The sequence below is a fragment of the Parvularcula mediterranea genome (assembly GCF_013085255.1).
In the GTDB taxonomy this organism is placed as follows: domain Bacteria; phylum Pseudomonadota; class Alphaproteobacteria; order Caulobacterales; family Parvularculaceae; genus Parvularcula; species Parvularcula mediterranea.
In genome coordinates this window covers 1-57,671 of the sequence record NZ_JABFCX010000003.1, presented here as the reverse complement: position 1 = coordinate 57,671, position 57,671 = coordinate 1, and the positions used below count along the sequence as shown (strand labels likewise).

44 protein-coding genes and 1 tRNA gene (1 of these 45 running past the window's edge) are annotated in these 57,671 nt (G+C 61.9%); 18 read left to right on the top strand and 27 right to left on the bottom strand.

Going from position 1 to position 57,671, the window contains the following annotated elements:
• The 13 genes from HK107_RS09140 to HK107_RS09080 all read right to left on the bottom strand — a co-directional run.
• On the bottom strand, nt 1–202 hold the 5' end (the start) of the coding sequence (locus HK107_RS09140) for a penicillin acylase family protein (RefSeq protein WP_173198976.1). Its footprint begins 1,883 nt before the window's first position; the window shows 202 of its 2,085 coding nt (coding positions 1–202); its start codon is at nt 200–202; its stop codon lies beyond the left edge, outside the window.
• A gap of 177 nt (nt 203–379) precedes the next feature.
• Nucleotides 380–2,947, bottom strand: a complete 2,568-nt coding sequence (locus HK107_RS09135; protein ID WP_173198974.1) for a sensor histidine kinase — start codon at nt 2,945–2,947, stop codon at nt 380–382.
• Between the two features lie 156 nt (nt 2,948–3,103).
• Nucleotides 3,104–4,444: a leucyl aminopeptidase family protein gene (locus tag HK107_RS09130; protein WP_173198972.1), complete on the bottom strand. Its 1,341-nt coding sequence runs from the start codon at nt 4,442–4,444 to the stop codon at nt 3,104–3,106.
• A gap of 59 nt (nt 4,445–4,503) precedes the next feature.
• Complete coding sequence (locus HK107_RS09125; protein ID WP_173198970.1) at nt 4,504–5,034, bottom strand: hypothetical protein; 531 nt, start codon at nt 5,032–5,034, stop codon at nt 4,504–4,506.
• 225 nt (nt 5,035–5,259) lie between these two features.
• Entirely contained in the window at nt 5,260–6,420 is a 1,161-nt protein-coding gene (locus tag HK107_RS09120) for an acyl-CoA synthetase family protein (RefSeq protein WP_173198968.1), read from the bottom strand.
• Nucleotides 6,420–7,181 (bottom strand): aminotransferase class IV, encoded by a 762-nt coding sequence (locus HK107_RS09115; protein ID WP_173198966.1) that lies wholly within the window; start codon nt 7,179–7,181, stop codon nt 6,420–6,422. Before HK107_RS09115 ends, HK107_RS09120 begins: the two co-directional genes overlap by 1 nt.
• On the bottom strand, nt 7,178–7,744 hold the full coding sequence (locus tag HK107_RS09110) for an anthranilate synthase component II (protein WP_173198963.1): 567 nt from the start codon (nt 7,742–7,744) through the stop codon (nt 7,178–7,180). Before HK107_RS09110 ends, HK107_RS09115 begins: the two co-directional genes overlap by 4 nt.
• Nucleotides 7,741–8,919 (bottom strand): anthranilate synthase component I family protein, encoded by a 1,179-nt coding sequence (locus HK107_RS09105; protein ID WP_173198961.1) that lies wholly within the window; start codon nt 8,917–8,919, stop codon nt 7,741–7,743. The genes HK107_RS09110 and HK107_RS09105 overlap by 4 nt, the downstream gene beginning before the upstream one ends.
• Nucleotides 8,897–10,357: a S41 family peptidase gene (locus tag HK107_RS09100; RefSeq protein WP_233061450.1), complete on the bottom strand. Its 1,461-nt coding sequence runs from the start codon at nt 10,355–10,357 to the stop codon at nt 8,897–8,899. The genes HK107_RS09105 and HK107_RS09100 overlap by 23 nt, the downstream gene beginning before the upstream one ends.
• A 125-nt stretch (nt 10,358–10,482) precedes the next feature.
• Complete coding sequence (locus HK107_RS09095) at nt 10,483–11,625, bottom strand: murein hydrolase activator EnvC family protein (RefSeq protein WP_173198959.1); 1,143 nt, start codon at nt 11,623–11,625, stop codon at nt 10,483–10,485.
• Nucleotides 11,622–12,104, bottom strand: coding sequence for a 23S rRNA (pseudouridine(1915)-N(3))-methyltransferase RlmH (locus HK107_RS09090; protein ID WP_173198957.1), 483 nt, complete (start codon nt 12,102–12,104; stop codon nt 11,622–11,624). Before HK107_RS09090 ends, HK107_RS09095 begins: the two co-directional genes overlap by 4 nt.
• A 6-nt stretch (nt 12,105–12,110) precedes the next feature.
• Entirely contained in the window at nt 12,111–12,482 is a 372-nt protein-coding gene (rsfS, locus tag HK107_RS09085) for a ribosome silencing factor (RefSeq protein ID WP_408636687.1), read from the bottom strand.
• Between the two features lie 126 nt (nt 12,483–12,608).
• Nucleotides 12,609–13,178 (bottom strand): nicotinate-nucleotide adenylyltransferase, encoded by a 570-nt coding sequence (locus HK107_RS09080; RefSeq protein ID WP_173198955.1) that lies wholly within the window; start codon nt 13,176–13,178, stop codon nt 12,609–12,611.
• Between the two features lie 39 nt (nt 13,179–13,217).
• Here HK107_RS09080 and HK107_RS09075 point away from each other — a divergent pair, with 39 nt between their 5' ends.
• Together HK107_RS09075 and egtD are read left to right on the top strand one after the other, a co-directional pair.
• Nucleotides 13,218–14,180: an NAD-dependent epimerase/dehydratase family protein gene (locus HK107_RS09075; RefSeq protein ID WP_173198953.1), complete on the top strand. Its 963-nt coding sequence runs from the start codon at nt 13,218–13,220 to the stop codon at nt 14,178–14,180.
• An 82-nt stretch (nt 14,181–14,262) separates the two neighbouring features.
• Nucleotides 14,263–15,186: an L-histidine N(alpha)-methyltransferase gene (gene egtD, locus HK107_RS09070; RefSeq protein WP_173198950.1), complete on the top strand. Its 924-nt coding sequence runs from the start codon at nt 14,263–14,265 to the stop codon at nt 15,184–15,186.
• Here egtD and folD read toward each other — a convergent pair.
• The 3 genes from folD to HK107_RS09055 are packed head-to-tail and all read right to left on the bottom strand — an operon-like array spanning nt 15,183 to nt 17,299.
• Nucleotides 15,183–16,049, bottom strand: coding sequence for a bifunctional methylenetetrahydrofolate dehydrogenase/methenyltetrahydrofolate cyclohydrolase FolD (folD, locus tag HK107_RS09065; RefSeq protein WP_173198948.1), 867 nt, complete (start codon nt 16,047–16,049; stop codon nt 15,183–15,185). The genes egtD and folD overlap by 4 nt on opposite strands.
• A gap of 12 nt (nt 16,050–16,061) precedes the next feature.
• Entirely contained in the window at nt 16,062–16,352 is a 291-nt protein-coding gene (locus HK107_RS09060) for a YggT family protein (protein WP_173198946.1), read from the bottom strand.
• Nucleotides 16,349–17,299: a sterol desaturase family protein gene (locus tag HK107_RS09055; RefSeq protein WP_173198944.1), complete on the bottom strand. Its 951-nt coding sequence runs from the start codon at nt 17,297–17,299 to the stop codon at nt 16,349–16,351. The genes HK107_RS09060 and HK107_RS09055 overlap by 4 nt, the downstream gene beginning before the upstream one ends.
• 189 nt (nt 17,300–17,488) lie before the next feature.
• On the opposite strand from HK107_RS09055, the gene HK107_RS09050 reads away from it, so the two are divergent.
• From HK107_RS09050 to HK107_RS09040, 3 genes are all read left to right on the top strand, one after another.
• On the top strand, nt 17,489–17,881 hold the full coding sequence (locus HK107_RS09050) for a response regulator (protein ID WP_173198942.1): 393 nt from the start codon (nt 17,489–17,491) through the stop codon (nt 17,879–17,881).
• A 98-nt stretch (nt 17,882–17,979) separates the two neighbouring features.
• The gene (locus HK107_RS09045; RefSeq protein WP_173198940.1) at nt 17,980–18,891 is read left to right on the top strand and encodes an ABC transporter ATP-binding protein; all 912 of its coding nucleotides are present in this window, start codon (nt 17,980–17,982) and stop codon (nt 18,889–18,891) included.
• The gene (locus HK107_RS09040) at nt 18,888–20,417 is read left to right on the top strand and encodes an ABC transporter permease (protein WP_173198938.1); all 1,530 of its coding nucleotides are present in this window, start codon (nt 18,888–18,890) and stop codon (nt 20,415–20,417) included. Before HK107_RS09045 ends, HK107_RS09040 begins: the two co-directional genes overlap by 4 nt.
• A gap of 57 nt (nt 20,418–20,474) precedes the next feature.
• Here HK107_RS09040 and HK107_RS09035 read toward each other — a convergent pair whose 3' ends face one another.
• Nucleotides 20,475–20,954, bottom strand: coding sequence for a DUF3291 domain-containing protein (locus HK107_RS09035; protein ID WP_173198936.1), 480 nt, complete (start codon nt 20,952–20,954; stop codon nt 20,475–20,477).
• Between the two features lie 107 nt (nt 20,955–21,061).
• Here HK107_RS09035 and HK107_RS09030 point away from each other — a divergent pair, with 107 nt between their 5' ends.
• The 4 genes from HK107_RS09030 to HK107_RS09015 all read left to right on the top strand — a co-directional run bounded on the left by HK107_RS09030 (nt 21,062) and on the right by HK107_RS09015 (nt 24,387).
• Nucleotides 21,062–22,264, top strand: coding sequence for a glycine C-acetyltransferase (locus HK107_RS09030; RefSeq protein ID WP_173198934.1), 1,203 nt, complete (start codon nt 21,062–21,064; stop codon nt 22,262–22,264).
• A gap of 295 nt (nt 22,265–22,559) precedes the next feature.
• Nucleotides 22,560–23,045, top strand: a complete 486-nt coding sequence (locus HK107_RS09025) for a hypothetical protein (protein ID WP_173198932.1) — start codon at nt 22,560–22,562, stop codon at nt 23,043–23,045.
• A gap of 7 nt (nt 23,046–23,052) precedes the next feature.
• Nucleotides 23,053–23,544 (top strand): GFA family protein, encoded by a 492-nt coding sequence (locus HK107_RS09020; protein ID WP_173198930.1) that lies wholly within the window; start codon nt 23,053–23,055, stop codon nt 23,542–23,544.
• 9 nt (nt 23,545–23,553) lie between these two features.
• Complete coding sequence (locus tag HK107_RS09015; RefSeq protein ID WP_173198928.1) at nt 23,554–24,387, top strand: PPK2 family polyphosphate kinase; 834 nt, start codon at nt 23,554–23,556, stop codon at nt 24,385–24,387.
• Nucleotides 24,388–24,390: 3 nt separating this feature from the next.
• On the opposite strand, the gene HK107_RS09010 is transcribed toward HK107_RS09015, so the two are convergent.
• The 3 genes from HK107_RS09010 to HK107_RS09000 form a co-directional block, all read right to left on the bottom strand.
• Nucleotides 24,391–24,567, bottom strand: a complete 177-nt coding sequence (locus HK107_RS09010; RefSeq protein ID WP_173198925.1) for a hypothetical protein — start codon at nt 24,565–24,567, stop codon at nt 24,391–24,393.
• A gap of 147 nt (nt 24,568–24,714) precedes the next feature.
• Nucleotides 24,715–26,088: an L-serine ammonia-lyase gene (locus HK107_RS09005; RefSeq protein WP_173198923.1), complete on the bottom strand. Its 1,374-nt coding sequence runs from the start codon at nt 26,086–26,088 to the stop codon at nt 24,715–24,717.
• 44 nt (nt 26,089–26,132) lie between these two features.
• On the bottom strand, nt 26,133–27,455 hold the full coding sequence (locus HK107_RS09000) for an ABC1 kinase family protein (protein ID WP_173198921.1): 1,323 nt from the start codon (nt 27,453–27,455) through the stop codon (nt 26,133–26,135).
• A gap of 134 nt (nt 27,456–27,589) precedes the next feature.
• Between HK107_RS09000 and acs the strand changes: the two genes are divergently transcribed.
• From acs to HK107_RS08960, 8 genes are all read left to right on the top strand, one after another.
• Nucleotides 27,590–29,494, top strand: a complete 1,905-nt coding sequence (gene acs / locus HK107_RS08995; protein ID WP_173201436.1) for an acetate--CoA ligase — start codon at nt 27,590–27,592, stop codon at nt 29,492–29,494.
• 87 nt (nt 29,495–29,581) lie between these two features.
• Nucleotides 29,582–30,637, top strand: a complete 1,056-nt coding sequence (locus HK107_RS08990; RefSeq protein ID WP_173198919.1) for a sensor histidine kinase — start codon at nt 29,582–29,584, stop codon at nt 30,635–30,637.
• A 107-nt stretch (nt 30,638–30,744) separates the two neighbouring features.
• The gene (locus HK107_RS08985) at nt 30,745–31,404 is read left to right on the top strand and encodes a CatB-related O-acetyltransferase (RefSeq protein ID WP_173198917.1); all 660 of its coding nucleotides are present in this window, start codon (nt 30,745–30,747) and stop codon (nt 31,402–31,404) included.
• Nucleotides 31,405–31,536: 132 nt separating this feature from the next.
• A complete protein-coding gene (locus HK107_RS08980) occupies nt 31,537–32,433 on the top strand; it encodes an ABC transporter ATP-binding protein (protein WP_173198915.1) in 897 nt (298 codons plus the stop codon).
• Between the two features lies 1 nt (nt 32,434).
• A complete protein-coding gene (locus HK107_RS08975; RefSeq protein ID WP_173198913.1) occupies nt 32,435–36,043 on the top strand; it encodes an ABC transporter permease/M1 family aminopeptidase in 3,609 nt (1,202 codons plus the stop codon).
• A 108-nt stretch (nt 36,044–36,151) separates the two neighbouring features.
• Entirely contained in the window at nt 36,152–37,519 is a 1,368-nt protein-coding gene (locus tag HK107_RS08970; RefSeq protein ID WP_173198911.1) for a DUF1800 domain-containing protein, read from the top strand.
• Between the two features lie 2 nt (nt 37,520–37,521).
• Nucleotides 37,522–38,700 carry a DUF1501 domain-containing protein gene (locus tag HK107_RS08965; protein WP_173198909.1) on the top strand — a complete coding sequence of 393 codons (1,179 nt, stop codon included), beginning with the start codon at nt 37,522–37,524 and terminating at the stop codon, nt 38,698–38,700.
• Nucleotides 38,701–38,757: 57 nt separating this feature from the next.
• Nucleotides 38,758–38,847, top strand: a tRNA-Ser gene (locus tag HK107_RS08960).
• Nucleotides 38,848–38,906: 59 nt separating this feature from the next.
• Here the strand turns inward: HK107_RS08960 and HK107_RS08955 are convergent.
• The 5 genes from HK107_RS08955 to HK107_RS08935 form a co-directional block, all read right to left on the bottom strand.
• Nucleotides 38,907–39,896, bottom strand: coding sequence for a hypothetical protein (locus HK107_RS08955; RefSeq protein ID WP_173198907.1), 990 nt, complete (start codon nt 39,894–39,896; stop codon nt 38,907–38,909).
• Nucleotides 39,897–39,933: 37 nt separating this feature from the next.
• Nucleotides 39,934–41,820 (bottom strand): tetratricopeptide repeat protein, encoded by a 1,887-nt coding sequence (locus HK107_RS08950; protein WP_173198905.1) that lies wholly within the window; start codon nt 41,818–41,820, stop codon nt 39,934–39,936.
• A gap of 147 nt (nt 41,821–41,967) precedes the next feature.
• Nucleotides 41,968–42,384: a group I truncated hemoglobin gene (locus HK107_RS08945; RefSeq protein ID WP_173198903.1), complete on the bottom strand. Its 417-nt coding sequence runs from the start codon at nt 42,382–42,384 to the stop codon at nt 41,968–41,970.
• Between the two features lie 8 nt (nt 42,385–42,392).
• Nucleotides 42,393–43,250, bottom strand: a complete 858-nt coding sequence (locus HK107_RS08940; RefSeq protein WP_173198901.1) for a DUF3034 family protein — start codon at nt 43,248–43,250, stop codon at nt 42,393–42,395.
• A gap of 84 nt (nt 43,251–43,334) precedes the next feature.
• On the bottom strand, nt 43,335–46,034 hold the full coding sequence (locus HK107_RS08935; RefSeq protein ID WP_173198899.1) for a hybrid sensor histidine kinase/response regulator: 2,700 nt from the start codon (nt 46,032–46,034) through the stop codon (nt 43,335–43,337).
• 109 nt (nt 46,035–46,143) lie between these two features.
• Between HK107_RS08935 and HK107_RS08930 the strand changes: the two genes are divergently transcribed.
• Nucleotides 46,144–46,470, top strand: a complete 327-nt coding sequence (locus HK107_RS08930) for a cupredoxin domain-containing protein (protein WP_173198897.1) — start codon at nt 46,144–46,146, stop codon at nt 46,468–46,470.
• A 56-nt stretch (nt 46,471–46,526) separates the two neighbouring features.
• Here the strand turns inward: HK107_RS08930 and HK107_RS08925 are convergent, their stop codons facing one another.
• Nucleotides 46,527–49,001: a DUF305 domain-containing protein gene (locus tag HK107_RS08925; protein WP_173198894.1), complete on the bottom strand. Its 2,475-nt coding sequence runs from the start codon at nt 48,999–49,001 to the stop codon at nt 46,527–46,529.
• Between the two features lie 124 nt (nt 49,002–49,125).
• Nucleotides 49,126–57,591: an autotransporter outer membrane beta-barrel domain-containing protein gene (locus tag HK107_RS08920; RefSeq protein ID WP_233061446.1), complete on the bottom strand. Its 8,466-nt coding sequence runs from the start codon at nt 57,589–57,591 to the stop codon at nt 49,126–49,128.
• Nucleotides 57,592–57,671: the final 80 nt, after the last annotated feature.

Here is a 57,671-nt window from a genome sequence, read left to right as displayed (position 1 = left end):
CGAGGCCGAACGCGACGGCGGGATCGGTGGCACCGTAGATGGAGGGAACACCGAAATCGTCGCGCTCGATCAGGAACGGCGCGGGTTCGGTGACGGCGCGGAGCTCCCTGACCGTGGCCTGTTTTTTGAGCTGGCCGCCGACCAGCACCACGGCTGCAAACACGGCGACGAAGGCGGCGAGAGCCGCGGCGATCTTCTTCATGGCGTTTCCTCTGGCGGCTCTGATGGCCGCATTTTGACGAGACGCTAGCAGGAGTTCGCGCGGCTGTTGAGGGCGGGTGTGTCGCGGTGCCCGGGAGAATAAAAAGCCGCTGCGGGGCAGCGGCTCCGTTGGTTTCGATGATGGCTCCCGGACCGCCCTGAGCGTCCGGGATCAGCGTTATTCAGCAGCGAGAGCCGGGGTGGTGAGGCCTTCCATGGGCAGGTGGCAGGTCACCGTGGTGCCCTCGTCTTCGCGGCTCGAGAGCTTCACGAAGCCGCCGTGGAGGCTGACGAAGCTGTTGACCAGCGCGAGGCCGACCCCTGCCCCGGCGCCCGGACCTGCGGCCTCGTAGCGCTCGAACACCTTGGCCTGGTCTGCAGCGGTCACGCCGCGGCCCGTGTCGGAGACCCAGAGGCGGATCATCTCGCCCTCGCGTTCCGCACCCAGAGTGACTTCGCCGCCGGGTTCGGTGAACTGGAAGGCGTTGGAGAGGAGGTTGAAGATCACCTGCTTGAGGCGACGGCCATCGCCGCGGATCTGACCGATCGCGCTGTCGCAGTCGACGATCAGCTTGATCTGGCTGTCCTCAGCTTTCAGCGCCGCATAGGTCTTGGCGTTTTCCATCAGCTCACGGACGTCCACCCATTCCATCTCGAGGTTGAGCTGGCCTGCGTCGACGGCTGCGAGGTCGATAATGTCGTCGACGAGGTCGAGCAGCTTGAGGGAGCTGGCCACGATCGCGGCGGTATAGTCCTTCTGGCGGTCCGACAGTGGGCCCGCGAACTCGTTCTCTAGCACCTCGGCAAAGCCCTTGATGACGTTGAGCGGGTCACGGAGCTGGTAGGAGATGTGGTTGGTGAAGCGCGTCTTGATGCGGTCGGCGTCTTCGAGGATCTGGTTCCGGACCTCGAGCTCGCGCTGGCGTTCCTGGCTGTCGGTGACGTCGATGAAGCTGACCAGCGTCGCGCCATCCGGCAGCGGCGAAGTCGCGTAGCCCATCCAGCGGCCGTCCTTGAGCTTGAAGGGGCCGCCCGCATGGGTCTGGCGGTCCTGGGGCGAGAAGCTGACGATCCGGCGCTTCATCGCCTTGAAGTCTTCTTCCGCACGCGGAGCGAACGTCATGAACTCCGTCTGCAGACGGTCGAAGTGCGGCGCGTCCTGGAGCTGGTCGTCCGAGAGGTCCCACATCTCCTCGAACGCCTGGTTATAGAGCGCGAGGCGGCCATCGGCGCCGAAGACGACGACGCCTTCTGCAAGGTTGTTGAGGGTGGCGCGCTGGACCTTGATCTGGGTCTGGTAGAGGGTCTGAAGCTCTACGGTCTGGGTGATGTCCTCAAACACCACCGCGACACCGCCGAGGGCATGGCGACCTGCGGCGATGCGCAGGGTCCGGCCTGAAGGCAGGTGCCAGGTCTCGTCAGGCTTCTGGCCGTCGTCTTCGGTGTAAATCTCAAGCTGCTCGCGTTTCCACTTGCCGAAATCGCTCTGTGCAGGGAGCTTGTCGAGGTGACGCAGACGGTCGAGAATTTCCGCATGCGAAGGCTTGTGGAGGAGTTCAGCCTCCTCCAGGCCCCAGAGCTCGACGAAGCTCTGGTTGTAGTATTCGAGCTGCTGGTTGGCGGAGAAAACAGCGACGGCCGTGCCGAGCTGGTCGATGGTCTGCCGGTGAGCTTCCTGATGGCGGCGCAGCTCTTCCTGTGCCTTGTCCTGGCGGGTGACGTCGATGGCGAGACCAGCCATGGAGACGCGGTCGCCCGAAGCGTGCATCGGCTGCTCAATGATCCTCAGCACACGGCGCTGGCCGCGGATGTTGACGCGGATCAGGTCGTCGGAAGCCTTACGGCCCGAGCGGGCGTGCTCGGTCTTGGCCTTCTCGGCAACCTTGACGCAGCCGGGGTCGATCTCGCGCTGTTCAGCGATCACCTCTTCCATGTTGATGGCTTCGACCATCTCCACATAGGCGCGGTTGACCCATTCGAGCTTCAGGTCCGGGGAGCGGCGCCATGCTGCGAGCGGCGCGCGGTCGAGATGGTTGAAGGCGCCGTGAAGGTCCGATGCGCGGTCCCTCGCCTGCCCGACAACGCCGGTTTCCTCGGCGAGGCGGACAGCGGGGTCGGTGAGCCAGAGGGTGACCTGATCACCAGCAACACGACCATCGCATTCGATGGAGCGGCCCTCTTCGGTGCGGAGGGTGCCTGAGAAGCTGAGCCCTTCGGAGCGCAGGAGATTGACCTTTTCGCGCAAGGTGGCGGTGCGGGTGCCCGCAGCGTCTTCCGTGAGCTGAAGGTCGCCGAACGCATCAAGAAGGCTCTCTGCGGGACGGCGGAAGGCGTCGGGGTCCTTCGAGGCGAAGGTGATGAGGCTGGCAAGCGCTGCCGGGCCGCCGAGGACGCGGGGGGAGCCCCACCCCTCGGTCAGCTCGTCTTCGCTTTCTGCCCAGACGAGGACGAGGCCGGGATGGCTGGCGAGGATCGAGTCGGTCTTCTCGAGATCGGCTTCCATGCGCGCGAGGCTTTTCGACCAGTCGCGGGTCACGTTCTGGTTGGCGGCAGAGACCCTCAGTCCCCAGAACAGCATACCAAGAGCAAAGGCGATGGAACCGATGGTCACCGCAACATTCGGATCAAGGCCCTGCACTTGCTCCTGAACGATCCGTGCGCTGCCATCCTGCATGAGGAAGACGGCCACGCTGACCAGAACGGCTGCCAAGATGGCAATGATGCTGGCTTTGATCACGGCTTTCATGCGCGTACCTGTCCCTGAACCGAGCCCGCCTCAGACTCCACGCTGTCTCACCACTGAAATGGCTAACAACGTGTTAAGCTCTATGAATAACCTGTTTAGAGGTGTTCGCCCCTGAGGGGAAAGCGCCAATTGCGCTTCGCCCTCAGCGCGAAGTTCCTAGCTGGCGAATTCGTCCCGCATGGCGCGGAAGAGCGCGCGCATGGTCAGGACCTCACCGCCCTTCGGCCGACCCGGCAGAGGCACAGGGGTCCATGCGAAGGTGTCGATGTGGGTGTAGGGCACCTGGCCTGCGAAGCGCTTCAGGAACAATGCCGCGGTGATCGAGCCTGCGAAGGGCGTCGAAGCTGCGTGGTTCACGTCGGCAATGTCGCTGTCGAGGTAGCCATTGTAGCGGTCCCAGAACGGCATCGGCCAGAGAGGATCGCCAAGCTCCTTCCCTGCACGGAGCACCCTGTCCTGGAATGCGGGCTCGGTCGAATAGACCGGCGGCAGGTCCGGGCCGAGGGCCACCCGCGCCGCGCCAGTGAGGGTCGCGAGGGTTATGAGGCGATCGGGCTTGCTCTCGAGCGCGAGGGTCATCGCGTCAGCGAGGATCAGTCGGCCTTCTGCGTCTGTGTTGGAGATCTCCACGGTCTGGCCGTGGCGGCTGCGAAAGACATCGCCCGGGCGGAAGGCATTGCCGGAGATGGCGTTCTCCACGGCGGGGATCAGGAGCCGGAGGTGGATCGGCAGGCGCTCCTCCATGATCCGGCGGGCCAGCGCGAGCGAGGTGGCTGCGCCGCCCATATCCTTCTTCATCAGGCCCATCGACTTGCCGGGCTTGATGTTGAGGCCCCCTGAATCGAAGCAGACACCCTTGCCGACCAGCGCCAGCCTGTGCGGGCCGCCGCCCATCCAGTTGAGCTCGATGAGGCGCGGTTCGATGTCGGCGGCGCGGCCGACAGCGTTGATGAGCGGGAAGTCCTCGGCGAAGCCGTCGCCTTTATGGACCTTGATCTCCGCGCCGTGCTCCTTGGCGAGAGCCCTTGCAGCAGCTTCGAGATTGTCAGGGCCCATCTCTTCGGCAGGCGTGTTGATGAGGTCGCGGCCAAACGCCGCCGTCGCAGCTTCGCGCGTGGCAGACTGCGCGAGCGATTGGTCATCCACGATCAGCTTGGCTGCCTCTGGCGCAGCGCGATAGCGGGTGAAGCGGTAGGCACCGAGGGCGAAAGCGAGAACCGCCGCGCCGAGATCCATACCGTCCGGGCTACGTGCCAGCCGGTAGTCGCCAGACGGCAGCTTCATTGACGCAGTGCCCAGCACCATCGGATCGCGACCGTCGCCTGCACCCAAAAGGACACCGCCATCGAAGATCGCGACCTGCTCCGGCTCACCCTTAAAGTTTGAGAGCTGCGCCGGCCGTTCTGCTCCCTCGGGAAGCGGGTCGCTCCGGGTGAGGAGATAGATCGGGGTCGCCTCTTTCAGGCGGGAGCTGTCGGACAGGATGGGTGCGCTCATCGGGCTCTTTCGCAAGGACTGACCCTCACGAATAGAAGCCGCCGGGCGCTATCGGCAAGTCATTGGGCCGTGAGGCGGCGGGCCCAGCGTTCATCCTCGAAACGGAGGACGATGACTTCTGCAGGCCGTGGCGGCTCGAAGCCTTGGCGTGCCTCTGGGACGTGAACGCCTGCAAGCCGGACGAAAAGCAGCTCTTCTTCGCGAAGGTTCCTGAGGCGCGCGGCCTTGGTCGGCTCGAGAGCGAACGTGATGTGAAGACGGTCATCGCCCGCCATGAGCGGCGGATCGATCCTCAAGACGCTGGCATTCTTGAGAAGGGGTTCGCCCCCTGCCCTGCGGGTCACATCGACGGTGTCGCCTGGCATAATGAGATGACGCGACGATTCCGCCACCACGCGGGCACTGACGGCGAGGGTTCCGGGGGGGAGCGTGCCGAGATCAGTTTGTGCTTGGGCGCTGAAGGCTGGCTCCGCTGTCGGCTCCGCGGCTTCGGAGGTGCGTGTGTCGAGGCGGAAGATAAGCATGACCACGCCTGCGATGATCGCAAACACAAGGGCGTCGACCAGCAGGATGGCAAGACGGCGCGGCACGGCACTTCCTTCGTTTCAGCCCGGAAGACCTACGCAAATATGGCAAAAACCGGGTTAAACCTGCGTGGCGAGAACCGCGCAGGCGGTCACAAGAAAGACAACCAGCAGCGCCCAGTCGGCAGCCGACAGCCAGTGGCGCGGTTTTGAATGCATGACCCCTTTGCGCGGCATGGTCCCCATCCTTGCAGCTCAGGGGACGCTACCAGCTTGCGGCTAAGGAAGGGTTCAGGCCTCGGACGCCGGGACGAAATGGTAGATGCGTGGCCGTTCGGCGGGTCTGAGACGCTCGCGGCACCATTCATCGATCGACCAGGCGAGGTCCTGGTCAGGCTCAAGGCCCGGCATGACGATGATGTCCGCGATCAGGCGGTCGAGGGCTCCCGGCCTGCGGCTGAGGCGCACTTCGCATTTCTGCACGGCAGGTTGCTCGGTGATGATCTCCGCGATCTGGCTCGGGAAGACGTTGACCGCGCCGATTTGGACGGCTCCGTCACGGCGCTCCCCGAGGCGGAACGCGCGTTTGCCCTCCCACTCCACCTCATCCATCGGGATGAGCCTGAGCGAGCGGCCGCCGGGGCGCTGCCTGACGATGGCTTCGCCATCGCGGTCCCAATGGTCAAAGAGCGTGAAGGGCTCGGACTGGCTATCGCGCCAGCCGACGACGCCCGACTCCGTCGAACCGTAAAGCTCACGCAGGGCACCGAGGCCGCGCTGGCGGAGCTTTTGGGCGAGGTCCATCGTCAGGGCTTCGCCATAGCTGAGCGCAACGACATTACCCGGGATCTCCGGCAGCGTCGCTGCGAGGTAGCGCCAGAGGGTCGGCGTCGCGACGACGAGGTCGCCGAAGGTCAGGAGGTCCGAGACCTCCTCCGGCGTTTTGGTCCGCGCATCGATCACGGGGATGCGCTGTAGGTTCGGCGCGAGGACGACGCTCACGAGACCCAAGAGCGAGTGCGGCGGGACCATCGAGATGGTCCGCCTGCGTCCCGCCAAGAGCGAGGCGACGCCTGCTGCATCCTGGAAGATGTCGTCGGCTGCGTGGCTGGTGGCCGCTTCGCCGGTCTGGGTCGTGGGATAGAAGCTGAACTGGACAAGTTCGTCCCGGGTCATCTCAAGGAGCGCGTCGGCCCAGTCACCGATGGTGCTGTCCGGTTCGGTCGGCAGGGAGGCCTGGTCGTGGCCAAAGAACTCCCGCGCCCGGGCGGCGCAGTCGCCGCGCTGCTCCTCGGTCATCTCGACCCCGCCCGTGCCGAGCTTGGTGTCGGCGCCCCAGCCGGAGTGGACGAGGGATTCAAGATAACGCTGGTGACGACGCGCGAGCTCATCCGCGATCATGGCGGTGAGGATCGTGACCAGCTGGTCCTTGGAGAACGAGAAGCTTTGCATCAGCTCCTGCTCTCGGCCTCGCCGAGGGCATCCGTCAAGATTTGGATCGCCGCGGGATCGGGTTCCGCGCCGCCATCGAGGTGGAGAGGTTCAGCGCCGACGAGGCTGTTGGTCCTCGCGAGGGGCCCCGAGGTGAGCTCCTCGGCGCTGATCGGGCGGTCGTCGGTCGCGGCTCCGCCCTCGATCAGCACGCGGCGGATGACCCCGGCCATCGGGCCTGAGCTGAGCGGCGGGGTGCGCCAGCGCTCGCCGTCGAAGAAATAGAGGTTGGCCATGGTCGTGGAGCAGGCCTCACCCTTCGTGTTGAGCATGATGGCATCTCCGTAGACTGAGGGGTCTGCCTCGCGGCGGGCCATGATGTTGTCGAGATAGCCGAGGGTCTTGGCATTGGGAGCCGCGCCCTGCTCGTTCTTGCGGACAGTCGCAATCTTCACACGGATCGTCTTCGGTGCTCGGGGACCAGCGGCTGCGAAGGTGGTGATAATGCGGGGTTCAGGCTTTTCAGGCCTCAGGAGCCCCCGCGGGGCGGAGCCCGCGGTCACGGTGGTGCGGAGGCTGCCGGTTGCGCCGGGGTGATCGGCTGCCACCTGATCCCAGTGGGTGAGGATAGCGTCTTCCACAAGCGGAAGTCCGAGATGGCTCGCGGTGCGGAGAAGCCTCTCCAAGTGCAGGTCATCAAGCAGCCGCCTGCCCTCCTCGACCCGCATCGTATCGAAGAAGCCGTCGCCTAGGAAAAAGCCGCGGTCATCAAGTGGGATCACTGCTCCGCCCCCTGAAGGAAATTGCCGAGGATGGTCCGGCCTTCGGGGGTCAGAAGCGACTCCGGATGGAACTGCACGCCGACATGGGGCCGGTCGGGGTGGCGGAAAGCCATCAGCTCTCCGTCATCGGACCATGCGGTGGGAACGAGCTCCGTGCCCCTGATCGCGGCGACAAGGGCGTGGTAGCGACCGGCCTCGAAGGGGCATGGCACGTCTTTGAAAAGCGCATCGCCTTCGTGGCGGATGCCCGACGCGCGGCCATGCATGGGAATGCGTGCACGGACGGTCTTGCCACCATAGGCTTCCGCAATGGCGAGATGGCCGAGGCAGACGCCGAGGATTGGCGTCTCGGGCAAGGCTTGGGGCAACTCGCGGGAGACGCCTGCGCGGTCGGGGGCGTAGGGGCCCGGCGAGAGGATGACCGCACCGGGCTTCATCTCCTGAGCGATGGCTTCGACCGCCATGCGGTCATTGCGCACGACTTCAGTCTCGTGCCCCGCCTCGCGAACGTAGCGCGCAAGGGTCTCCACGAAACTGTCGTAATTGTCGATGACGAGGATCATGCGCCCTCCGTCAGCAGACGGAAGAGATAGCCCTTGTCGAGCGCTTCCTGATACTCTGCCTGCGGATCGGAGAGGATGGTCACCCCTCCCCCTGAGCGCACATCGACGCGTCCTGCTGCGAGGTCGATGGCAGCTGTGCGGATGGCGACACTGGCGACCGCGCGGTCTTTGGTGATGGCGAACACAGTGCCGCAATAGGGCCCGCGCCCTTCCCCCTCGATCCCGGCGATCGCGTCCATCGCTGCAAGCTTCGGCGCTCCGGTCACCGAGCCGCAAGGAAACGCAGTGCGCAGGGCGTCGGCGAAGAGCTGGCCTTCGCGGAGTTTACCTTCGATACGGGAGTAGAGGTGGTGGACGGCAGGCAAGGTCCTCAGCCCGCAGATGACGGGCTCGCGGATCGATCCATCGCGGCAGACCTTGGCCAGGTCGTTGCGCATCAGGTCCGCGATCATGATGTTCTCGGCGCGGTCTTTGGGGTCAGCTTCGAGCTCCCGGGCAAGCGCTTCGTCTTCGGCTTGGGTCAGGCCGCGAGGGCGTGTGCCTTTGATGGGCTCACTGACGATCGTCCGCCGCTCAACTGAGAGAAAGAGTTCGGGAGAAGCGCTGAGGACCGCCCATTCGCCAAGGTCGAAGAGCGCTCCGAAGCGGGCAGATATGGCCTTCTCCCACGGTAGCGAGTCGATGAGATCGCCGCCTGTCGCTTCATAGCGAGCGCTTTGCAGGTGGCTGACATTGACCTGAAAGACATCCCCAGCACCGATCCGCCTGCGGACGTCTTCGGCCTTTGCTGCGTAGAGTGCCGCGCTGTCGCCATGGTCGATCGCGGCTCCCGGAGGGTTAGGCTGTGGGCCATCCTCTGACCAACCGCTCTGCTTACGGAATGTTGCAAACCATGCTGCTGGAAGGTCGAGCGGAGGTGCCGGTAGGTCAAGTCCCGGCTCGACCGCCATGGCGCATTCGTAGCTCAGGAACCCGGCCAGCGTTTCGCCATCTTCGAGCGCACCTTCAGCTTCCCTGAGAACACCGCAGACATCGACATGACGCAAGTCTTCATACCTGCAGGAGAAGATGTCCCGCGGGGCAGACAGCTCTACCGCTTGTCCTGCAAAGCCCGCGGCGAGGATGGCCCGCCGCGGAATTCGTCCGTCCACCTTAGCGCTGAATGGCGCCGGCATCGGCGAGGAGCTGACCGAACTCGGAACGGTCAGCGAGGAGGTCCAGGGCCTTTTCAAGCTGGCAGTCTTCCTCGGTCGGGCACTCGACTGGCTCGATAAAGAGCGCGGTGGCGTTTTCCTCTTCGCGCTCTTTCTCGCGCAGGGCTTCCTGACCTTCCATCAGGATTTCCTGGACGCTGGAGCTGTCGCTCGTGGAGGTCGTTGCTTCTTCCTCAGCTTCGTTGACGTCGAGCGCGCCATCGAGGTCGGCTTCGGAACGACGCTTGGAAGGCTCTTCCTGACCCGGACGGGTGATCGGCATGACGATGTCGGGGACAATGCCCATCGCCTGAATCGAGCGGCCTGACGGCGTGTAGTAACGCGCCGTGGTCAGACGAAGTGCGCCGCTGTCACCTCGGTTGAGCGGCAGGATCGTCTGGACCGAGCCCTTGCCGAACGTCTTTGTACCGAGGACCAGGCCGCGGTTCCTGTCCTGAAGAGCGCCGGCGACGATCTCGGAAGCCGAGGCGGAGCCGCCATTGACGAGCACGATGATCGGCTTGCCGTTCAGGACATCGCCTTTCTTGCCGAGCTCGCGCATCGAATCCTTCTGGCGACGGCCGCGGGTCGAGACGATCTCGCCGCCGTCAAGAAAAGCGTCGGACACGGCAACAGCCTGATCGAGGAGACCGCCGGGGTTCGAGCGCAGGTCAAGGACGACGCCGTCGATGCCGCCTGCTTCTTTCTCGAGATCCTTGAGGGCCTCGAGCATCTTGCTTTCGGTCTTCGCCGTGAAGCTTGCGAGGCGAACGTAAGCGAAGCGGTCGCGTTCGAGACGTGCACGGACGGGGTTCACTTCGATGATGGCGCGGGTGAGCTCGAACGTCAGCGGCTCGGAGACACCTTCGCGGGCCACACGGATGGTCACCTTGGTGCCGGGTTCGCCCTTCATCAGGGTCATCGCCTCGTCGAGGGATTTGCCAAAGATGCTCTCGCCGTCGATTTCGAAGATCAGGTCGCCGGGCTCGATGCCAGCGCGCGCAGCAGGCGTGTCGTCGATCGGCGAGATGACCTTCACAAGGCCACGGCCGACGCCTTCGCGCTCTTGGGTGATCTGGATGCCGAGGCCGCCAAACTCACCACGGGTCTGCTCCTGCATCCGGGTGAGGTCGCGGGGCGGCAGGTAGCTCGAATGCGGATCCAGGCTGCCGAGCATGCCGTCGATGGCGCCTTCCATCAGGTCCTTGTCGTCAGGCTCTTCCACATAGTTGCGGTGCACGGTCTCGAAGGCCTCACCGAAGAGGTCGAGCTGGCGGAAGGTCTCTGCGTCGAAGGCCGACTTGGCAAAGCCTGCGGTCAGGAGCCCTGCGGTGATCGCGCCGCCGAGCATGGCGCCGATGGCCAGCGAGGAGGCATGGCCACGGCTGGTCTTGAAAGCGTTACGGGTCGCCTTGGTCATCGCTTCTCGCTCCGGTTGCGGGCTCTCATCTGCCTTATAGAGGCAGCCCTTTGACAGAAACCTGTCACTTTGTCGTTTTCATGTCCAAGGCCAAGGGCCGGTTTGGCCGGAATATGGACAAACAATCAGCCGCCGCCCTCAAACCACGGGGCGGGATCAATAGGCTGGCGGTCGCGGCGAACCTGGAACTGCAGGATCGGCCCATTCTGTCGGGGCGACATGACGCCGATCGGTTCGCCTGAGCTCACGCGCTGCCCTTCGCGGACGATGAAGCGGTCTATGCCTATGAAGATATTGGTATATCCGTTGCCGACGTCGACGATGAGGACGTTGCCGACCGTGCCGAGGGTCGAGGCCCATTGGACGACACCCGAGAAGGGCGCCGTGACGACCGCACCGGGACGGGTCCTGAGCTCCCACGCATTGCGCCGTTCGCCTTGATCATCGCGCTCTCCGAATGCGCCGGTCGCCACGCCCGCAACGGGAGGCTCGAGGAGGCCCTTGGCTTCGGTAAAGCGGCTCGGAAGGTCCCGGTCGCGCCTGCTCTGCTGGTAGCGGCTGAGGATCTCTTCGCTCGACGGCAGGTCGCGGAGGCGCCGCAGCAGCTCGCGGATGTCGGAGGCCTCGGCGGCGAGGCGGCGGGCTTCCTGCTCCACCCGGCGGAGGGCAGCCCGGTCCTGATCGTAGACCTGCTGGCGTTCTTCGAGGAGGCCCTCAAGGAGGCGGCGGCGCTCAAGCAGGGCCGCGTTCGTGTTGTCGAGGTCGGCCCGCGCCTGGCGCTTTTCCTCGCGCAGGCGGGCGAGTTCGACGATCTCGGTCTTGCGGGCTTCGACGATGGCCTGGAGCCTGGGCATGAGGTTCGAGAGGGTGATCGCTGCCAGCGCCGCCTTCTGGGCATCGTCCGGCGAGACGACCAGCGCAGGCGGTTTGGAGCGCTCGAGGTTCTGCAGCGCGGCGAGCACTTGGCTCAGCTCCAACGCCCGCGCGTCGCGCTCTTCGAGGGCGATGGCCTCGCGGGCTTCGATGTTCTGGAGGTCCTGCTCCAGCGCCGTGGCCCGCGCTTCGGCGGTTTGGATGGCGGAAGCAGTAGAGACCACCTGCCCTTTCAGGCGTTCGAGGACGCCTTCGAGGTCTTCGGTCCGGTCGCGGATCTCCTCGGCAGAACGCTCGCGCTCTTCGATACGGCGCTCAAGATCCTCCAGCCGCTCCTGTTCGGCAGGCGGCTGCTGGGCGAGGGCTAAAGAGAGGGCGAGGGTGAGAATCATCATCCGCCGCGATGATAGGGATGGTTCGAAAGGATCGCGAGGCTTCTGTAGATCTGTTCGGCTAGCATCACGCGGCAGAGCGCATGGGGCCAAACAGCCTTGCCGAAGGCTAAGAGCTTGCCTCCCCCTGCCCGCACGTCTTCGCGGAAGGCTTTGTCGAAGCCATCCGCTCCGCCGATACAGAAGCTGAGCGCAGGGACACCGCTGTCGCGCTTGGCGGCGATGAGCTGGGCGATCTCCGGCGAGGTCATCTGCGTGCCGCGCTCATCGAGGAGGACCGCCTGCCCCTTGATAGCGTCGCGCAAGAGCTGCGCCTCGCGCAGCGGATCGCTGCCCTTCGCAGGAGGAAGAAAGCGGCTGTCAGGACCCTTGAGCCCGAGCGAGGGCGCAACGCCGCGCGCCCGCTTCAGGTAGTCGTCCGCAGCCTCACCGAGGGGATCATTCTTCGGCTCCCTCGCGACGGCGAGGAGCTCGAGCCGCACCGGGGATTACTCCGCCGGCTTGAAGCGCTCAGGCGCCCAGATCCGCTCGAGATTGTAGAAGTCGCGCACTTCGGGCCGGAAGAGGTGGACGATGATGTCCCCTGCATCGAGCAGCACCCAGTCACAGGCCGGAAGGCCCTCGGTCTTCACTTGACCGATGCCGACTTCCTTCAGCGCACGGGCGATCTTGTCCGCGAGGGCACCGACGTGCCTCTGCGAGCGACCCGAAGCGATGATGAGGGAATCAGCCACGTCCGATTTGCCAGCAAGATCGATCTCGACGATCTCTTCGGCTTTCTCTTCGTCGAGGCGGTCCATGACCAGCTTGACGAGCTCGGCGGCATCGGGACCCACAGGCAGATTGCCCGTCTTGTCCAGTTCTGCGGCGTTCGGAGCGGCAGCGCCGCTTTCAAATTGCTGAATGTTCAGCCTATTTCTCCTGTCAGCACTCCCTCTGCCGGGAGCCTCACCAAGATAGCACCGTTTGACCCCTTTTGTTAGGGGTCAGCCCGCTTGCCTTAACGCTGTTGAGCTTTCGGTCCGGGCGAGGCCGTGGATATAGCACCATGCGGGGGCGTCTCGCATGCTCAGCGTCACCGCGTCGCGCTCCTGCACCCTGCCCCGCGCAAACGCCCTGGCAGCCACGGAATGCATGGCCTGCACACGGTATCCGGGGCGCGAAATGACCGCGATTGGGACCATCGCCATAATGTCCCGCCAGCGATGCCAGCGGTGGAACTCGGCGAAGCTGTCTGCGCCCATGACATAAATGAAAGGCGTCCCCGGCTCGCGCGTCAGGAGCCGCTTGAGCGAATCGACGGCGTAGACCGGGCCCACGTCAGCTTCTGGCGCTACGCGGACATTGACCATGCCGCGCATGGTTTCGTTGGTCTGGGCGATCCTCTCGGACAGCGGGGCGTAGTCGGAAGCTTTCTTGAGCGGGTTCTGCGCCGTGACGAGGACGCGCATTCCTCCGAGTGACAGCTTGCGCATTGCATGTTGCACCAGCTTCCTATGACCTTCATGGGGCGGATTGAACGACCCGCCTAGGATCCCTATTGCGGCCTTGCTCATGATTACGGTCCTCCCTCAGGACGCACTGAACGGCATCTTATGACGCTTCTTATCACCGGCGCTGCAGGCTTTATCGGCTTTCACACCGCCCGGGCCCTGATGGCCCGCGGGGAACGCATCGTCGGTGTCGATAATCTCAACAGCTACTATGACCGGCGTCTGAAGGAAACTCGGCTGGATCTCCTCAAGGCGGACGAGCGGTTCACTTTCATCGGGGCGGATATCGGTGAGGACGGCTTTGCCGAGACCCTGAAGGACAAGGGTATCGACCGGATCATCCACCTCGCAGCGCAAGCCGGGGTTCGGTATTCGATCGAGGCGCCAAGAGCTTACACCGCGAGCAATCTCGCCGGGCAGACCGAGATCCTGGAGCTTGCCCGCGCCATCGGCGCGAAGCACACGGTCTACGCCTCGTCTTCCTCCGTCTACGGCAGGAACGCAGAAGTGCCCTTCTCCGAGGAGCACCGAACGGACCACCCGGTGAGCTTTTACGGCGCGACCAAGAAGTCCTGTGAGGTGATGTCGGAGAGCTACGCTTCGCTTTACGCCCTGCCGTTGACTGGCTTGAGGTTCTTCACGGTCTATGGCCCCTATGGCAGGCCGGACATGGCGTATATGATCTTTGCCCGGAAGATCATGGCTGGCGAGAGCATCGATGTCTTCGGTGAGGGCGAGATGGCTCGCGATTTCACCTTCATCGACGATTGCGTCGCGGGGATCATCGGGGCGCTCGACAATGCGCCGACGGGCGATGTGCCCCATGAGGTCTACAATCTCGGCAATGACAGCCCCGAAACCCTCGGCGATTTCATCGCGACGCTCGAACGACACCTCGGCAAGCAAGCCAAACGTAACCTAATGCCGATGCAGCCGGGTGATGTTCGCCGGACCTGGGCCAATATTGACAAGGCCCGCGCAAAGCTTGGCTATGACCCGAAGACCTCGCTCGGCGAAGGGCTGGCAAGCTTTGTTGATTGGTACAAGGAATATACTGCCAACTGACGACAAAGGTTGATGAAGGCTGGCTTGCGACCTAGGTCCCTCCTGCGCCGCATCCGGCGCGGCGTATTTACAAAGGCCCGCCGTGAATGAAGACTTCCTCCGCGACGTCCTTGAAGGGCTGAAGCGCCCTCAACCTTCCCTCCCCGCGAAATGGCTCTACGACCAGACGGGGTCGGAGCTTTTCGAAGAGATCACGCAGACGGACGATTACTACGTCACACGCACCGAGGCAGAGGTGATGGAAGAAGTCTATCCTGAGCTTCGGGCCATCTGCGGCGAGGATGCGGCGATTGCCGAGTTCGGGTCAGGTGCCGGGATCAAGTCGCGGCGGCTGATCGAAGAGATGAAACCTTCAGCCTACGTTATGATCGACGTGGCGGAGGATTTTCTACGCGATAGCGAGAAGCGCCTGAGGGCTGATTTTCCTGCCGTGCAAGTGACCGGTGTGGTGGGCGACTTCCACAACGCGGTGAAGCTGCCGCAATCCTTCGAAGGCGCGACGTGCCGGCTCGGTTTTTTCCCGGGCTCCACCATCGGAAACTTCGAGGAAGGTGGCGCGCAGGATTTCCTGTCCAAGTCCCGTGAGACCTTGGGCGATCGCTCGCGGTTTCTTGTCGGGGTTGATCTCGTTAAGGACGAGGACGTGCTCCTCGCAGCCTATGATGACGACGAGGGCGTCACCCGGCGTTTCACGAAGAATGTCCTTGTCCGTATGAAGACGGAACTCGACGCCGAGATCGATCTTGATGCCTTTGAGGCGATCGCCCTTTGGAACAGTGATGCCGAGCGGATCGAGCTGGGGAACCTGGCGATGAGCGACACCGAGATCGCCGTTGGCGGCGAGCGGTTCCAGTTCGCGAAGGGCGATCTTCTCCATACGGAGAACTCGCATAAGTTCACCGAGGCGAGCTTCACGCGGATCGCTGAAGCGTCGGGCTGGAAGATCGCGAAGATGTGGACGGATCCGCGCCAGTGGTTTGGCGTGTTCCTCCTCGAGGCCGACTAGCGCAGCTTCTCCGGAACGGGAACGCCCTGACGCCGCGCGGATGCCGCGACGGTGTTGGCGAGGAGGCAGGCAATGGTCATGGGACCGACGCCGCCGGGGACAGGCGTGATGTGACCCGCGACCTCTTTCGCGCCCTCGAAGGCCACGTCTCCGACGAGCTTTTTCTCCGCCACGCGGTTGATGCCGACGTCGATAACGATTGCGCCGGGTTTCACCATGTCCGCGGTGACCATTTCTGGCCTGCCCACGGCAACGCACAGGATGTCAGCCTCGCGGCAGACGGCTCCGAGGTCCTTCGTCCGGGAGTGAGCCATCGTCACAGTGGCATTGGCTGCGAGCAGCATCAGCGCCAGCGGCTTGCCGACTAGGATCGACCGGCCAACGACTACAGCGTGCTTGCCGGAGAGATCGGGCATGACCTGCCGGATCAGGCGCATCGAGCCCTGCGGGGTACAAGGGGTGAGCCCTTCCCGGCCGAGGACCAACGCGCCGGCGCTCGCCTCGGTCAGTCCGTCCACGTCCTTCTCCGGCGGGATCGTCGCGATGACTTCGTCAGCGTCGAGATGACCCGGAAGCGGCAGCTGGACGAGGATGCCATCCACGGCATCGTCTTCGGCCAACGCCTTCACCTGCGCGAGCACCTCGGCCTGCGTTGAAGAACCCGGCATGCGGTGGACCTGGCCGTTGATGTTGGCCTTGCCCGCGGCCTTCTCCTTCGAGCCGACATAGACCTGGCTCGCCGCGTCATCCCCCACGAGGACCACGGCGAGGCCGGGCTTGCGCGGAAGGGTCAGGGCCGCTTCGGCCACGTCAGCGCGGAGCGCCGCAGCTGCCGCCTTGCCGTCAATCAGTGCACCGCTCATCAGGAGCCTCCGTTAGGTCAGCGCAGGCGCGATGTCCTTGCGGATCAGCGACTCGAGGAAGAGGATACCGAAGAAGACGATCAGCGGCGACAGGTCGAGCCCGCCCATCGACGGAAGCACGTTCCGGATGGGCCGTAGTATCGGCTCGGTCAGCTTGGTGCAGACCTGCCAGATGGCCGAGACCACCTGATTGTACTGGTTGATCACCCCGAACGTGAACAGCCAGCTCATGACGATCGTGATGATCAGGACGAGCCGGTAGAGACCGAGGATGGCGAGGATCAGATCGAATAGGGCGTTCAAGGCGCGCTCGCTTCTGTTTCGTGAGCGCCGCACATAGAGGTGGTCTGTCCGCCCGACAACCGTGCTCCCGCCTGAGCCTTGATCTCTGCGGTCGAAAGCCGCGAGCCGTCATGGCTGTAGCCTGGCGGCGCGAAGGCATAGCGGAAGCGCTCGATCGGCTTGAGGCCAGGCTTGGTCACATCCTTGGCGATGGCGACATATTCGTGGGTCGCGACGAAGAGCGGGTTCTGGCTCTCGATATTGCTGACCAGCCCGAAATCGCAGGGCTCCGCTTCGTCCTCGGCCTCGAAGGTGCCGAATATCTTGTCCCAGATGATCAGGATGCCCGCGTAGTTGGTGTCGAGATATTTCGGGTTGGTCGCGTGGTGCACCCGGTGGTGGCTCGGCGTGTTGAAGACCGCTTCGAACCAGCCCGGCATCTTCTTCACGGCCTGAGTGTGGATAAAGAATTGGTAGAAGAGGTTCAGACCTCCGCAGAACGCCCAGAGCGCCGGATGCACCCCGAGGATTACCCAAGGAAGACCCAAGAGATAGGTCCCGGTCAGAACGCTGAACCAGGGCTGCCTGAGCGCGGTTGAGAGGTTGTAGCCCTGGCTCGAGTGATGGATAACATGGCTCGCCCAGCCCCATCTTATGCGGTGTTGGAAGCGGTGGACCCAGTAATAGGTGAAGTCCTTCGCCACCATCGCGGCGAGGAAGCTCCACCAGGTGAAGCCCCAGTCGGCGACCCTGAACTCCCACATCCAGAAGAAGAACGCCGCAGCGCCCATGAAGAGGAACAGTCCTCCAATCGCGTTGCCGGTCCCCATGGCGAGGTTGGTCCAGAGATCGCGCCGGACTTCCTCTCCCCGCCCGAGTCGCGAGAGGAACCAGACCTCGACCGCAATCAGGATCAAATAGACGGGAGCGGCCCAGACAGAGACGTCGGGAAGTGTATGTAGGTCCATAACGCGATCCTAAGGGCGGATCGGGTAAAAGAAAATTGGGCAGGAAAGACGCGCCTTCAGCGGTGGCGCTCGGACAAACCGCTTCTCCTTCAAGGCCCCGAATCTGCAGTCTTTTTTGAGCTGCGGGCAGTTACGAACAGGATCAGTCTCAGACCGATGTCGTCAGGATTTCAGCGTCAGCGCCCACTTTTGAAGGGCCAGAAGGGGTGGGATAACTGCCTCGAGGACCAGCGAATCCTGATTGTCGAAGACGAATTTCTCATCGCCATCGACCTTTCGGATCTCCTCGAACGCCACGGCGCGGACGTGGAGATCGCCGGCAGCGTTTCCGATGGCTTTGCGGCTCTCGACCCAAGCGAGGGGCGCTTTTCGATGGCTCTTCTGGATGTGATGGTCGGCAGCACCGAAGTGACACCTCTCGCCCTCGCCATGCGCCAGATGGCGATTCCTTTCGTCTTCCACTCAGGCCATGCCGCCGAATCGCCGTGGCTTCAGAAGACGTTTCCGGACGCCCCTGCCCTCGCCAAGCCAGCGCGGGAGGCGGAGATCCTCGAAGCGCTCTGCGGGCTCATCCCCGGCTGACGTTCGGATTTTTGTAAAAAGAACAGGCTAGCGCCGACTGCCGCATTGATTGTCGATGCGAGTTCGCCTTTGACTAGAGGGCGTGTCCCGGGGGTCCCATGGTTCTCAATCTTGAAGGCGTGACCAAGCGCTTTGGCGATTTCACCGCCGTCTCCGACGTCTCCTTTTCGGTGTCGAAGGGCGAGATCGTCGGCTTCCTCGGCCAGAACGGCGCGGGGAAGACCACGACCCTCCGCATGGTCATGGACATCCTTCCCGTCACGGGGGGCAAGATTTCCCTCTTCGGTAGCGAGGACCTTCGCAAGGGCCGCCTGCGGGTCGGCTTCCTGCCTGAGGAGCGCGGCCTCTACCGCAAGATGAAGGCCGTCGACACGATCGCCTATTTCGGCCGCCTCAAGGGCGTGCCCGGCGGGAAGGCGAAGAAGAAGGCGAATGAACTGCTCGAACGCTTCGGCATGGAGCAGTACGCCCAGAACAAGATCGAGACGCTGTCGAAGGGCAATGCCCAGAAGATCCAGCTTCTGTCCGTGCTCACCCATGAGCCCGAGTTCCTGATCCTCGACGAGCCCTTCTCTGGCCTCGACCCGGTGAACCAGAAATTGCTCGAAGACCTGATCCACAGCCTCCGTCAGGAAGGCGCGACGGTCCTCTTTTCGACCCACACGATGGAGCATGCCGAGCGACTGTGCGACCGCTTCGTGATGGTGAAGAACGGTGAGAAAGTCTTTGAAGGAACGATCGACGAAGCCCGCGAGGCCTATGAGCGCCGACTGATCCTGACGACTACGGATGATCCGTCTGCGCTCGTGGGCAAGGCTGGCGTTACGGGAGTCCAGCCTCTCGGCCGGAACCGCTTCGCACTCCAGACGAGCGATGGCGCGGACACGCAGGCGATCCTCGCCGCAGCGCTGCAGCTTGGCATCACCGTCATCGGCTTTGGCCGCGAGGAGGTCTCCCTCCACGACATCTTCTTCCGCCTCGCAGGCGCCAGTCAGGAGGCCACAGCATGAGCGCGCTCTTCGAGATTATCAGCCACGAGTACCGGAAGTACGTCTTCACCAAGGGCTTCATCGCCTTCCTGCTGCTGATCCCTTTCGCGATGGTGTTCGGCGTCGGCGTGGTGATGCTTCAGGAGGCGACTGAGTCCGCCAAGACCTTCACGGTGATCGACCGGACCGGTCAGTATGAAGAGATCATTCAAGACGCGGTCGATACCAACCGCGAGCGGCGCATTCTTCAGCGCTATGACGAATTCGTCCTCGGCCTCGAAAGCACCGGGCTTGTTGATGGACAGGACCTTAAGCCGCCATTCCGCCCTGACGACAGGACGGATGCGCGCCGGGAAGCCTTCTTTGAACAGGGGGGGCTTGAGGAAGGCTCGCGCCAGCTGAAAGAGCTGGTGGCGACCGATCTGCCGCCGATCGAAGCGCCGCGGGAGCGCTACCGGATCGTGGATCTGGAGCTTGAGCTGCCCGCGGACGCTAGCGCTGACGTCATCGGCGAGGCCTATGCGCCCTACATGCGCGGCGACGAGGACGTCCCGGGAGGTGGCCGCCTCACCGGTGTCGTGCTGATCCCCGAAGCCTTCGGGCAGGAGGAGGACGCCGAGGCGGTTTACCTCACCGACAATCTCAATGACGAATCCATCGCCACCTTCGTCAGGCGCGCGATCAGCGATGATCTTCAGCGTAAGGCGTTTCTGGCGGAGGGCCTGAGCGAAGAGGACGTGGTGCGGATCACCGGCCTCAACGCTAGCCTTCGGACGGTGAAAGCCGGGACCCAGGCCGAGGACGTCGAGCAACGCCGCCGCGACCGGATCGAGACGCTGCTGCCCTTCGGCCTCGCTTACATCCTCTTCTTCGGCGCCTTCTCCGTCGGCTCGATGCTGCTCACGAACACGATCGAGGAAAAGTCGAACAAGATCGTCGAGATGCTCCTTTCGTCCGTGTCCGCAGGACAGCTCATGGTCGGCAAGCTCGTGGCGCTGGCGCTCGTCGGCCTGACCCCGATGGTGTTCTTCGGCGCGGTGGGGATCGCAGTTCTGACTTTCTTTGGCGCAGGGGATGAGTTCTTCGGCCTCGTCCGTGACGTGCTTCTCGGCAGTCCGCTGGTGCCGTTCTTCTTCCTCTACTTCGTGCTCGGCTACATGCTGATCGGCGCGGTTTATCTTGGTATCGGGGCGCTCTGCGAGACGATTCAGGACGCGCAAAACCTGTCGACGCCGCTGACGTTTCTTGTTCTGCTGCCGACCTTCGCGTTTGCCGGGATCATCGTCGATGATCCGAACGGTGTGATCGCCAAGGTGCTGACCTTCATTCCACTCTACAGCCACGTCACCATGATGCTGCGGCTCTCCTCGAACCCGCCCATGTGGGAGATCATCGCTGGGACCACGATCCTTGCAGGCTCGGCCCTTCTCCTCATCGGGTTCATGGGCCGGATCTACCGTGCAGGCATCCTGCAGTCCGGTGGCAAGGCGACGTGGAAGGGCATGCTCGACGCCGCCCGCGCCTCGAAGGAAGACTCTGCGCGCTAGGCGCAGCGACGCAGGAAAAGTGGGATCCGGTTTTCCGTCAGCGGCGCGCGCACTGACTTAAGCGCAGCGTCGCTCGAGGATCGCTTTTGCCTCGGGCAGGTCTGCCCATGTGAAGGCTTCTGGTGATGATCCGTGGGCACGGAGGTGCTCCAGCCGGTCCAGGGCTTCACCCGGCGTGGGGATTTCGCCAGCCTTGATCCACCACATGGCGAAGGTCGGCCCCTTAGGCGCTTCGAACCATTCGGCCTTGCGCGCGTAGACCTTCCGGTGCGCGGTGTTGAAGACGAAGTCCGCAAGGTGCTTCGGCGTTTCCCAGACGGAGATATTCAGGAGGTCCCTGGGGTCATTGGTAAAGCGAACGTCTGTCGCCTGCCCCGTCTCTCCGGTGAAGCGCCAGACAAAACCTTCTGAGCGCTCTGCGATCGCGTTCACAGCGTCGATGCGCTCGGCAAAGCCCTTCATCTCCGGGCTATCCACGGCCGCGAAACCGCGAGCGATGTTGATCTGGGCGAGGTGCGTTCCTGAAGGCTGCTGCATGGTCGTCTCCGTCGGGGAGGGGTGACCTAGCGCAAGGAACCCTGCTGCGTCACAGGCATCAGCAGTCAGCACTGGCCTTGCCGCCGCCGCTCCGGCAGAAGCGGGCCATGACCGAGACCTTCTATGCCCGCATCCGTGACACCCTTCAGGAGATCGACGAGGAGGGCCTGACGAAGCCCGAGCGCCTCATCACCTCACGCCAGGCGCCGGAGGTGACGATCAGCCATGAGGGCCGCGAGATCAGGGCGCTGAACTTCTGCGCGAACAACTATCTCGGCCTCGCGGACCATCCCGAGCTGATCAAAGCGGCGCAGGTCGGCGCGGAGATGAACGGTTACGGCATGGCGTCGGTGCGCTTCATCTGCGGGACGCAGGAGAATCACCGTCTCCTCGAGCGGGAGATCGCCGAGTGGCTGGGGTTTGAGGACTCGATCACCTTTGCCGCCTGCTTCGATGCCAATGGCGCGGTGTTTGAGCCACTGCTTGGCAAGGAAGATGCAATCATTTCGGATAGCCTCAACCATGCTTCGATCATCGACGGGGTTCGTCTGTGTAAGGCGCAACGGTTCCGCTACGACAATAACGACATGGCCTCGCTGGAAGAGCAGCTGAAGGCTGCTGATGAAGCGGGCGCGCGGACGAAGCTGGTCGTCACCGACGGCGTTTTCTCGATGGACGGCTATATAGCGCAGCTTGACAAAGTTTGTGCGTTGGCGGAGCAATATGGCGCGCTGGTGATGGTCGATGACTGCCATGCCACGGGCTTCATGGGCGAAGGCGGACGCGGTACGCACGAGCATTGCGGGGTGATGGGCAAGGTCGACATCCTCACCGGCACGCTCGGCAAGGCGCTTGGCGGGGGCATGGGCGGTTTCATCTGTGCACGGCAGGAGGTCGTGGACCTGCTGCGTCAACGGGCACGGCCCTACCTCTTCTCCAACGCGCTAGCCCCTGCCCTTGTCGAGGGCTCGCGCCGGGCCCTGAAGCTGGTTCGCGAAGGCGATGACCTGCGCGCGCAGCTCTTTGCCAATGCAAAGCTCTTCCGTACCCTGATGACCGAGGCTGGCTTCGACCTCCTCGAAGGCGAGCACCCCATCATCCCGGTGATGCTCTACGACGCGAAAGTCGCGCAAGAGATGGCAGCAAAGCTTCTGGATGAAGGTGTCTTCGTCACAGGCTTCAGCTTCCCGGTCGTCCCCCGCGGCAAGGCCCGGATCAGGACCCAGATGAACGCTGCGCACACCGAAGAGCAGGTCCGGCGAACGGTGGATGCCTTCAGCAAGGTCGGGCGTGAGCTTGGTGTGATTTAAGTAGATGTCGGAGTTCGAAAATCAGCTATATCAAACTAGAACTGCTCTTGGCGTAAGCTCCTCCGCCTTATTCCTTTATAGTTTCTTTGGTCAAACAGATGGGCGATTTGACCTTCCGGGAAATAGCTTCTTTTTGCCAGAATATATTCTATTTTGGATTCTTTTCGCGACATCTACGTATTTCTTGATCTCTTTTGTTATATCTATACTTGCTCACCCGGTCGAAGTCCGTAAACAAATCGCGATAAATTCTCTCCGAGAAGCACGAGACGATTCAGTTGCGTCTCTAGTCCGTATGAAATCCTTCGAAAAATCCGTTTCGTCTTTCGGTAATAAGTCCACACCAAAAATTCGGAAAGACCTTCAAAGGCTAGTGAAAATAACGAATTTTGAGGGTTATCTAGACCATAAAACGTCTGAAGAAGTATATAAGTCGATAAACGAATATATATTACTCACAGAAGATTTAGAAAAGACCATAATAGAAGATTTTGGCAACCTACAGAGCACATTGTCTGAAAGTGAAGAATATATAGGGAGTGCTTCGAGAGCATTGGAAAGTATAGTAGATTCTCGGATTCGAATAGACGATTTCAAGAAGAGGATTTTTGACAGGTGGCTTGTTGTTGTTTTTGCAACGATAACTTTGTTTATAAGCCTTGTTTATGGGAGCTTCATCAGGTCGGATTTCTGTACGCGAGCAGGCCAAAACTCCTGTGACGCCACCGAAGCGTCTGAGGTGTCCGAGAGACTTCTCCCAATAACCGAACCCGTCTACTGACTTCATTATGGGAACGCATTTCGAGGGGCGCTGCCATTGCGGCGCGGTCAGGTTCGAGGTGGAGCTGCTGGGCGGGCTGGAGACGGCGACGCGCTGCAACTGCTCTTTCTGTTCAATGCGCGGCGCGGTCGCGCTGACCGCCGAGAAGTCGGCGATGAAGGTCTACAAAGGCTTTGAGTCCTTGGGGGTCTACAGCTTCGGGACCCATACGGCACAGCACTATTTCTGCGGGGTTTGCGGGATCTACACCCACCATATCCGGCGTTCGAACCCCAAGCATGTCGGCGTCAACGCGGCCTGCCTTGAGGGGCTGTCGCCATTCGACTTTGAAGTGGTGCCCGTGATCGATGGGCAAAACCATCCGCGTGACATCTCAGATGGCGCCGTTGCTTCTCTTGTCGGCACCCTCGCCTTCAAACCGGAGTTCGCGGAGCGGGAGCTGCCCGCAGCGTTAACGGAATCCTCAGACCCAATGGACCCGGAGCCCTCCTCGACCTAAGGTTGGCGGATGGGAACCGAACAACCGAGCTTCAAACAGGTCCGAAAACGCATCATGGCCGTCCCCGGCGATGATTTCGACCTGCGTGACCACCCCGCCCGCGACGAGACTCTCTTCGAGTTGAAAGAGGACGCAGTCGCCAGCGCAGAAGCAGACGCCTTTGCTATCGATGAGCTGCAGGACCGTCTTTATGCGGAAGGAAAGCGCGCGCTGCTCGTTGTCCTTCAAGGCATGGACACTGCGGGCAAGAGCGGGACCATCAAGTCCGTCTTCCGCGCAACCTCGCCCATGGGCATGACGGTGAAAGCCTTCAAGAAGCCAAGCTCGAGCGAGCTGGCGCGAGACTATCTCTGGCGCGTGCATGACGCGGTGCCGCCGAAGGGATTCATCGGGATCTTCGACCGATCGCATTACGAGGACGTCCTCGTTGCCAGGGTCAGGAAGCTCGCACCCAAAGATGCGATTGCTGAGCGCTACGAGCAGATCAACGCTTTCGAGAAGCTGCTGGTCGAGACCGGGACCACGATCGTGAAGTGTATGCTGAACGTTTCAAAGGATGAGCAGGCAGAGCGCCTCAAGGCCCGTCTGGAGAAACCCCACAAGCGGTGGAAGTTCAACCCGGGTGATCTTGAGGACCGTGCCCTGTGGCCTGACTTCATGAAGGCTTACGAGAAGGCCGTGGAGCGGTGCTCTACCACCCATGCGCCCTGGTACATCGTCCCGTCCGACTCCAAGTCGCGCAGGAACGCTATCATTGCGCGGCTGGTGCGCGGTGCGCTTGAGGACATGAATCCGCAGCACCCCGATCCGGGATATCTGCCAGAGGATTTCGAGATCAGCTGATCATCAGCGGGCGGAGAAGACCCCAGCCTTCTCTTCGACCTTGCCCTCATGCTTGAGGGCGCCGAGATGGCGCAGGACGTCGGCCATGGGCAGGGTGCACCAGCGGGCGACATCTTCTGGTGTGACGATCTTCTGTCGTTTGACCGCTTCAAGACAGGCAAGCCTTTGGAACTTGTCCACTGTACCCTGTGCTTCTCTCCGACCAACCATCCTAGCCGCTCCCCTCAATCCTCAAGGCAAACCGATGATGCGCAAGAGGATAAAGGCCGTCCGTTGCGGAGCCGCGAATGGGATCGTTCGACTACCGACTATTAAGGTAAAGCCGCGTCAACACTCGATGACGTTGACGGCGAGGCCGCCCTGGCTCGTTTCCTTGTACTTGTTGGACATGTCGAGGCCGGTCTGGCGCATCGTCTCGATCACCTGATCAAGGCTAACGCGGCCGGGCATGTCGCTCTGCAGCGCGAGGCGCGCAGCGTTGACGGCTTTCACGGCACCGATGGCGTTGCGCTCAATGCAGGGGATCTGCACGAGCCCGCCGACCGGATCGCAGGTCAGGCCGAGATTGTGCTCCATGCCGATCTCGGCTGCGTTGGTACATTGCTGCGGCGTTCCGCCCCAAACTGCAGCGAGGCCGGCCGCGGCCATGGAGCAGGCGACGCCCACCTCACCCTGGCAGCCCATCTCAGCACCGGAGATCGAGGCCCGCTGCTTGTAAAGAAGGCCGATACCGCCAGCAGTCAGGAGGAACGTCCTGCGTGCGGCATCTGACGCTTCGTCGAGGGGGCAGTACTTGCGGAGGACCGAGGGGATAATCCCCGCTGCACCGTTCGTCGGTGCAGTGACGACCTTGCCTCCAGCGGCGTTCTCCTCGTTCACCGCCATGGCGTAGAGGTTGAGGATATCAAAAAGGCGCTCTGGCTCATTAGCGAGCGGTGTACCAACGACCTTGGCATGGAGCTCGGGCGCACGCCGGCGCACTTTCAGGCCACCGGGCAGCTCGCCCCGGGTGGCAAGGCCACGGTCGATGCAGGCGAACATCACTTCGATGATACCATCAAGCTTGGCTTCGGTTTCGTTGCGAGGCCGGTGGGCATCCTCGTTCAGGAGGATGATCTCAGTGATCGACTTCTGGCGCTCACGGCAGACCTCGAGGAGCTCTGCACCCGACGTGAAGGGATGTGGAACATCGATCCGTGTCGGGATGATATCATCCTCTGCAGGCTTGAGGAGCTGTGCCTCCGAAGCAATGAACCCGCCACCTGTTGAGTAGAACTGCCCCTCCCGAAGAGGAGCGCCGCTCTTATCCAGTGCACGGATTTTCATCCCGTTCGGGTGAAGGTCCGGGAGCACGTGACCGGCAAGGTCGATGTTGCGCTTGAAGGTGAATGTAACGTCGTGCTCACCGAAAAGGCAGAGTTTCCCTTCATCCTCGATCCGCTTGAGCCCTGCTTCACCTGCCTCGGGGTCGTAGGTCTCAGGGTCATGACCCAGCAGGCCCAGAGCGGTCGCTGTGACAGTGCCGTGACCTTCGCCGGTCAAGGCGAGAGAGCCCTGAAGCTCCACGAAGACCTCAGTGATCTGCCCGCGCGTGTCTGCATCCATCTGAGCGAGGAACCTGCGGGCGATGCGCATGGGTCCGACCGTGTGCGAACTCGAGGGGCCAATGCCGACGCGGAAAAGATCGAGAACGGAGAGCATGCCGTTCTTTGCGCCAAGCTCTCCTCAGGACGCAAGCGAAGTCGCTAGAAACCGTGCTGGGCCAGAAGAGAACGCACATTCACCTTCGCGCCGAGGCGCTGGGCGAGCAGATACGTCCCGCCGATCTTGCGGTGCAGGAACATCAGGTCAGCGCGTGGCGTATGATCGAACTTGGCTTCGCGTAGCTGTATCCCGAATGCCTGCATCCGGCTCGTGATGTTAGACGCCTTGAAGTCGTAATCGCCTTCAAACCGCATCGGTTCGATGGCCGCGAGGAACATGCCCTTGAGGGGCTCTTCGTGCTGGGGCTGGAGATCACCGCTGATAATGCCGAGCGCGCGTGAAGCCGCTTCGATCTGCTTCCAGTCGCCGGTGAGATCGGCCTCGACCAGGCGGCGGTAGCCTTGGGATGTCTCTTCGGTGATCTCGCGGGTTGCGCCGAAGTCGAGCAGCACCACCTGCCCCGTATCCTGACGAAAACGGTAGTTGGCGAAGTTCGGATCGGTCTGGATGAGGTGAAATTCGAAGAGCTCACGGATCACCAGCTCGAAAAGCCTCGTGATCACCGTGTTGCGCATCTCCTGATCCGCCTTCTCAAGCTCGTCGATCGGCGCACCGCGCTCGAAGGACATGGCGAGAACGTCCGTAGTCGTCAGGTCTTCGTGCCACTCAGGAACGACAAACCGGTCATCGTCCGTCAGGATCTCATGGAAGCGCTGCATCATCGCGCCTTCCCGGAGGTAATCGGCCTCTTCGTGCAGCTGGGACTTCGCCTCGGCGAAGACCGGCTTGTAGTCGACACCCTTCGGCATCTGACCAGACAGCTTGATCAGCGTCAGGACGTTATCGACATCGCTGTCGATGGAGTCCCGGACGCCCGGATACTGCACCTTGATGGCGAGCTCGCGCCCGTCCTTGGTGTTGCCCCTATGGACCTGACCGATGGAAGCGGCCGCAATGGGGCGCGGATCGAACTTGGCGAACTTCGACATCCAGCCATTGCCCCAGGCTTCGTTCAGCACACGGCGGAGCTGAGGCGGAGGCATGTGCACCGCCTGCTCACGAAGCCTTGCGAGGATCTCCGCGAGCTCCGGAGGCAGCATATCGTCACCGCCCATGGACATGAGCTGGCCGACCTTCATCGCTGCGCCGCGGAGCTGGGCGAGCTGCTCGGTCACCTTCTCAGCATTGCGGGGGGTGAAGAGCAGCTTCTCACCGTCAAGCGCCTCGCCGCGGGCAAGGGTCTTTGCGCCCTCCACGAGGACGTTTCCGGCGATGCTGGTGCCGAGACCGGTGAAACGGGCAAGACGTCCAAGCCTTTTGCTCGGCACGGCCATGCCGCTCTCGTCTCTCTCCTTGCGGGCCATGAGGCCTCCTTCGCGAAGCGTGACCCTCATATGGTGCGCGAGGTGGGGCTCGTCACCCGGACCGAAGGCCGCGAGAGAGACTGCGCTTGCCATTTGGCCTTGCGGGCCAGGAGCGTAAGCTCCCCGGAAACGAGATGCGAGAGAGGAACGCCATGACCAGCCGCCACGTCGAGAACCGCGACAAGTTCTGGCTTGAGGAGGCAGGACGCCTTCACTGGTTCAAGGAACCGATGGTTGCTTCGGACGTGAGCTGGGATGCCGAAGACTTCCATATCCGCTGGTACGAGGATGGTGTCCTGAACGCGAGTTATCAGTGCCTCGACCGGCATCTTGAAACGCGCGGCGAGAAAACGGCGATCCTCTGGGAGGGCGATGATCCCTCCGTCAGCGAGGCGATCACCTACCGCGAGGCCCATGAAGAGGTCTGCCGGATGGCGAATGTCCTCAAGGCGCGGGGCGTCGGCAAAGGCGACCGGGTCATCCTCTACATGCCGATGACGCCTGAAGCGGCCTACGCCATGCTCGCTTGCGCGCGGATCGGTGCGGTGCATTCGGTGGTCTTTGGCGGCTTCTCGCCTGAAGCGCTGGCTAGCCGGATCGAGGATTGCGGCGCGGTGGCCGTAATCACTGCCGACGAAGCCCGGAGGGGCGGCAAAACTGTTCCGCTCAAGGAGAATGTTGACCGCGCGATCGAGCGGGCCGGGAAGGCTGGCGACGCCGTCCACCTCGTCCTGACGGTGCGGGTCACCGGAGCGAAGGTCGGCTTCGAGGACGGCCGGGACCTCTGGTGGCACACGAGCCGCGACGACGTGACGAAGGAATGCCCTTCCGAGCCGATGGCGGCCGAGGACCCCCTCTTTATTCTCTATACGTCAGGTTCGACAGGCAAGCCCAAGGGCGTGGTTCATACGACCGGTGGGTACATGGTCTATGCCAGCTATACCCATGAGAAGATCTTCGAGGTCGCGGAGGATGATGTCTACTGGTGCACCGCGGACGTCGGCTGGATCACGGGTCATAGCTATATCGTCTACGGACCGCTAGCGAACGGCGTCACCACCTTGATGTTCGAGGGCGTGCCAACCTACCCTGATGCGAGCCGCATGTGGGAAGTGGTGGACAAGCACAAGGTCGCGCAGATCTACACTGCGCCCACGGCCATTCGTGCCCTGATGCGCGAGGGCGACGGCCCTGTTAAAAAGACGAGCCGGGCTTCGCTCAAGCTACTTGGAACCGTCGGTGAACCGATCAATCCGGAGGCATGGCGCTGGTATCACGAGGTGGTTGGCGAAGGCCGCTGCCCCATCGTTGACACCTGGTGGCAGACGGAGACAGGCGGCGTACTGATCACGCCCCTCCCCTCCGACCCGATGACGAAGCCCGGCGCTGCGACCAAGCCGATGCCGGGGATCATGCCTGCGCTTGTCGACAATGACGGGAACCCGCTCGACGGCGCGGCGGAAGGCAACCTGATCCTGACCGAGAGCTGGCCCGGTCAGGCGCGCGGCGTCTGGGGCGATCAGGAGCGGTTCATCCAGACCTACTTCTCGACCTATCCGGGCCGCTATTTCACCGGCGACGGGGCAAGACGTGACGAGGGCGGAGACTACTGGATCACCGGGCGGGTCGATGATGTGCTCAACGTCTCGGGCCACCGCATGGGCACAGCGGAAATCGAGAGTGCCCTTGTCGCTCATCCTTCGGTCGCGGAGGCTGCGGTCGTTGGCTACCCCCACGACATCAAGGGACAGGGCGTCCATTGCTACGTCATCCTGAACCAGGGCACTGAGCCTACGGACGCGTTGGCGAAGACACTACGCGGCCATGTGCGCGAGGAGATCGGCCCTGTGGCAACGCCCGACCGGGTGCAGCTCGCTCCCGGCCTGCCGAAGACGCGCTCCGGCAAGATCATGCGGAGGATCCTCCGCAAGATTGCCGAGGGTCACCCCGACCAACTGGGCGATACCTCGACCCTTGCCGAGCCGCAGGTCGTGGACGCCCTGATCGACGGAGCGAAGCAGTTCGAGCCAGGAGAGTAGGCGGCTGAAGGTTCACCGTTTCTTGTATTCCTGTAGCCAGAGGCCGCAGCTTAGAATTGCATGCTGTCTGACGGAGGCGCTTCGCCCATGACCCTTGTCGATGAGCTCGTCAAAACGCTTGGCCTGACGCGTCAGCCCCTCCTGCTGGCTGCGCTCGATCAGCTGGCTGAAGGGGTGATCGTGGCGGATGAGCAAGGCAAGCTCGTCTTCGTCAACACCGCCGCCCACGCCATCCACGGGGTGAAGGCGCTGGACGTTGCGCCCGAGGAATACACCGAGACCTACCAGCTCCTCACCGTGGATGAAGAACCCTATCCGTTCGAGGACCTGCCGCTGGCCCGCGCGGTGATGCATGGCGAGACAGTTGAGGATGCGCACTGGAAGATCAAAAGGCCCGACGGCACGATCGTTGATGCGGTGGGCACAGCGCGGCCTGTGCTGGACAGTGAAGGAACGCAAGTTGCATCCGTCCTTACCCTGACGGACAAGACTGCCGAGCTGGCTGCCGAGAAAAATCTCGCGGCAGCCCTCGAGATGAAGGAAACGCTCCTTTACGAGGTCAACCACCGTGTAAAGAACAATCTCGCCCTCATCTCCGCGATGCTCAGGCTTCAGGCCAAGGGGCTCGATGGTCCGGGTCAGGAGGCACTTCGCGACATCTCCGGCCGCGTCAACGTCCTGGCCGATGTTCACGGCCGCCTCTACCAGACCGGAGGGCACAATGAGATCGAAGTCGTCAGCTTTCTGACGACCATCCTGCAGGATACGATTGCCTCGCTCGCGGACGAAGAGGTGGCGCTGCGCATCGAGCATGAGGGCGCGGAAAAGCTCACCATCGATCAGGCCGTTCCCCTGAGCCTCGCCATCAATGAATTCACGCTGAACTCCATCAAGCACGCGTTTGATGAAGTCGAGCATCCCGAGATTTCGGTTCGTATCGAAGCCAAGCCTGAAAAGCTCGTGGTGCGGTACGCTGACAATGGATGCGGCCTAGACCCGGAAAAGACCCAGAAGAAACGGCGCGGGATCGGTCAGGCGCTGATCACGAACCTGACTTCCCAGCTCGATGCCATAGTCGATCAGCGTACTGATGCTGAAGGCTTCGCCGTGGACGTGACGGTCCCGCTGAAGAACGATCATTGACAGCTTAGCGCTGAGTATCCATATCGAAGACCGAGCCGATGGAGGGGACGATGAACAAGTCTGCAATCTGACCAACTGAACGATCAGAACCTTGCAGGAGGCTTGTCATGTCTACCGACACCGCGCGGCTACCCGCGCCAGATACCGCCTATCCCATCACCCTTCCTGACGGCAGCACCTACAAGAGTGCCGCATTCCTGAAAGCCGTTATCGATCATCCGCGTATCGAGGTTGGCGAGTATACCTACGCCAACGCCTTCGATCCGCCGGACGACTGGGCAGCGAGGCTTGCGCCTTACCTTTACGACGTCTCGCCGGAGAAGCTGGTGATCGGCAAATTCTGTCAGATCGCGGATGGCGTGCGTTTCGTCACGGCATCGGCCAACCATCGCTATGACGGGATTTCGTCCTTTCCATTCATGATGTTCTCGCTGGACGATCCAACGGAGCGGCCTTCAATGCCGGGGCCGGGGCCCGATACGATCATCGGGAACGATGTCTGGATCGGAGACGGCGCCACGATCCTTCCCGGAGCCACGCTCGGCGACGGGGTAATCGTCGGTGCGAACTCCACGGTGGGGGGAACGATCCCGCCCTACTCGATCGTCGCTGGCAGTCCGGCCCGGATCATCCGTAGGCGCTTCTCCGACGAGGTGATCGCGGAGCTCCTGAGGATTGCGTGGTGGGACTGGCCACCTGAGAAGATCGCCAGCGCCGAAGCTGAGATCTGCGGCGGCAACGTCGAGGCCCTCGCGGCACTCGCTTGAAAAAGCAGGCCCCGCCGGGCCGTTTTGATCGCTCGACCAGGCAACGAAATCCTTGGGCGGGCTCTTGTTCTTTCTTTACCGCAAAACGATATGTGGTAGCGTTCAAGGACGCGTGACTATCAAGGGGCTATCATGCTGAAGATCAAAGGACTGACCAAGACGTATCCCAATGGGGTCAAGGCTCTCGACGGAGTCGACCTTGATGTGGGGCTGGGCATGTTCGGCCTTCTGGGGCCAAACGGCGCTGGCAAGTCCTCCCTGATGCGGACCCTTGCGACGCTCCAGGACGCAGATCGCGGCGAGGTGACCTTTGGCGATATCGATGTCCTGAAGACCCCTGACCCGGTGAGGCGTCAGCTGGGCTACCTGCCCCAAGACTTCGGCGTCTATCCCCGGATTTCCGCGATCAAGCTTCTCGATCACATCGCGGTCCTCAAGGGCCTGTCGAATGCCAAGGAGCGAAAAGAGGTCGTCCACGAACTTCTCCGCCAGACGAACCTCTGGGACGTCCGCAAGAAAGCCCCTGCCACCTATTCCGGCGGTATGCGTCAGCGCTTCGGCATCGCTCAGGCCCTGCTCGGTGACCCGAAGCTGATCATCGTGGACGAGCCAACCGCTGGCCTCGACCCGGAAGAGCGCAACCGCTTCCACAACCTCCTGTCGGAGATCGGCGAAAACGTCGTGGTCATCCTGTCGACCCACATCGTTGAGGACGTTGCTGACCTCTGCCGCGACATGGCGATCATGAACCAGGGCCGGATTGCCATGAAGGGCAAGCCTTCGGAGCTCGTCGAAATCGTGCAGGGCAAGATCTGGCGTAAGGTCATCGAGAAATCGCAGCTCGACGATCACCAGGCCCGCCACCAGGTCGTCAGTGCACGCCTCGTCCAGGGCCAGACCGTGATCCGCGCCTACTCGGACGGCGACCCCGGCGATGGCTTCGAGCCGGTCGAGCCGAACCTCGAGGACGTCTACTTCGCGACCATCAGAGGCGCCATCGGCGGCCAGAACCAGGCGAAGGCTGCCTAAGATGCTCTCCTCGATCTTCCGGTTCGAGCTCGGCTACCAGACTAAGGGCGCCGGCTTCTTCGCCATTTTCGGTATCTTCTTCCTGCTGGTTTTCGGCAGCGTCGTGGTGGACTCGATCCAGATCGGCGCTTCCGAAGCCGTGAACATCAACTCGCCGGGTGCAGCGACAGTCACCATCGGGATCATGTCGCTCTTCGGCATGTTCATCCCTGTCGTGATGATGGCCACCGGCGTGACAAGGGACAAAAGTCTCAAGACGGACGAGATGTTCGGCTCTCTGCCCGTCTCTCCAAGGACCATGCTGACAGGGCGCTATTTCGGCGGCCTCTTTGCGACCTTCATGTGCTTTGCAGCCATCCCGCTCGGGTTTACCCTCGGTACGCTGATGCCTTGGCTGGACCCTGAGAATCTCGGTCCCCACCGGCTGGATCTGATCCTCTACATCGCGGTGATCATCGGCGGCCTGAACATGCTGATCATCGGCACGCTGCTGTTCACCGTCGCCAACATGACCCGCTCGCTCATCGCCACGTGGGTGGCGCTGGTGGCACTTCTCATCGGCTACGTGATCGCGAACCTGATTGCCGGCCAGCTTGAAGCGCGGACAACGGCTGCGCTCATGGATCCCTTCGGGCTATCTGCCTATGGCGAGATCACGCGGTACTGGACCGCTGCCGAACAGAACACGCAGGCCGTGCCGCTGACGGGGATCTTCCTTCAGAACAGGCTCCTGTGGGGCGGCATCGCGCTGGCGCTCCTCGCCCTCAACATCGCCCTGCCCAAGGGCATCAGAGGCCCGAGCTTTGCCCGTTTCAAGAAAGAGACGAAGAGCCCGCTCGGCTCGGCGCTCCGCGAAGTCACCCTGCCGAGGGTCGAACCCGCACCGCTCTATTCGAGCAACCTCCAGCAGTTCGCCCGGAGGACGCGGTTCGAGGTCTTTGGCATCGTCCGGTCGGTAGCCTTCTGGATCGTGCTGGCGCTGTCGGTGTTCAACACCGTGGGCTCCCTCGCCTTCCTGCAAAGCTGGTACGGCGCGCAGGCGCTGCCTGTGACGAGGCTGACGATCAATGCAATCGAGGGCACTTTCGTCTTCGTGCCGCTGATCATCGCGGTTTACTACACCGCGGAGCTGATCTGGCGTGAGCGGACGGTCAAGTTCAACGAGATCATCGATGCCACGCCGACGCCGTCATGGGTCTTCGTCGGGTCGAAGTACCTCTCGACGCTCGTCGTCCTCGTGCTGCTCGCAACCTTCGCTGCGCTAACGGCGATCATCAGCCAGCTTGTCCGCGGCTACACGATCCTCGAGCTCGATCAGTACGCGGTGCGGCTGTTCTTCTTCATGGTGATCAATTTCGGCCTTCTGACGGTCCTGGCGCTGTTCTTCCAGGTGCTGCTCAACAACAAGTGGGCGGGCATTGGTGCAATTCTCGCCTACTTCGTCCTGTCGATTGCCGTCAGCGAGATGGGCTTCAACCACTGGCTCTACACCTTTGGCAGCGGCATCAACCTCAACTATTCGGATATGGACGGGTACGGATCGACTATGTACCCGACCCTCGTGATGTCGGCCTACTGGATCGCCTTCTCGGTTATCCTCGGGCTGGTCACCTTTGCTCTCTGGAGCCGGGGAAGCCTCGATCCGATGCTGTCACGGTTCAAGCGCATGCCCGACCGGTTCAGCGGTGGTTCTCTGGTCGCACTCGCGGTCAGCGTCCTTGTCTTCGCGGGGCTTGGCGGCTTCGTGTTCTACAACACGAACGTCATCAACACCTACATGACCGAAGACCAGCTCGAAGAGCGCGCCGTCGCCTATGAAGAGACATACCGCCAGTACGAGTTCACACCAATGCCGAGCGTCATCGACGTCGAGCTGACGGCGGAACTCTTCCCCGATGATCGGCGTGCTGACCTCTCCGTTGACTACGTTATTGCCAACAAGACCGACGCGCCGATGGGGACGGCCCATGTCGACTATTCGCGGCAGGTTGAGGTCCTTGAGCAGTCCATCGAAGGCGCCACGCTGACGACGGAAGATGCGGACAACGCCCACTACATCTTCACCTTCGACCCAGCTCTCCAGCCGGGCGAAGAGCGGGCGATGACGGCTAGTGTCCGCTACGACTATGAGGGGTTCAGGAACGGCAGCCAGGGCGGTCCGATCCGCAAGAACGGCACGTTCATGAACTCGAGCCTGCTCCCCGTGATCGAGTGGGGCTCGGGCAAGATCCTTACCGACCGTGCCGAGCGGAGGAAGCGGGAGCTCGAAGAGATCCCACGCCTGCCTAAGCTCGAAGATGAGTTCTACCGCAATGTCGGCATCCTCGGCGGTGCGGACTGGATCGACTTCAAGGCGACCGTGACGACCGATGCCGACCAGATCGCCATAGCGCCGGGTTACCTCGTCAGTGAAGAGACGAATGGCGACCGTCGCACCTTCGTCTACGAGCAGGACGTGCCGATCCAAAACTTCTACTCGGTCCAGTCGGCCGAGTACGTGGTCGAGGAAGATGTCTGGCGCGCGCCTGAAGGCATGGAAGACGTGCAGCTGCAGGTCTTCTATGACGAGAAGCATCCCTACAATGTCGAGCGCATGATCGAGGCGATGAAGTCGAGCTTTGACGTCTTCACCGAGGTCTTCACGCCCTTCCAGTACCGGCAGATGCGTATTCAGGAGTTCCCGTGGGCAAGCTTTGCCCAGAGCTTCCCGAATACCGTGCCGTACTCGGAGAATATCGGCTTCATCACTGATCTCAGCGGAGAGCGTGATCCTGACTCGATCGACCCTGTGACCTACGTCACGGCTCACGAGGTCGCGCACCAATGGTTCGGACACCAACTGTCCGCTGCCAACGTGCAAGGCGCCACCATGCTGATCGAGAGCTTCGCCCAGTATGGTGCTCTCCTCGTCATGGAGGAAGTCTTCGGACGCGAGCACATGCGCCGGTTCCTGCGCTATGAGCTCGACCGCTATCTCTCAGGCCGTGCGAACGAGCCGATCGAGGAGATGCCGCTTTACCGTGTCGAGAACCAGCAATACATCCACTACCAAAAAGGTGGTCACGTGATGTACCTGCTGCGCGATCAGCTTGGCGAAGAGGTCGTCAACAGTGCCGTGAAGCGGATGATCGAGGAGTGGGGCTATCGCTCCAAGCCTTATCCTCGGACCACGGACTTTCTTGCGATCCTCCGCGAGGAAGCAGGCGCGGAGCATGAGCAGCTCATCCAAGACCTCTTCGAGCGGATCGTTCTCTACGATGTCGATGTGACGTCGGCAGAGATGGTCGAACTCGATGGTGGAAGCTGGGAAGTCACCCTCGTCGTCGATGCCAAGAAGCTCGTCGCTGATGGCGAGGGCAACGAAAGCGAAGAGCCGCTCAGCATGGACGTCGATATCGGTGTCTTCTCGACCCATCCCGAGGACGTGAAAGATGGCGACGACCACATCATCGCCTTCGAGCGCCAGACCATCGTGTCGGGAGAGCAGACCATCGTCCTCACCGTCGACGAGAAGCCCTCATTTGCTGGCGCCGATCCTTACAACAAGCTGATCGACCGCCGCCCGGAGAACAACGTGACGGAGGTCGAGGAAGCTTCCGACGAGGGCTGACGCGAGCCAACCATGCCGCCCCCGCGCGGCATGGACACTTCGTTACAGGCCGCAAGCTTGCGGTCCCCTCCTCCGCTGTGGTGAACTCATGGCGGAGGAACAATCCAGATGACCAGTAGGGATGCCTTCATCGCCGCGCACCGCTTTGGCCTTGGGCCTAAGTCCGGTGAGCTTGAGCGCATTGCCCCCGATCCCAAGGGCTGGCTTTCGGCACAGGTGGGTAAGACAGGCGTTCCCGGTGACGTCGAAGCGTCGATGCCCTCTGAGAAAATCACCCGCACCCTCGCCGGCGCCGCATCACCTGACCGGCAGAAGACCCGGCGGATCCTGCGGGAGCAGGCCCAGTCCGAAGTCAACGCAATGCTCGCTCACCGGATCGGTAGCGAAAACCCCTTCGCCGAACGGATGGTCCTGTTCTGGATCAACCACTTCAACGTCTCCGCGAGTCGGGGCCTCACGACCGCTCTCCAGCCAAGCTATGAGCGCGAAGCCATTCGTCCTCACGTCAGTGGTCGGTTCGCGGACCTTCTGTATGCGGTCCTCACTCATCCGGCGATGATCGAGTATCTCGACAACAACAACTCCCTCGGCCCCAATTCGCCCGTGGGCCAAAGGCGGCCTGTCAAGATCAACGAAAACCTCGCCCGTGAAACCCTCGAGCTTTACAGTTTGGGCGTGAACGGAGGATATACGCAGCAGGATATCATCGAGCTTGCAAAGATCCTCACCGGCTGGTCCTTCCCCGGCCCCAACGTGTTCCGGGCCGAGAAAACCTTCAGAAAGCGCTTCCCGAACATGGAGTTCGAAAAGCGGGAGGGACACGCAGCCTTCTATCGCCTGATCCATGAGCCGGGACCGAAGACGGTCCTTGGCAAGACCTATCGCGGCGAACCGGGTTCGGAGCTGCGCGCGGTCGTGGAAGACCTCGCAGCTCATCCGTCTACGGCGCGTTTCCTTTCGACGAAACTCGCAAGGCATTTTGTCAGCGACACTCCCTCCGAGAACGTCATCGCCAAGCTGTCCAGCGTCTATCTTCAGTCAGGCGGAGACCTCAAGGTCTTGCAGGCGGCACTCATTGAGCTGCCCGAGGCATGGGAGGAGCCGCTCCCGAAGGCCAAGTCTCCCTACGAATTTCTCGTCGCCGGAATGCGCGCGATGGGACCGGGGGAGATCAATCACAAGCACATCTCCCAAGGGCTCATGCAGATGGGCCAGCAGCTCCACAAGGCCCCCTCGCCCCAAGGATGGCCGGACACGGAGGATGTCTGGTTCGCTCCTGCGCGGCTCCTGAGGCGGGTCGAGGTCGCACAGCTCCTGGCGAAACGCTATGGCCGCGACCGCAACCCCGACCTCTTCCTTGAACAGACCATTGGCCCTGTCGCTGGCGACGAGATCAGGCGGGTCGTGCGCGGCGCACCTTCGGGGGCCGACGCCATTGCCTTCATCCTTGCCTCCCGCGAGTTCCAGAGGAGATGACCATGTTGAACCGCAGGCGTTTCCTTTCCGGGACAGCAGCCGCTTCGGTCGCGCTCCTGCCCGGTGCTGCGGTCGCAAGAGCCGAGACTGATCGCAGGTTGGTCTTTATCATCCAGCGCGGTGCCCAGGATGGTCTCCACGCACTTCCTCCCTATGCGGAGCGGTCCTACTACGACGGACGCCCAAAGATCGGCGTGCCGCCGCCCGGCACCGAAGGCGGAGCGCTCAAGCTTGATGGCTTGTTCGGCCTGCATCCTTCGCTCACGGGTCTGCACAGACTCTATGAGGAGGGCGAGCTCGTCGTCGCCCCGGCGGTGGCAACGCGGTACCGGAGCCGCTCCCACTTCGACGGCCAGAACCTCCTCGAGAACGGGAGCGGCGAACCCTTCGGCGCGAGTTCCGGCTTCCTCAACCGCGCCCTCGCTTCGCTCGGATCGGCTGGCGACCGCACAGCGGTGAATGTCGGGCTGGCTGCACCCCTCATGCTCCAAGGCCCTGCCAAGACGCGGACCTTCGCTCCCAGTGAAACCGCGCCGCTGAGTTCAGACTTCGTATCCCGTCTGCAGACGGCCTATTCCGGCGACCCGGTGCTCGCGGAAGCGTTTGAAAGCGCCATCCAAGATAGCCGAATGGTATCCCTCGACCCGCAGGAAGCCCGGTCCATCAACCGTGGTCGGAATATGGCGCACACTGCGCACATCATCGGCACACTTCTGAGAAGCAAGGAGGGACCGCGGGTCGCGGTTCTGGAATCGAACGGCTGGGACACCCATGACGGGATCAATTTCCGCTCTCGGAAACTCTTCAGTGACCTTGATTCTTCGATCCTTGCACTGAAGAAGGCACTTGGTCCGAGCTGGAAGAAGACCGTGGTGGTCACGATTTCCGAGTTTGGCAGGACGGCCCGCGAAAACGGCAGCAAGGGAACCGATCACGGCACAGGAGGGACGAGCTTCCTCGCCGGGGGCGCGGTCCGTGGTGGCCGCATCATCGGCGACTGGCCCGGAACGCGGGACAGCGACCTCCTCAGGAACCGAGACCTCTACCCTGCGAACCCCACCGAAGGGCTTCTCAAAGGGCTCCTTCACGACCATCTCGGCGTGACAGAGGCCGCCCTTGAAAGCCGCGTATTCCCTGGGTCGAGGAGCCTTCAGCCGGTGCAGGGGCTCCTCAGAAGCTGAATTGGCGCGAAGCCCCTACCCAACATCGGAAAGGTCAGCTAAGCGGCGCTCTCGGCCGGAGGAGTGGCAGAGTGGTCGAATGCGGCGGTCTTGAAAACCGTTGGGCGTTTACGCGTCCCGGGGGTTCGAATCCCTCCTCCTCCGCCATTTCCGGCTGAACCAGCCGAGCCGAGATCCTACCGCAATGAAAGCCGAACAGGCTGGGCCTAGCCTTTCTTTTTGATCCGCTTCCAGCCTAGACCGCCTGCGATCATTGGCGCGAAGAGCCAGATGCCCCCGGGGATGGGGACGGCTTCGGCGCTGATCGCCATGGCGTTGTCCGTAGACGAACTGAAGGAGAGCGAGCGATAGCTCAGACCCGATGACAGCTGATTGCCGCCGTTAGAGTCAGGATCGCCAAACCCAGCTTGCGCACCGATGCAGACCAGAGGACCGCCCTCAAAGGGCGCACAGCCGTCGGCGCTCGAGGCTATCGCTGACGTCATGACGAAGAATTCGAGTGTCTTGCTCTCACCCGCAGCCAAGGTGCCAAGGTCAATCCCGAACTTGGTTTCGTCCCACCAGTAGTACTGACTGTTGACGACGTCGCCGTTGGAGCCATCGGCGAGCCTGAAGTTTTCGAGCTCTATGCCCGAGAATGACGAGGTCTGAACAGTATCACTGACGGAAATCTCCCCCTCAAAGAGAGATGTGCTGTCGAGGGTCGCCCCAAAGACCACCTGTGCGGAAGCGTCGTGTGCACCTCCAGGCGCGCTGTAGTCGATACACATATCAAGCGTGGAAAGGTTACACGAACTGTTCGGCTCGACGATCCCTGCACCACCGCCAAAGATGGTCCCGTTCCAGAAAAGTGTTTCCGCGATTGTGCTTTCGTTCGTGATAGTCACAACCACGCGGTTGTTGGAAGTCGCTGACGCCCCACCGAACGCTGTCACCCCGTTCGCGAATGTCACGCCATCAACCGGATCGTCAAAGCCCGAGGCCGTCACGGTTGCGAAGGCACTGAAAGCGTTTCCGTTGGAACGGCGAACGGTTCCTCCAACTGGATAATCCGGCCCCAGCGTTTCGACGCCTCCGCCGCCGGCCTGAATTGAGCCGGAGAATTGGAAGGTCGGCGAAATCGTCGCCCCCTGTGCAGCCGAAACAAGAAGTGCTGATCCCGCAGCACTCGCGAGTAATGTCTTGAATAGTTTCATGTTCCTAACCCCTCTGCGCTGACGCAAACCCTCATGGTTAAAAGTCTTCGCAGATCGCCTCATTTTCCTCAAGCCAAGCATCACCTTGGGGAACAGTTGCTCGCATGATTTCGAGACCTGCATCACAAGCTTCAAGCGCTGCAGTCTTATCGCCGGATGCGTTGATGGCAATGGCACGGTAAACCAGAAGGTCTCCATGATTGGCATGATCAGGAGGAAAGAGAGTGTCGTATATGCTCTTGGCTTCATCAAAGCTGGCGAAAGCATCCTCGATGAGGCCTTCATTAGCCTGGAATTGTCCTAGGTAGATTCTCGTTATCGCTATCTCCTCGTGGTTCGGTCCGTATGCAGCTTCGAACCCCGCGATAGCCTTACGCATGGCCTCCTCGGATCCTGCAAAGTTGCCAGAGGCCGCGAGAATTCGTCCGTGTAGCAAGTGTGTCCGAGCGAGGTTCGGGTGGGATGGCTCAAGCACCCGGTTGTAAGTGACCAAAGCCTCCTCAATGCTCCGGGCGGCCTGCTCTGTACGACCTGCACGAAACTCGACGAGTCCGCGGTTCTGAATGCCGTTCGCGACGTTGATGTGGTTGGGACCGTGAAAGCGCTCAAGATTGGTGATCGCTCGGGAGAGGTAATCGATGGCTAGATCACTTTCGTCCGCATACGAATACATTGTACCTAGCTGGGTCTGCGCTCTTGCGAGCTGCCGGGTTCCCCCCTCTCCTGAGAGCGTGTAGTGGTCGATTGCCTGAAGCATTCGGTCGATGCCAGCCTGCTTGTCATAATCTCTGTACGCAGCAATGTTTGCGAGAACTTCGAGTGCCTCGCCGCCGATAAGATGTCGGTCGTCGGCATCGTACCCTGACCCGTCAAGCTCCTCGAGAACGCGGCCCGCAAGGGCCGACGCCTCTTCGTTGCTGTTGGTGAGATAGAGGAGGTTGGCAAGTCGCGTCGATGCGGCGAGCCTGTCCTGAACGGATACGCCAGGCGCCGCGATAGCCCGGTTGAGAGCGTCCTTGGCGGTGTCGATTTCGCCAAGACTGGCGTAGACCCGCCCGAGGTCCGCCAAGAGCTTTGCCTGGACCTCTGGTTGCTCCGCGAAAGCTTCGTCTATTCTGGCAAAGCCTCTCTCGATGACGGTCAGTGCAGTGATCGTTTTGGGGTTCTCCGTGGCCGGGTTGGCGACCTCGAAGATAGAAACGAGGAATTCAGACGACGCGTTGGCGATGTCCCGTTCTCGCTCGGCTATAGCCTGCTGCTCCTCAGCGAGTGCCTCTTGCTGAAAAGCGTAGACCGCAAGCCCGCCCATAGCGACGGAAAGGACGCCCATGAGACCCGCAGCCTGTGCCATCCGGCGCTGCCTTCGCTGGGCCATTCGCTGCGTAAGCTGATCAAGGCCGACGCCGAGCATCCCGGAAGCGAGCTTCTGGAACGCCAGCTTACGGCCGTCGCCCTCAGGCCGGAAATCGGCGGCGATGGGCTCTCTCGGCTTGTCAGATCCCTCAGGTGGCGCGACCAGCGCTGGCGGGAAGCATCCTGGCTTGCCCTCACCAACCTCCGCACCCGGATCACCGCCGACGATAGCAGCAAGCACGCGCTCATCACCATGGATTGAGCGATACCGGCGGATCTCTTCATTGGCCCAGACGGAGTTCGCAGAGGCCGGGGAGCAGAGGACGATCAGGAACTCGGAGTTGGTGAGCGCTTCTTCCAACGCAGGGGCGAGTTCGCTCGACGAGGATAGCTCATCCCGGTCACGAAAGACTGGCGTCAGCCGCCGCTCGACCGGGCCGAAACGTCCCTCCGTCCCAATGATGTTCTTGGGCGTACGGAAGGTTTCAAGACGCAAGTGAAGAGACTGCGCCTCGCGCTTGTCCTTGTGCGCGTAGGAGATAAACGCCTTATACTGACGGGCCTGGCTCACAAGGCAGCGCCAAAGCGTTTGCGGATGACGGTCGCATTTCGTTCCATGGCCCAATTATAGGGCCGCGAAGCAGCGCCGCACGCCAGAATGGCAGCGCGTTCATTTACAATGGCTTATCGGCTGGATGGTCCGGAAGGTGGCCCGGCGTCACTCCGAAACGACATCGCCTTTCATGGGAGCGAGCTGCCTCAGGAGCTTGTTCTGAACACCGAACGGGATGTCGTTCTGACGCATCGCCTCCTGCAAGACCTCGACCAGGGCCATGAAGTGTGCCTGGGTCAGACCTAGCGGGTCATGCGAGGCCTTCATGCTCAGCCCGTCATAGACGCAAGGACCACCGGAAACTTCGCAAAGCTGCAGGGTGAGCTTGTCCTTGAAGCGCTCGATGTTCGTCTCTTCGAAGGTCGGGGCAATCAGGGGATCTGCGAGGGAGAGAGTTGTGAAGTCCTCGACGATCTTTCGGATACCGGCCTTCTCACCAAGATCCGTATAGAGACGGTCGTTGGCGACGGCGTAGCCAACAAGGGACAGGCTGATGAAGAGTGTGCTGATAAAAAACCGCATGATGCCTCCTAGAAGCCCAGTTGCAGTGAGAGATAGGTACCGCCCTGCTCATCCTGCAGTGCGATGGAGCCGAGCTGCACGTAGGCGAGGGTCAGCGAGGCGTTCTTATTGAAGAAATAGGCTCCGAACACGTCGTAAGCGTGCTCTTCCTTGGCGAAGCCAAGGTTGTCCGGTTTGGAGCGGTACTCCGCGCCTACCGCCAGCTTTGGGCTTAGCAGCTTGACGAGAGACACTTCGAACTGAGGCGTGCACGCATCTTCCTGATCACCGCCATAGCCGAGGAAGCCGAACTGGTTCGCCCGCGTCATACGTACCGTGCCGTTGACGAGCAGCCCCTGTCCAAGAAACAGCTTGCTTGCTGCGATGTAGTAATCCGTACCCGTGCTCTCCTCGGCTCCTACGGCGCTGAGAACAGCGCTATCGCTCGTAGACTTGTGCTGCACCCCGAGCGAGATCTGAGGCACCAAGCTGTCTTGATCGAAGATTGCGTCACCGAGCAGGCGAACCTTGGCACCCACGGTCTGGGTCTCAAAACCGAAGCCTTCGCCAAGGCCAAGGGCGGCCCCGGTATCACCTGTGCCAAAGACGCTTTGCGCGTAGGATAGCTCGATGCGGTCATAGAGGCCTACAGCCACGCCAGCTGATCGCACCTCGAAGTTCGGCAGAAGAATATGCGTGTAGTGAACATTACCACCAACGGAACGATCGGATCCGTACCCGGTGATCAGCGCCCACGCCGCAAGCCCTCCGCCGCCAGCGCCCTCAACCTGACTGACACCGCCGGTCGCAAGGAGCCTTGCAGAATCGCCAATGGGAAGGAGCTGAGCGCCCGCGAAACTCGGCCAAAGTGCGAGGAAAGCAACCATTAGTCTTAACACAGAGTTCCTCTATCGTTATGTTCTAGGCTCGAGCGGTCGCAGAGAATGCTCAACAAAAGGCTCTCTCTAGGCTCAAGTCTTTGTGAGGCTGGTGTCGGACCGCTCTTCGGCATCAACGGCGCTCTTCCATTTGGCGATCATCTCGATGAGAGCGTTCTTCTTGATTGGCTTCGGGATGAAGTCGTCGATGCCGGCTTCCCGAACAAGGGCTCTGTCCGTGTTCAGAACGTGCGCAGTGGCAGCGATGATCGGAACCCTAGGCCAGCCATTCTCTTCTTCGAGGCGCCTGACTTCACGCGCTGCGGTCAGGCCATCCATCACCGGCATGGAGAGGTCGGTCAGGAAGATATCGGGGCGCCTCGCCTGATAGAGCTCAAGCGCCACCGCTCCGTTCTCTGCGATCGTCAGAGATACTTCCTCGGTTGCCAGCATGGTCTTGATCACCATCTGGTTGACCGCATTGTCCTCGGCCAGAAGGATATGGAACTCCTCTTGATGCTGGACCTCAATTTGCTCAGCCTTCGGAGTTTCAGGGGGTGGCGCCACCCAGGCAGGCGCAAACTCTTTCTCCGCTTCACGTTCAGCGGGCGCCTTGTCGGACCCCGTGACCTTCATCATCGCGTTGAAAAGTCGCGAAGCACCGATCGGCTTCGAGACCCAGTCCGCGTAAGTACCGAGATAGTCTTCCGGCGGTCCCATTGTCGTGTCCACGGACGAAAGCATGATCACCGGGATCGCGGCAAAACGCGGATCTTTCTGGATCCGGCCAGTGAACTCATCGCCGCTTTCCTGGGGCATATGGAAGTCCATCAGTATAAGCTCTATCGGCTCGCCTGAGTCATGCGCAGCACTGAGGTGCTCCTCAGCTTCCTTCCCCGAGGAAGCCAGATGGCATTCGATCTCCCAGCTCTTCAGGAACTCCGAGACGACCAGCCGGTTCACCGGGTTATCATCGACAGCGAGGACCCGGAGATTATCGAACTGCGGGCCGCTTTGGTGCTTGCGGAGCTCGGCATTCTTGTTGACCGGAAGCTTCAGCTTGATCGTGAAACAGGAGCCCTCACCAACCTCGCTGGTCGCGGAGATATCCCCACCCATCAGGTCCACGAGCTCTTTAGAGATGGCGAGGCCAAGCCCGGTGCCTTCGAAGCTGCGGGACTTGCTGTCGTCGGCCTGCTCGAACTTATGGAACATGCGCGGCAGATCTTCAGGGGAGATCCCGATGCCCGTGTCCCGCACCTCAACGGTGAGGTGCGCATGGTCACCGATCCTCACTCCCTCAACGTTCAGAAGCACATGGCCTTCGCTCGTGAACTTCACCGCATTGCCGCAGAGGTTCCCGAGCACCTGGCGCAGGCGTGCCTCATCTCCTTCGACGCCCTCCGGCACGCTCGGCGCATAGCGGACGATCAGCTCGATCCCCTTCTGCCGGGCCGAGGCCTGCATCATGGCGCCAACCTCGGTGACGGTCTGGCGCAGATTGAACGGCTCGGACGCCAGCTTCATCTTGCCAGCGTCGAGCTTCGAGAAATCGAGGATCGCGTTGATGACGCTCATCAGGTTGGTGCCTGACGAGAGGATAAGAGAGACGAGTTCTGACTGGCCGTCAGTCAGCTCTGTAGACTGAAGTACTTCCGTCAGACCGAGGACACCGTTCATCGGTGTCCTGATTTCATGGCTCATATTGGCAACGAAGTTTGACTTCGCCACTGCCGCCGCCTGGGCCTTTTCAGAAGCGTCGCGGAGAGCGACTTCACGATTTTTGATGGCGGTGATGTCTGTCCAGATGACGATGGTCTCGCCGTCGCGGGTCTCCGAGCGGGAGCTGCTGACCCAGCCCCCCTCGCCAAGCTCGATCTCCTCGCCATCCCGTTGGGCTTCGAGGAAGGCCGGGTCGAGAGGTCCGCCGGTATCGAAGTCCTCTTCAGGGAAAAGGCTGCTGACCCGTGAGTTTTTGTAGATGATGCCGCCATCGCCGCCGACGATCATGATGGCCGGCCCCGCACTTTCAAAGGCGTCGGCCATCCGCACTTCGGCGGAGCGGGAGCGTTCTTCCTCGCGGGCGATCATCGCGCTGATGCTCGCCTGCATCGACTTCATCGAACGCAGGAGATCGCCGATCTCACCCTTTCCGCCTTCAGGGAGCCAAGCCTTGAAATCTCCCTCCGCAACGCGGTGGGCAGCGTCCGCTGCGATCTTCAGTGGACGTGCAATCTGGCGCGACATCGCGACCGACATGAGGATAGCCAGCAGCATGGCGCAGGTAATCGCTGTGGTCGCAAGGCTCCGCGACGTGTTCACCGCTTCGAGCGCGCGTTGGCGTTCCCGGAAGCTGTCGAGAGTCATGGTCTCGGTGAGAAGGTCAAAGCGGGTGGTGAGTGCCGCCGCTCTCTCCCGCTCGATGTCTCCGGTCGCACCCTCGCCTGCCACGTCGAGCCACGCCTCGAATTCGGCCCGGGCTTTTTCGATCTGCAGCTTGGCTGCGTTGCTCAGAACGCGCGCCTCGGCGACGTCGAGGTCCTCGTGGAAGATCTCGCGGAGCTCGTCGATCGGGTCTCCGTCGCGCAGCTTGACGCGGATTTGATTGAAGTTCGCGTTGGCCTTGAGGGTGTAGTTCAGCGCTTGGAATGGCCGGTCATAGGTCTCGCGGACGATCTCGCCTGCTTCGCCGACAGCACGCACACTCCAAGCGCCATAGCCCAGAAGGATGAGGCTGAGGACGCCGAGCGCTAGGAAAATCCGCGCTGCAATTGAATGAAACCAACGCCGCATCGGCTCTAACGCTCAATCTTTCCATCGTATCGCGGACACTATTTTTACCATCTCGCTTAAATCGCCGTGAAGTTGATCCTGCTGTTCTTAGGCAAAGCGAGGACAGACGATGAAGAAATACGCGCTGATGACTGGGTTGATCGTTGCGTTGCCTGCGTTCGGCTGGGCAGAAGACCCTGTGAAGATTTCGCAGGAGGGCCGCCGTTTTCATCCTGCGGAGGTTACGATTGCACCCTCGATGCCTATGCATGTCCTCAATGACGACCGTTTCACTCACCACATTTTCTATGAGGCGAAGGACGAGACCTTCGATTCAGGGGAGCAGCCGCCCGGCCGGGCCGTGGACATCACCTTTGACGAAGAGGGTGAGTATCATGTTCAGTGTGCGATCCATCCAAAGATGAAGCTCAAGGTGACCGTCGCCGAGCCCAAATGAAAAAAGCCCCGCCGGAGCGGGGCTTTCCTCAATGGAACTCACTCGGAGCAAGTGGATCAGATCAGCTCTGCGATGCCGCGGAGCTGGTCCGAAAGCGCGTTCAGCCGTGCATTGGCCTGCGCGTTACGGCGGGTCATCTTGATGCCCTCAGCAGCTTTGACGAGGCTGTCCGCAACGGTCGTGTCCTCGCCCTCCGCATCGAGAAGGGACTCTGACTGGTCAAGCAGTGCACGGATCGACGAGATCGCGTCTCTGCGCATGCCGCCATCGCGCTCCAGCTGGTCAAGATAAGCCTTCGCCACGACCGGGTGGTTGGGCCAGCTGACCGTGTATTGCTGCTGCGGATTGAAGGTGTCGCCCATGTCCGCCATCGCGGCCGCTGCGATTTCGTTCTCCGTCATGTGCTCGCTCGCCTCGAGCGACAGAACATCCAGACCACGGACGATCTCAGTCCCGTAAATTTTGCCGTTGTACCAGTAGGTCGACCAGTAACCGCCAACGACCATCCGCTCCTCATGGATCGGACCACGGTCGAAGAACGCAATTTCCTGCGGCTCGCTTGAGTCGGTAAAGTCGATCACAGAAAGACCGCCTTGGTACCACGCTTGCGCGAAGATATCGCGGCCTGGAACCGGGATCACCGAGCCATTGTGCGCGACGCAGTTCTCTTGGTCAGCCTGCGGAGCGTCGATTTTATAGTAGCTCGCGAACTCGAGCTTTCCATCGACGATGTCGTAGATCGCGTTGGCGCCCCACGTCTTGGGGTCCGAAGCACGGCAGCGCGGCTGCGTTCCGCCGCCCCACTCGTCCGTGAAGAGAACTTTCGTTCCGTCATTGTTGAAGGTCGCCGAGTGCCAGTAGGCAAAGCCCTTGTCCGTCACATCGTCGATCCGCACCGGGTTCAGCGGATCAGCAATATCGAGGATGATGCCGTTGCCGGAGCACGCGCCCGCAGCGATCTTCGCTTCCGGGAAGATCGTGATGTCATGGCATTGGTCCGTACGCCGCGTCGACTGGGTATCATCGCCGTGGTCGCCGCCCTGCCAGAGACCGGCAAGACGGCCCGTTTCAGCATCTGCGAAGACGCCCGGGCTCGACACGATGCGGGCCTTGGAGGGGTCAGCCACAGGGATCTCGATCACATCAATGCGGAAGAGCGCCGTGCGATCGTCACCGGGAACGCCGCCGACGCAGCCTTCAAGCTCTTCGCCATCACGGATGGACGAGGTGCCCGAGTTGTAGACAACGATCCGCTCGTCGTCGGCCGATACGATCGAGTGGGTGTGCGAGCCGCGGCAAGTCTGGACGATACCGACCTGGCGGGGACGCTTGAGATCGCTGATGTCGAAGATCCGCAAGCCCCGGAAGCGGTCCTCGCTGACGTCCTCGGCAATGCCTTCGAGGCCGCAGTCAACACGGCCGCGCGTCTGTTCGACCGACATCACGAGGAGATCGCCGACGATCGAAACGTCACCCTGACCACCCGGGCAGACCACGGACGAATAGAGGGTGGGCATACCCTCGCCATCGAGCTCGTAGACGTTGAAGCCGTGATAATTACCGGCGATCATCTTGTCGCCAGAGAACGCCATGTCGGTGTTCCAAAAGCTCAACAGCGGCCAGCGCTCGCCCCACTCCGTCTTCGCATCGGCATTGTCTTCTGCCGTGCGGACGGGTGCTTCCTCGTCACTCTGTTCGCCCTCGGCCTCTTCTTCGGAGGCTTCAGGTTCATCGGGCTCGATCACCGGGGGAAGGCCCGCCGGGTTCTCAGGATCAAAGAAGCCCCTCGGCTTCTCCAGGCTCGCAACGAGTGTGAGATTGCTGATCGCCGAACCTGCATCCGCCAGACCCGGGTTAAGACCGACACGCGGATCCTCCGAGAGGCCAGCAAGGATCGCGTTCATGCGCGTGATCTCAGCACGCTGATCATTGACGATATCGTTGGAGAAATCGAACAGCACCGGATCGTACGCAGAGCCCGGCTGGTCGTGGAGGTCTCGCACCATCCTGATCGCGCCCTCATGGTGCTCGATCATCAGCTCAAGGAACATACGGTCAAAGTCCGTGCCCTTGGCACGCTTGAGCGCGCGCATTTCCTTGGGCGTCGCCATGCCCATCATCTCATGGGACATGCCGTGATGCATGTGGCCTTTCTTGGCCATCATCGGCTCGCCGCGATCGGCCAGCCACTGGCGCATGAAGGCAATCTCGTCGGCTTGCGCTTTCAGGATGCGTCCGGCGATGTCGCCGATCTCTTCATTGTTTGAGCGGTCGGGAACGAGCTCTGCCATCTCCACGGCCTGCGCGTGGTGCGGGATCATGCCTTGCATGAACCGAACATCGTCCGGGGAGTATTTGTTGCTGGCGACCTTGACCGCTTCATCGGCGCTCAGCTCGCGGGCATCCTGCCCTGGGGCACCGGGCTGCACGATCGGCACGTCCTGCGCGAATGCAGTGCCAAGCGCGCCGGTTGCCGCAAAGAGCAGCGCAGCGGAACGGATCGACATGGAGGGGGGAAGGCGGAAGGTCATGGGGTACTCCTCGACTGAAGGGGCGCGGCGTCCTGCCAGCACCCGGCCTTTCGAGGGTTCCTAGACGAACACGCCGCCCAGATGAAGGAGGTGCAGCCCCGCGGACTGCACCTCATGCAAGCGCCTAGAAGCCGTGTTGGTCCTCAAGGAACTGAAGCTGTTGGACGAGAGCCTGCTCTGCCGCCTCGATCGCAATGTCGTCATGCAGGAATGCGTCATTCTCGCGCACGAGGTCCGCAAGAGCTTCCGTCGCTGGCGGTTCGGTTGGATCGCCAGTGTTGAACTGCGGAAGCGGTTTCTCGAACAGCGGCCCCGTCTCCATCGCGTCCTGCACATCGTCGATGACGGCGAAGGAGCTGACGGCCTTGCCGGCGTCACCGCTCGGCACGGACGAGCTCTCGATGCCTGACGTTGCTGGCGGGATGAAAGCCGCATCATCACCGATGAAGCCCTCTGCTTCTGCAGCTGCGTCATTGACGACCTCGAGGACCAGCGTCTCGATGCTGGAGTTCTCGGGGTCGGTCGATTGAACAAGGCGGAACGCGAGATCACCCTCGAGATCGAAGCCTTCGTAGCCATCGAATGAGCCGACAAAGGCTTCGCCGTTGGTGATGTTCGTGTTCTCTCTCGCGATCACGAATGTATCGCCCAGCTCTGCCGAGAACCCGTCACCGACTTCCAGCTTGAGGATGCCTTCGAGCGTCAGGACCTGCGTGATCGTCACGAGCCCCGCTTCCGCATCATCGCCCGCTCCTTCGAGGCCCACGACGAGCTTCGATTGCTCCGTGAGGAGATTACCCTGACGGATCTCCAGCGTGCTTCCTGCCAGAGCGCCGACTTCGCCATCGACAGAAGTGGTGTCTTCGACACGGAGCAATCCGCCGTCAGCGACAACTCTGCCATCGAAAGCGAAGAGATCGTTCGTCGACCGCGAGAAGAGCCAACCCACGCCTCGAACGGTCGTCCCTTCGGCCAGCGTCAGCACTTCTGCATCGGCGGTCAGGCCCTGTATGGTGAGATATGTCGCAGGCTGATTGACCGAGACACCACCGTCTACAAGGATGATCTCACCGCCGCCGCCAAGCTCCTGCTCCCCTTGGAAGCGCAGCTCCCCGGTCCGGATATTGGTCCCGGTCACCGTCAAGGTCGAGGCAACGTCAAGGCCGTTCTGTATAAAGACGGTCTTGCTCACCTCGCGAGCGTCGAGCTCGGCATCCATGGTGAACGCCACGAAGTCGAGGTTGGCGCCCGAGAAGAGGGAGAACACGCCCGGCGCACCGGCCTCGCTCGTCACATCGACACCGCGGAGGAAGCGGCTTTCGGCTGCTCCGACTTCGCCCGCCGAAGCATCGACGCGGAGGATTCCGCGATCGCCGCCGCCATCGGTGTTGTCGATGTTACCCAGCTTGAGCACACCACCGGCCGCGCCCTTCGCGAGGGCATCGAAGACAATGCTATCGCCTGTGCTGTTGGCGAAGACGAGGCCCGGCCCTTCGATCGTGAGACCGCTGTCGATGGTCAGCACCTCGGCATCGCCCGAGAGAGATACGAGCTGGATGTAGTTCAACGCCGTTCCGTTCACCGCACCGTCAGTGGTCATCAGCACACGGCCAGTGCCAGTGAACGTCTGCTCGCCGCGAAGGTTGAGAGCAGAAACCGAATTCGAACCGCTGATCGTCAGGAGGCCATCAAGGTCAAGGCCGACGACATTGAGGTCTCGCCCTTGGCCGATCGTGGCTTTGCCATCGATACTCAGGTTGGTGTGGACCGCGCCCGTCTGGAAGTCCACCGAACCAGCGCCCGCAACCGTCACGTCGTTGAGGGTCGCCTGCACGTCCACCTCAACGCCCGATGCGGGGTTGAGGACCGTGTTGTCGATGGTCCCGCCAAGCACCAGTTGGCCGCCGACATCCTCGAAGAGGTTGAGCATGCCGCCGTCATTGTCGACGTTGGAGAGATCGAGGCGGCCGCCAACGGCGGTCACGTCGCCCGCAATGTCAAAGCGGTCCTCGGCTTCGTCCGTGAACACATCACCACTGCCGCGGATATCGATACCCGCTGCGAGGGTCAGCGTCTGGGCCGTTCCGAAGTCCTGTCCATCGAACTCCAGCAACGCCGATTCCGTGATGAACGGCGTGTCCGGGCGATCGTTGAGAACAATCGTCCCGGTTCCGTCGACAGTCTGCTCTCCGATGAAGTAGACCCAGGAGCGGTCACCTTCTCCCGGGACCGCCGAGATGGTCTGGTCATTGATCGTCAGGCCGTTGGTGACCTGAAGGAACGCCGACCGGAAGAAGGAATCTTCGGCGGCGGTCACATTCACATCGACCTCGAGCGTGACGTCGTCGAACGTAGCCGTGGAATCATCCACACGAACCAGCGGCCCACCGGCAGCGGCTTCGTTGAGGACCCCGGTGATCGTCCCATTCACTTCCGGGAGGACCGGGTCAGCAGGAAGATCTTCACGCTGAATGATCGTGTTCGCCTCATCCTGGCTGACGATTCTGACGGAGAGAGTTGTATCGTCTTGGACGAGGGCTAGGGCTTTGTCGTCTCCGTCTATGTCGAAGCCTTCGATGGCGTCGAAGACGGAGGCGAAGCCGTCCCTGGCTGAGGCGATGACGAACTCGTCGCCGATCTCGCCTGTGAAGCCTGCCTCGACGTCGAGGGTCAGGGTGCCTGCAAGGGCGGCCTCGCCGAAGATCACGATCTGGCCGGCCCGGGCATCAAGCCCTGAGCCCCCGAGCGCGATCGTCACTTGCGCATCCCCCGTCAGGGTCAGCTCACGAAGCTCGTTGAACCGGTCCTCGACCTCGAGGGTGCCCGTCCTTGCAATCTCCAAGGTGCCGCCAAAGTCCGCCAGGTCCTCGACCTCGAAGAGGCCCTCGACGATCAGCGTACCCTGGATATCGACCAGGTCATCGGCATCGATCGCACGGATATGGCCCTCGCCCCTCACCGTCAGGTCAGGACCGATCACCAAGGTCTCCGCCCGCACCAGCGTGCCGTTGAAGTCGAGATAGTTCTGCGCCTGGCCTTCCGACGTCTCATCGCCGGAGAGGACGATCTCGCCCGTCCCCACAAGGCTCTGCTCGCCAAGCGCGGTCAGGAACCGGGTGCCCCCGGTCGGAGCCTCCACGGTGAGGAGACTGTCGACCTCAAGGCCCTCCTCCACCGTCAGGGTCTGGCCACCTGAGGCCACACCGCCGAAGCGGGCATCCATGCCGAAGCTGACGTTCCGGTAGCTGCCATCGAAGAGCTCAAGCTCCCCTGTCCCCTCGAAGCGGGTGTTCTCCACCACATCGTCCACAGCCACACGGCCAGCCGAGGCATCGACCATCAAGGTCGCACCGCCATTGTCGAGATCCTCGATCTCGAGAAGGTTCTCAGGCGTACCCACAACCTCGCCGAGGATCCGGATCCGGTCTTCGAAGCCATTGGCAAAGACACGGCCATCGCCAGAGATGGTCACATCCTCACCGAAGGTCAGAAGCTCCCTTGCGCCTGACAGCGTGTTGACGAACTCGATCTCCGACTCGATGCCAAGGACGTTGGCATTGACCCGGCTCATGAAGATGCCGCCTTCGCCGTCCACCGTCTGGGTACCGAAGAAGCGCGCTTCCGCCACACCGTTCTCGCTGTCCTCGAGGATGATCTGGGCACCGTTCGCAAAGGTCAGCCCCTGCTCGATGTCCACACGCCGGGTGCCGTTCGCAGCATCCACCCCAAGGTCGACGCCCAAGGCCACGTTCTCGAGCACCGCCAGCGTGTTGGTCACCTCGACCCTCGAAAGACCATCCGTGGTCGTCCCCGTGATCTCGCTGTCAGCCACCCGGCCGCCGATCTCATCAAGGGTGATCTCCACCCGCGTGCCCTCTGCAGGCAGGTCCGGCGGGGTGAAGACAGAGCCCGCTCCGATGAAGCCGCCAGCCTCGGCCGTGGCGTCTTCCACCACTTCGAGGACCAGCGTCTGGATCGAGCTGTTCTCAGGATCCGTGCTCCTCACGAGCCGGAAGGCAAGGTCGCCCTCAAGGTCGAAGCCTTCAAAGCCGTCAAAGGCTCCTGCGAACGCCTCGCCATTGGTGACGTTGAAGTCCTCCCTTGCGATGACAAAGCTGTCGCCAAGCTCGGCTGCGAACCCGTCGCCCACTTCGAGCTTTAAGATACCCTCAAGGGTGATCGCCTGACGGATGGTCACAAGGCCCGCCGCAGCGTCATCCCCTGCACCATCAAGGCCGATCACCAGCTTTGATTGCTCCGTGAGAAGATCAGCCTGGCGCATCTCGAGGAGACCGCCCGCAAGCGCGCCCACCTCGCCGTTCACCGAGGCCGTGTCCTCGATGCGCAGCCTGCCGCCTTCGGCCACGACCCTGCCATCAATGGCGAAGAGGTCGTTCGTCGAGCGCGAGAAGATCCACCCCTCGCCCCTCACCGTGATGTCCTCGCCGATGGTCAGGATCTCCGACGCACCGGTCACCCCCTGGATCGCAAGGTAGCTCAGGGGATCAGCATCCCCCACGCCGCCATCGGTCAGGACGATCTCGCCTGTGCCTGAGATCTCCTGCTCGCCCTGGAAGCGGAACTCCGTGGTCCGCGACTGGGTGCCCCTGATCTCGAGGCTGCCATCAAGCGCCAGCCCTTCCTGGACGAACACCGTCCTCGATTGGGTGGTGCCGTCCAGAAGGCTGTCCATCGACAGCGAGACCTCTTCGAGGACCGCGCTGGCGAAGAACTCGAGGATACCGTCCGTACCCGCTTCACCCACAAAGTCCGCACCGATGATCCGGGCGCTCTGGCCAACCGCAACAACCCCTTCGGAGCTGTCCACACGCAAGGCACCCGCCGAGCCGTCCCCTTGGGTGTTGTCGATATCGAACAGCGTCAGCGGGCCTTCCGAAGAGCCCTTGGCCAAACCCTCGAACCGGATCGTGTCGTCATTGCCGTTGGCCGACACAGACCCCCAGCCCTCGACAACAATATCCGAGCCAATGGTCAGCTCCTCACGCGCATTCGACGTCGAGGTCAGCTGAAGAACGTTCCGGGCAACACCGCCAACAGCGTTCTCACCAGACAAAAGAACCCGGCCAGAACCCGAAAGCTCCTGCGTACCACGCAGACCCAAAACAGACGTCGAATTAGACCCAGCAACAACAAACTCACCATCAACAACCAAGCCCTCAACCGTCAGGTCACGGCCGTTCGTGAGGATGGCGTTGCCCGTGACAAGAATGCCTTCGGCGCTGCTCGATCGGATATCGACGGCACCTTCACCAGCCACTTCAAGATCGCGGATGGTCGCCGAAGCAATCTCGACGACGGTTCCGGCTGTCGGTGACAGAACAGTGTCTTCAATTGCCGACTGGATGATCAGCTCACCACCTAGTTGCTCGCTGACGACCAGCGTCTCTCCACCATTGTTGATGTAGGAGATCGTCAGCCTACCGCCTTCCGCAATCACTTCATCGAGGAACTGGAAGCGGTCCTGCGCGCTGTTCGTGAAGATCGAACCCGCGCCGCGGACGACCACATCGAACGTCAGCGTTTCGGGCGCATTGAAGTCAGAGCCGGAGAAGCCGACCCAGTTCGTCACTGGACGGAATGGCGTACCATTCGTCTCGGAGAGCACGATCTCCCCAGTACCAGAAACCGTTTGCGGACCATTGAAGAGAAGATAGGCACGGTCGCTAGGCGTTGACTCCAGCGTGATGTCGGCACCCGTGAGGGTCAGGCCGTCGCTGACCTGAAGAAACCCTTGCCGGAAGAAGCCGTCATCATCGGTCTGGATGAGAACATCCGTTTGCAGATCGACACTGTTGAAGGTCGCGCCGCTGTCGTCCACCTGCGCCAGCGGGCCACCTGCCAGCGCATCGTCGATGACGCCGGTAAAGGTGCCCGAAAGCTCCGGCAGGACCGGGTCCGGCGGCAGTTGGCTCCTGAGGAAGAACGAGCCTGCCTCATCCTGGCTGACGATCCTCACCGACAGTGTTGTATCGTCCTGGACGAGGGCTAGGGCTTTGTCGTCTCCGTCTATGTCGAAGCCTTCGATGGCGTCGAAGACGGAGGCGAAGCCGTCCCTTGCCGAGGCGATGACGAACTCGTCGCCGATCTCGCCTGTGAAGCCTGCCTCGACGTCGAGGGTCAGGGTGCCTGCAAGGGCGGCCTCGCCGAAGATCACGATCTGGCCGGCACGGGCATCAAGCCCTGAGCCGCCGAGCGCGATCGTCACTTGGGCATCCCCCGTCAGGGTCAGCTCACGAAGCTCGTTGAACCGGTCCTCGACCTCGAGGGTGCCCGTCCTTGCGATCTCCAGGGTGCCGCCAAAGTCCGCCAGGTCCTCGACCTCGAAGAGGCCCTCGACGATCAGCGTACCCTGGATATCCACCAGGTCATCGGCATCGATCGCACGGATATGGCCCTCGCCCCTCACCGTCAGGTCAGGACCGATCACCAAGGTCTCCGCCCGCACCAGCGTGCCGTTGAAGTCGAGATAGTTCTGCGCCTGGCCTTCCGACGTCTCATCGCCGGAGAGGACGATCTCGCCCGTCCCCACAAGGCTCTGCTCGCCAAGCGCGGTCAGGAACCGGGTGCCCCCGGTCGGAGCCTCCACGGTGAGGAGACTGTCGACCTCAAGGCCCTCCTCCACCGTCAGGGTCTGGCCACCTGAGGCCACACCGCCGAAGCGGGCATCCATGCCGAAGCTGACGTTCCGGTAGCTGCCATCGAAGAGCTCAAGCTCCCCTGTCCCCTCGAAGCGGGTGTTCTCCACCACATCGTCCACAGCCACACGGCCAGCCGAGGCATCGACCATCAAGGTCGCACCGCCATTGTCGAGATCCTCGATCTCGAGAAGGTTCTCAGGCGTACCCACAACCTCGCCGAGGATCCGGATCCGGTCTTCGAAGCCATTGGCAAAGACACGGCCATCGCCAGAGATGGTCACATCCTCACCGAAGGTCAGAAGCTCCCTTGCGCCTGACAGCGTGTTGACGAACTCGATCTCCGACTCGATGCCAAGGACGTTGGCATTGACCCGGCTCATGAAGATGCCGCCTTCGCCGTCCACCGTCTGGGTACCGAAGAAGCGCGCTTCCGCCACACCGTTCTCGCTGTCCTCGAGGATGATCTGGGCACCGTTCGCAAAGGTCAGCCCCTGCTCGATGTCCACACGCCGGGTGCCGTTCGCAGCATCCACCCCAAGGTCGACGCCCAAGGCCACGTTCTCGAGCACCGCCAGCGTGTTGGTCACCTCGACCCTCGAAAGACCATCCGTGGTCGTCCCCGTGATCTCGCTGTCAGCCACCCGGCCGCCGATCTCATCAAGGGTGATCTCCACCCGCGTGCCCTCTGCAGGCAGGTCCGGCGGGGTGAAGACAGAGCCCGCTCCGATGAAGCCGCCAGCCTCGGCCGTGGCGTCTTCCACCACTTCGAGGACCAGCGTCTGGATCGAGCTGTTCTCAGGATCCGTGCTCCTCACGAGCCGGAAGGCAAGGTCGCCCTCAAGGTCGAAGCCTTCAAAGCCGTCAAAGGCTCCTGCGAACGCCTCGCCATTGGTGACGTTGAAGTCCTCCCTTGCGATGACAAAGCTGTCGCCAAGCTCGGCTGCGAACCCGTCGCCCACTTCGAGCTTTAAGATACCCTCAAGGGTGATCGCCTGACGGATGGTCACAAGGCCCGCCGCAGCGTCATCCCCTGCACCATCAAGGCCGATCACCAGCTTTGATTGCTCCGTGAGAAGATCAGCCTGGCGCATCTCGAGGAGACCGCCCGCAAGCGCGCCCACCTCGCCGTTCACCGAGGCCGTGTCCTCGATGCGCAGCCTGCCGCCTTCGGCCACGACCCTGCCATCAATGGCGAAGAGGTCGTTCGTCGAGCGCGAGAAGATCCACCCCTCGCCCCTCACCGTGATGTCCTCGCCGATGGTCAGGATCTCCGACGCACCGGTCACCCCCTGGATCGCAAGGTAGCTCAGGGGATCAGCATCCCCCACGCCGCCATCGGTCAGGACGATCTCGCCTGTGCCTGAGATCTCCTGCTCGCCCTGGAAGCGGAACTCCGTGGTCCGCGACTGGGTGCCCCTGATCTCGAGGCTGCCATCAAGCGCCAGCCCTTCCTGGACGAACACCGTCCTCGATTGGGTGGTGCCGTCCAGAAGGCTGTCCATCGACAGCGAGACCTCTTCGAGGACCGCGCTGGCGAAGAACTCGAGGATACCGTCCGTACCCGCTTCACCCACAAAGTCCGCACCGATGATCCGGGCGCTCTGGCCAACCGCAACAACCCCTTCGGAGCTGTCCACACGCAAGGCACCCGCCGAGCCGTCCCCTTGGGTGTTGTCGATATCGAACAGCGTCAGCGGGCCTTCCGAAGAGCCCTTGGCCAAACCCTCGAACCGGATCGTGTCGTCATTGCCGTTGGCCGACACAGACCCCCAGCCCTCGACAACAATATCCGAGCCAATGGTCAGCTCCTCACGCGCATTCGACGTCGAGGTCAGCTGAAGAACGTTCCGGGCAACACCGCCAACAGCGTTCTCACCAGACAAAAGAACCCGGCCAGAACCCGAAAGCTCCTGCGTACCACGCAGACCCAAAACAGACGTCGAATTAGACCCAGCAACAACAAACTCACCATCAACAACCAAGCCCTCAACCGTCAGGTCACGGCCGTTCG

Bases quoted from the DNA above. Each gene is read 5' to 3' on its own strand.
- HK107_RS09080 (WP_173198955.1), bottom strand. From the start codon at position 13,178: ATGAGCAAGGCCGCAATAGGGATCCTAGGCGGGTCGTTCAATCCGCCC.
- HK107_RS09005 (WP_173198923.1), bottom strand. From the start codon at position 26,088: ATGCTCTCCGTTCTCGATCTTTTCCGCGTCGGCATTGGCCCCTCGAGT.
- HK107_RS09045 (WP_173198940.1), top strand. From the start codon at position 17,980: ATGGTTCTCAATCTTGAAGGCGTGACCAAGCGCTTTGGCGATTTCACC.
- HK107_RS09130 (WP_173198972.1), bottom strand. From the start codon at position 4,444: ATGAGCGCACCCATCCTGTCCGACAGCTCCCGCCTGAAAGAGGCGACC.
- HK107_RS09020 (WP_173198930.1), top strand. From the start codon at position 23,053: ATGGGAACGCATTTCGAGGGGCGCTGCCATTGCGGCGCGGTCAGGTTC.
- HK107_RS09135 (WP_173198974.1), bottom strand. From the start codon at position 2,947: ATGAAAGCCGTGATCAAAGCCAGCATCATTGCCATCTTGGCAGCCGTT.
- HK107_RS09030 (WP_173198934.1), top strand. From the start codon at position 21,062: ATGACCGAGACCTTCTATGCCCGCATCCGTGACACCCTTCAGGAGATC.
- HK107_RS08935 (WP_173198899.1), bottom strand. From the start codon at position 46,034: ATGCGGCGTTGGTTTCATTCAATTGCAGCGCGGATTTTCCTAGCGCTC.
- HK107_RS09055 (WP_173198944.1), bottom strand. From the start codon at position 17,299: ATGGACCTACATACACTTCCCGACGTCTCTGTCTGGGCCGCTCCCGTC.
- HK107_RS08965 (WP_173198909.1), top strand. From the start codon at position 37,522: ATGTTGAACCGCAGGCGTTTCCTTTCCGGGACAGCAGCCGCTTCGGTC.
- folD (WP_173198948.1), bottom strand. From the start codon at position 16,049: ATGAGCGGTGCACTGATTGACGGCAAGGCGGCAGCTGCGGCGCTCCGC.
- HK107_RS09095 (WP_173198959.1), bottom strand. From the start codon at position 11,625: ATGATGATTCTCACCCTCGCCCTCTCTTTAGCCCTCGCCCAGCAGCCG.
- HK107_RS09035 (WP_173198936.1), bottom strand. From the start codon at position 20,954: ATGCAGCAGCCTTCAGGAACGCACCTCGCCCAGATCAACATCGCTCGC.
- HK107_RS09100 (WP_233061450.1), bottom strand. From the start codon at position 10,357: ATGACCAAGGCGACCCGTAACGCTTTCAAGACCAGCCGTGGCCATGCC.
- HK107_RS09025 (WP_173198932.1), top strand. From the start codon at position 22,560: ATGAAATCCTTCGAAAAATCCGTTTCGTCTTTCGGTAATAAGTCCACA.
- acs (WP_173201436.1), top strand. From the start codon at position 27,590: ATGCGAGAGAGGAACGCCATGACCAGCCGCCACGTCGAGAACCGCGAC.
- HK107_RS09000 (WP_173198921.1), bottom strand. From the start codon at position 27,455: ATGGCCCGCAAGGAGAGAGACGAGAGCGGCATGGCCGTGCCGAGCAAA.
- HK107_RS08930 (WP_173198897.1), top strand. From the start codon at position 46,144: ATGAAGAAATACGCGCTGATGACTGGGTTGATCGTTGCGTTGCCTGCG.
- HK107_RS08970 (WP_173198911.1), top strand. From the start codon at position 36,152: ATGACCAGTAGGGATGCCTTCATCGCCGCGCACCGCTTTGGCCTTGGG.
- HK107_RS08985 (WP_173198917.1), top strand. From the start codon at position 30,745: ATGTCTACCGACACCGCGCGGCTACCCGCGCCAGATACCGCCTATCCC.
- HK107_RS09075 (WP_173198953.1), top strand. From the start codon at position 13,218: ATGACGCTTCTTATCACCGGCGCTGCAGGCTTTATCGGCTTTCACACC.
- HK107_RS08990 (WP_173198919.1), top strand. From the start codon at position 29,582: ATGACCCTTGTCGATGAGCTCGTCAAAACGCTTGGCCTGACGCGTCAG.
- HK107_RS09105 (WP_173198961.1), bottom strand. From the start codon at position 8,919: ATGCCGGCGCCATTCAGCGCTAAGGTGGACGGACGAATTCCGCGGCGG.
- HK107_RS08980 (WP_173198915.1), top strand. From the start codon at position 31,537: ATGCTGAAGATCAAAGGACTGACCAAGACGTATCCCAATGGGGTCAAG.
- HK107_RS08975 (WP_173198913.1), top strand. From the start codon at position 32,435: ATGCTCTCCTCGATCTTCCGGTTCGAGCTCGGCTACCAGACTAAGGGC.
- HK107_RS09120 (WP_173198968.1), bottom strand. From the start codon at position 6,420: ATGCAAAGCTTCTCGTTCTCCAAGGACCAGCTGGTCACGATCCTCACC.
- HK107_RS08925 (WP_173198894.1), bottom strand. From the start codon at position 49,001: ATGACCTTCCGCCTTCCCCCCTCCATGTCGATCCGTTCCGCTGCGCTG.
- HK107_RS08945 (WP_173198903.1), bottom strand. From the start codon at position 42,384: ATGCGGTTTTTTATCAGCACACTCTTCATCAGCCTGTCCCTTGTTGGC.
- HK107_RS08940 (WP_173198901.1), bottom strand. From the start codon at position 43,250: ATGGTTGCTTTCCTCGCACTTTGGCCGAGTTTCGCGGGCGCTCAGCTC.
- HK107_RS08955 (WP_173198907.1), bottom strand. From the start codon at position 39,896: ATGAAACTATTCAAGACATTACTCGCGAGTGCTGCGGGATCAGCACTT.
- HK107_RS09110 (WP_173198963.1), bottom strand. From the start codon at position 7,744: ATGATCCTCGTCATCGACAATTACGACAGTTTCGTGGAGACCCTTGCG.
- HK107_RS09015 (WP_173198928.1), top strand. From the start codon at position 23,554: ATGGGAACCGAACAACCGAGCTTCAAACAGGTCCGAAAACGCATCATG.
- HK107_RS09040 (WP_173198938.1), top strand. From the start codon at position 18,888: ATGAGCGCGCTCTTCGAGATTATCAGCCACGAGTACCGGAAGTACGTC.